Below are 57,671 nucleotides of genomic sequence, written 5' to 3'. Positions count from 1 at the left end.
AGCTATGACTGCTCATGCGATGCGGGGCGATCGCGAAGAGTGTTTAGAAGCAGGGATGAATGACTATATAAGTAAGCCAGTTCGAGTAGAATCATTAATCAAAGCATTAAATAATTATATTAGTCATAGAAAGTCAAAACAGATAAATGATTTGCCAACAAAAAGTTTTGCAGTAGAAGATAAGGAAGAGAAGATAGTTGCAGCAGTAAAAGAGGTTGATTCACAATCAAATCAACTTAATCAAGAGTTAATTCCAGAACAAATTGTCAATTTGGAAAATCAAGTTCCAGTAGAATCAAATATTACTGTACTAAATAATCTAGTATTAGAAGATGAAGACCGGAATGATCATTTATCTTTAGTCAATTCTCTCAATAAAAATATGTCAAACTTTATAACTCCAGCTATTGATGAATCAGTATTTGAATATCTAAAAGAGCAAGCTGCAGGGGGAGACGAAAGCATTTTACAAGAAATAATTAATAGTTATTTAGAGGAAGCTCCTCAAAAGCGAGATGCAATTTTAGCAGCAATATTAGCTCAAGATGGGACTGAATTAAGAAATGCGGCTCATGCTCTAAAATCTCTTAGCTTAACCATTGGAGCTAATAATTTAGCTCAACTATGTGGACAATTAGAAGCAATAGGTAGTATGGGCACAACAGAAAATGCAGAGCAATTAACAGAAGTAATGAATCAAGAACATCATAGAGTGAAAGTAGCATTACAATCAAAAAATAGAAATAAATCTATAAAATGATTAAACCAGGTTGTTGGACTGTAGCACCCCGAATACTAATAGTTGATGATGAAAAGACTATTCGACTAATACTGCGTCGTATATTACATAAAGATGGGTATCAAGTTATTGAGGCAAATAATGGAGAACAATGCTTAGAAATTTGTCAAAAACAATTAGCAGATATGGTATTACTTGATGCAATGATGCCCGAAATGGATGGCTTTACTTGTTGTGCTAAACTACATCAGTTATTGGGAGAAAATAGTCCACCAGTATTAATGATTACAGTTCTTGACGATCAAGCATCTGTTGATTTAGCATTCCAAGTAGGAGCAACAGATTATATTACTAAACCAATTCATTGGGCAGTTTTACGTCAACGAGTTCGACGCTTATTGCAAACACAATGGGCAATGAGAGAACTAAGACGACAAATAGAGAAAGAACGGATGTTGAGTGAAAAACTGGAAAAAGCTAATCAAGAATTGGAGCGTTTAGCTTCTTTGGATAGTTTAACAATGATTGCTAATCGTCGCAACTTTGAGAAGTTTATAGAAAGTGAGTGGAAACGTTCTTATAAAAATGGTTTGCCATTATCCATAATTATGTGTGATGTGGATTTCTTTAAAGCTTATAATGATACTTATGGCCATCAAGCAGGAGATACTTGCTTAAAAAAAATTGCCGATCTTATAGTTCAAAATGTTAATCGTTCTCCTGATTTAGTAGCTCGTTATGGAGGTGAAGAATTTGTAGTTGTTTTACCAGAAACAGATTTACAAGGAGCTGTTTATGTAGCAGAAAAAATTTGTAAAAGTATTAAAGATGCTGCTATTGTTCATCAAGGTTCAAAAATTAGTAATTGTGTCACAGTTAGTTGTGGAGTTGCTACTAGAACATCATTATCATGGAACACTGACTCTAACTCTCAGCCTAGTGATTTAATTAAAGAGGCAGATTCAGCACTTTATGAGGCTAAATCTCAAGGGCGCAACCGAGTTTATTCTTATTCTATAAATTAAGTTATTCTTATTAAAAAAAAATAATTATTCTGAGTAGATGAACTTAAGAAATGATAAAAAAACTGAGTAATTATATAGTTTGGATCGATACTATTTTTCATAAAAGAATTAAGGTATCACTACGAGTAGTTATATTTTTATCTTTGATTACTCCCACGTTAATTACAGTCTTATTTATTGCCAGGACATCTTTAAAAAAAGAACGAATAGCAGTTAAGCAATTAGCCAGTCACCTTAACAGTAAAACAGGTAGTTCTGTTACTCATAATTTAGATAATTATTTAGAAATACCTAGTCTAATTCATGCAATCAACCAAGATTTAATTAAGTTAGAATGGTTAAAATCTAATGATTTAATCAAAATCAAGGATTTGTTTTTTCAGCAAATAAAACGCTTCAATGTCAGCCAGATTAATTTTGGTACGACAAAAGGAGAATTTGTGGGAGTAAAGAGAAAAAAGGATAATAGTTTAGTCACAAACTTAATGACTAAGTCAAGTTCAGAAAATCTCACAGAAATATCTAAAAATCACGAATATAATTATCAAACAAAAAGTTGGTATAGAGATGTAATTAAAACAGGTAAACCAGTCTGGAATCAAGTTGATAATTCAGAATATTCACCAGAGTCACAAGCAATCTTAGCTAGTTATCCAGTTTACGATCGGAATAATAGTCTCATCGGAGTATTAGCAGTTGAGTTACCTATTTCAGAAATTGATAAATTACTTCAGACAGTAAGTATGACTCAATCAAATGTAATTTATCTTATAGAAAAATCTGGGATAGTTGTCGCTAGTCACTCAAATCAATCATTAGATAATTCTAGTGAGATATTAATTCAAGAAATAGCCAATAAATTATTAGAGACAAAAGAAAATTACTATAATGTTAAAAATACAAAATATTTAGAATTAAAAGTTGCCAATAAGCAATATTTTGTAGAATTGAGACCAAGCAAAAATCAAGATAGTTTAGATTGGTTAATTGTAGTGGCTGTGCCAGAATCAGAATTTGCACCACAAATCAATAAAAAAGTTAAAGTAACTATCTTTTTATGTTTATTAGTAATGGTTTTGGTTATCTACTTAGGGATGTTAATCTCTGACTGGATAACTAAACCAATCTATAAATTATTAAAAGCATCTCAAAATAATATTATTAATGAAGAAGATTTCTCCTCAGCTTCAAAAATAGTTTGGTTTAAGGAAATTGAAAATTTAGTACAATCATTTAATCAAATCAATGAAGGTCTGAAAAATAATTGTAGAGAAGGCGATCGCTTTTTTGATATTTCTCTTGACTTATTAGTAGTTTTTGGTACTGATGGTTATTTTAAAAAGCTTAATTCAAGTTGGTCAAGAATTTTAGGTTATACGACTGAAGAGCTATTAACAGTAGCTTATATTGAGTTTGTACATCCAGCAGATAGAGATACTACTCTTGCAGAAGTCCAAAATATTACTGATGGTGCTAAAGCTATAAAATTTCAGAACCGTTATCGGACTAAAGATGGTTCGTATCGTTGGTTAGCTTGGAATAGTGTTCCTTTTTTAACAGAAAATTTAATCTATGCAGTGGTACGAGATATTACAGATGAAAAAGAAACTTTAGAAAGTGTTCTTCATAGTCAAGCACAATTAATAGAAGCAGAGAAAATTGCTGGTATAGGCAGTTGGGAAAATGATTTGACTACAAGTCAATTAATATGCTCAGAAGAAGTATACAAAATTTTTGGCATACAACAAAAATCGACTTTTGTAACGATGGAACATTATTTTCAATTAGTTCATTATGATGATTTTTCAGCAATACAAAAAGCAATTGATTTAGCAATTAATCAAGGTCAAAGCTATCAACTCGATCAACGAATTTTATGCCCAGATGGTGAACTAAAATATATATCAATTACAGGAAAACCTATTTTTAATGAAGAAGGTAAAGTAATAAAACTTTTCGGGACAGTATTAAATATTACCGAACGCAAACAAATAGAAGCAGCATTACAAGAAAGTCAAGATGTATTTCATCAACTAGCAGAAAATATCGATAGCGTTTTCTGGGTAAATGATCCTCAAAACAATCAAATTTTTTATATTTCTCCTAGTTATGAAAGAATATGGGGTTATCGTCGCGATGAGTTATACAAATCACCCCACTCTTTTCTAGATGCGATTTATCCAGAAGACCGCCCAAAAGTAGCGGAAGCTTTAGCAAATTCTACGGAAGTAGAAGAAAAACAAGAATATCGTATTATGCTACCTAATGGAGAAATACGTTGGATTTTGACTCGTGCTTTTCCCATCAAAAATCAGGCAGGGAAAGTTGATAAAATAGCTCGAATAGCACAAGATATTAGTGAAGATAAACTGGTAGATACAAAATTACAACTAATTCAAGAACGATTACAATTAGTATTAGAAACTTCAGGTGATGGGTTATGGGATTGGAATATTAGCACAGGCGAGTGTTATTATAGTTATCGATGGTTAGAAATGCTAGGTTACGATGCAGGCGATCTTCCTAAGAAGATAAATTCTTGGGAAATGCTAATTCACCCAGAGGATAAAGTTTGGGTAATTGATGCTTTAAATTTGCACTTAGAAGATAGTTCATTTATCTATGCTTTTGACTATCGGTTACAAACTAAATCTGGTGAATGGAAGTGGATAGCAGTTTACGGTAAAGTGGTAGTCAGGGATGAAGCAGACAAACCAGTGAGAATGATTGGTACTCATAAAGATATTAGCGATCGCAAAGCAGCAGAAGTAACCCTCAAGCAACAACTAGAGTTGGAAAAACTTGTTGCTAATATCTCTACTAGCTTTATTAACCTTAATCCTAATGAAATTAATAGTAGTATCCAAATAGCATTAAAACAACTTTGTGAGTTAATAGGTGCAGATCGTAGTTATATGTTTTTAGTAAGTAGCGATAAAATTCAAGTTAGTAATACTTACCAATGGAGAGCTACAAAAACAGAAGCTAAAATTGAAGCTCAACAGAATTTTCCTATAGATTATTTACCATGGATCATGGAAAAACTCAGTCAATTTGAGGTCGTACATATACCATTAGTTTCCAATTTACCTCTGGAAGCAAGCAGAGAAAAACGAATATTATCAGCACAATCAATTCAATCTTTGTTGTGCATTCCTATGGTTTCTGGAGATGAATTAATTGGTTTCGTCAGTTTCGATACAGTAAGTAAATTATGCAGTTGGACAAAATCTACAATTAATCTGTTAAAAATTATTGGGAAAATTTTTGTCAGTGCTCTAGAACATCAAGAGGCAGAATTAGCATTGCGCGAAAGTGAAAAACGTTTTCGGATGATGGCTGATAGTGCCCCCGTATTCATTTGGATGTCTGGAAGTAATAGTCTTTTTAACTATTTTAATAAAAGATGGCTAGATTTTACCGGGCGTAACTTAGAACAAGAAGTTGGGAAAGGTTGGTTACAGGGAATTCATCCTGAAGATGTGCAACATTATTTGGAAAATTACCGGGTAAATTTTTATACCCATCAATCGTTTAGCATAGAATATCGTTTGAGAAGAGAAGATGGCGAATACCGTTGGGTCTTAAATCAAGGGGTTCCTAGATTTAATCTCAATGGTAAGTTTGCTGGTTATATTGGTAGTTGTATTGATATTAGCGATCGTAAAAAAGCAGAAGAACAAATTCAAAATTCTCTTCAAGAAAAAGAAATTTTGCTCAAAGAAATTCATCATCGAGTGAAAAACAACCTACACATTATTTCTAATTTATTAGATTTACAGTCAGATTATATTGAAAATAAAAAAGTGCAGGAATTATTTGCTGATAGCCAAAATAGAATTCAAAGTATGGCTTTGATCCATGAACAACTCTATCAGTCAAAAAACTTAGGGCAAGTTGATTTTAGTGAATATATTCATGCTTTGATAGATAATTTGTTTTGTTCTTACGCGGACAGAGAAAGTCTAATTCAACCTATAATTAATGTAGAAGCAATAACTCTGAATTTAGAAACGGCAATTCCTTGTGGTTTGTTAATTAATGAATTGGTTACTAATTCATTTAAACACGCTTTTCCTAATAATCAATCTGGAGAAATATGTATTGAATTACATCAAGATAAACAAGAAAAAGTTTATATTACAATTAAAGATAATGGCATTGGTATTCCACCAGATTTTGAGTGGAAAAATCATTCTTCTTTAGGGTTAAAATTAGTGCGAATTCTTTCTAAACAATTGAAAGCTGAAATTGATTTTGATGGTCATAAGGGTACAGTAGTTAATTTAATATTTTCTCCTCTCAAGTATCAATCCAGATTTTAAATGAAAGGAGGAAAATTTCACAAATATTTTTGAAGAAATCCTATGCTTTCTCGAGTCAATTCATTTAACTGCTTAATACTACATTCCAGACAATAAAATGTAGGTATTGAAAGTAAAAATTCTAGTAGTATGGAATTTTATTTTAAACCCTTTATATCAAATCTGCTTAATTCGGTATCAAGAAATGTTTCATCTGAAGGCCAGAGCATAACTCTTCCTAAATTCTCTTCCCTCCTGAGTCCTGAGTCCTGAGTCCTAACTAATTAGGGCTTGCTGATTAAATCTAAAAGCATTGACATATAAAGACTTTAGCTTTTTTGGGGTCGAATTGCAGTGCGCCTGTTTCAGTATAGAACGCTTAAAAAGGAGCGTATTTTAGGCGCATAGTTGGGCAGAAAAATCATTCTGACGATTCCTACTCCTAACTCCTCGCTAATTACCCGCTCCTCCCCTCCAGGGAGGGGTTAGGGGTGGGTTGTCTCCTGTCTCCTGTCTCCTACCCCTACTAAAAGACTTTTTCAGCAAATCCTAATTATACCAATGCTACTGGATTTGATATTATTCTTTGTTGGAATGTAGAAATTAGTAGCAATGGTTGAACGATATTTTTTGAAATTGGTTTAATATTATAAATTTTCTGCTCTTTCCAACAATGTTTGACTCAGAGCTAAATCTTCCATTAGTTTTAATTTACGTTTTTCCTGTTCTTCTAAGAGCAATTTCTGCTCTTTTTTCTGATTCTGAATATCGACATTATGACCAATAGCCACCGGAATACTACCAATTAAAAAATTTACTGGTAAGCTCCCAAAATTTCCATCTCTAATTATACCAGTAAAACTACTAATCATTATAAAGCTAAACCAACCAAGAGAAATAATATGTTTTCTTGGACGAAATTTTGATGTAGAATTATTAGGCATATCTTCCCACTCCAAACATTGAATAAAGTTATCTAGTGCAGAATGGCGGAAATAACTGACCAGTTACAAAATCCTAAAAGCCTTACCAATCAATACTTCTGACTTATGACTTCTGAATTTTGACTTCCGCGTAGCGGCACTAGGTTCTTCTAGTTAGATCCTTCATGCCATTAGGAAATTCCGGAAATATAGTAGCGATCGCTCCGGTCACAATTTGGTATTGTATTAATTCGGGATTAATGATACCAACTCTCATGCATTAATGCTATACTTAAGTAAAACTTCAGTTATTAAATATTTAATACAGAAAAAATCAATTTTTGCTAATTAGCAGCTCAGTTAATGTTAATTATTCTGATGCTTAAAACTCCCCCACTCCCCTACTCAAGAAAATGTAGAAAAGTTTTTGAGAAATGGTATTATAGTATTGGAGAGAGGAAGTAAAACGAAAAAAAGGGCATTTTTGATCATGGGTATGATTCAGAATAGATCGCTGAAAGCTATAAACTTAATTCAAAATCTAGAAAAATCATACATCCATTTAACAAAGCCCTTCATTTAATTGTTCAGAAAACATAAATTATCTATGTTCTTTGACTTTTGAACTAGAAGAAAATCAAATGTTCCTAACTTCAATATTTCTTCTGCATTCTTCAAAGCATTAGAGGTCTAAATCCATGTTTGATGGATAACTGACCAATTAGTTCCATTTTTTCTACAGTAATTAAATTACGTCCCCAAGAAAAATTAGTATATAACTTTTCAAACTCCAATAGCATTGACTCTGCAAAACAAGCAAATAACTGACGACCAGGCACATCCATATTGACAATGTTCATAATTTTCCAGTCAATATCAAGAGAGTGTTCTACTATTCCACCATTGAGAACATAGATTCCTTCTTGCTGAACTTTAGTCGCCATGTTTTTTGGATAACCACCGTCAATTAATAAACAAGGTTTCTTCAAAACATTTGGATCAATTGCTACACCCTTGGGCATACTAGCTACCCAAACTATAATATCCGCCAGAGGTAAAGCTGCATTTAATTCTAAAATTTTACCTCGTCCTAGTTCCCCTTGTAGATTTTTTAGCCGCTCTTGCTCGCGAGCTATCAATAATAATTCTGCCACTTCTGTTCTACTATTCAGCCAGCGACAGACCCCACTACCAATATCACCAGTGGCCCCGCATACTGCTACTGTAGCTTTTGATAAATCAATTCCTAACTTTTGGGCAGCTTGTTCTACTTGCTGACAGAGAATATAGGCTGTATGAGTATTACCAGTAGTAAAACGTTTAAATTCTAATGTAATATTGCGGATTTGCTGAAACTTTTGCAAGTTAAAATTCTCAAAAATAATTGACGAGAACCCTCCCAAAGCAGTTATATCAATACCATGCTTCTGAGCATGAGCCATAGCATTCATTATCTTACGAGTTGCTGCTTTGATTCGGCGAGCTGCTAGCATTTCCGGTAGAAAACAAGATTCTACATACTTGCCTTCAATTTTCTGACCTGTGATACTTGTTACTTTAATTGTATCGACTATTTGAGGCGGAGCGCTACACCAGAAATCAAGACCTTGATCTGCATACTCTGGATACCCTAAATCTCTTGCTACTGATTGGGCGTGTTCTAAGCTAGTTAGATGACCAATTAGACCAAACATTAAATTGTAATTATTATTAGTAAGTTAGTTATTGTTGATGATATGTGGAAATCAGGCAGAAATTAGTATATGGCAGTTGGCAACTATTATTTTCACGATGAAAAAGTTTTTTGTTAAATGCTACGCCATTACTCATTCCTCATCCTAATTTCCATTTTGATTGAAATCAACTATACGGCGACCAGACCATAAGCTGACATCCGCATGATTTCTCCAGTTGTAAAGCCAATATTGTTCAAAGCTTCGCCATAAGCAATCATAAAATCTTCAATCAAAGCTTCTTTTTCCATTCCCAGGGTCTTCGCATCTTTTTCCACCTGGTTCAGCATTTTCCATACTAGGGGTAAGTTCTGGCGATTTGCTTTCTGTAGTTCTGCTTTGGAGTCTTCAAAATGCTCTTCTAGCCATACTTCGCCAAAGTTGAGGTGGGTATATTCATCTTTGACTACACCTTCAGTAATTTTCCGAGCAAAGGGGTCAGCAACTGGTATATAGATATTGTAGGCTGCGATCGCAAAGCATTCAATAATTAGAGATTGAATTAGCAAACAAGTAACTAAATTACCTGTTTTTGCTGCTGCTTGGAAGTTCTTATGTAGTGGCTCAAAAAAACTTTTGGCGAATTCCATATCTGGTGTCACCTTCAGATTTCGGCCACAAGCCTGAAAGCCTTTTTTGTGACGACTTTCCATTTTTGAGAGGCTCTTGAGCTGCTCTTCGTAGTCTGGTAGCATTTTGATCAGACTTATATAATTTTCGTATGCCTCTTGCTCTCCTTCAATCACAATTGCATTAATTCGGCTATAGGCATATTTATAAGTTTCACTTTCAAATATTGTTTTGTCAGCTTCACTTTGAGAATCTACTGTTTCATCAGTTTCACTTTCAAATATTGTTTTGTCAGTTTCACTTTGAGAATCTATGGTTGAAATTGCTTCAAGCTTTGGCATCAGTTAGTTATCTCCTCATCAAAAAATAGCTTTATCAGGGCAAAGAAAAATATTTGGTCTTAACTTAGCTTATAGTTTACCAGCAAATTTGGTTTAAAGCCTCGCCGTTGTAGGGCGACTTTTTATTTTATTTGCAAGTGGATTGAATATATGATACAAAGTTATTAGTTGCCGGGGGGCACGCCTCCTCCGGAGGAGCTGCGAATTGCGGAAACTCGTGCGCGGACGTGGAGGCAAGCATAACCCACCCCCATCCCCTCCCTGGAGTGGAGCAAGAGGTGTAGGTGCAGCAGCCTAAGAAGCGTCTACCCGCCGAAGAGCTACGGCTCAGTAAGAATATCCGCGCCTAACAGCCGGAGAGGATGTCAATGTACCTACTTTCTAGAATAATTGCCTAGCCTAACTGTAATTTATTGGGTAGCTATGGCCTTAATCTTGGTAAAAACCTCCATTTCTGTCAATTCTAGTTGAATTTTCAGTATAAATGCTTAGTCATAATTAGATTATACATTAATCCACTGACCATTTTAACAGAATACGGTAAGAAGTCCAGCAAACTCTAGTTAGAGAATGTTGTAAGAGATGGAGACCGATATTATCATCAAAATACAGGGAACAGCATCACCTGGTTTATGAACAAGAACTATCTGTAGAAGTTGAAGCATCCTTGCGATGTCGTGCCATGGACAAATTGGGAAATATGTCAACCTCATAAGTACAGTGAATATTGACTTGGCTTGATTATTGGTATTTTAAATTATACTTTGTTATTTATGGCCATTATTTATATTGTATTAGTCCATAATGGCCAATAATCTTGGTCAGGACAGTTGAGTTAATTATTATTCACAAACTTTGGTGCAGATATTAGGGGTTTGCCTCTCTCATCTGTTATAGTCCTTTGATTTTGTTCTCTCAATTCCTGAGATTGGTCTTGAGGTATAGGTATAGTTTGATACTCTACTGGTTCTAGAGTTGGAGTCTGGTTTTCTACAGATGGAGTCTGGTTTTCTACAGATGGAGCTGTACTCAGCCAGGTTCGCCAAATACTAATTTGATTCTGGGCTGAATTATAGGCAATACTACTTACCGGAATTTTACTAGCAATCTCAATAGCTAGTGGCACATTTCGATTCACTTCGTCCATAGCAATCGATAAGATTTGTTGACCCCATTGATTAATCAACTGGGAAGCTTCAAACTGCCTGGAACTGTAAGTTGGCACTTTTTGTGCTAAACTTATAGCTTGACCATAACCATCTGCTGTACCTAATGCTGCTGCTTGACGAGCATTATCTAAATTTTCTTCTGCCTCTTTTTGAGATTGCCACTGCCGTATTTTGGAGCTAGCTTGGGAATATAGAACTCTTCCTTCTCGAATCTGTTGTGCTATAAGAATTGCCTGTTCTAAATTGCCTGAGGATGCTAGGCGTTCTGCATTATCAAGAATTGGTTGATCTTGAGACCGTTGAACTCTTTGTGTCCACCTTTGGATTTTCTGTTGAGCTTCCTCATATAGAGTTCTGCCCCTACCAATTTGACTTGCTTCATCAATTGCAGCTTGTATAGAACTAATATCACCAAAACTTGCTAATTTTTCTGCTTTTTCCAAATAAGGCCGGTCTTCCTGCTGCTGTAGTTGTCTACTCCAAGCTCCTATCAAAGTAGTTGCGTCTTGTCCACGAGGGTTATAAGGAGGGACAGTCTGCAATTTAGCGATCGCTGCTTTTAAATCGCTAATTCCTCCTGGTTGGGCTAATTTTTTTCCTTCTTCTATAATCTTGACATCTGCAATTTCTTGTTGCCAAATACTGATTAACTGTTGAGCTTTGCTGTAAAGAGGTCGTTCAGTTTTGAGTTTTTGAGCTTGAGCAATAGCATCTTCAAGTCCCGCTATTGTACCCAGGTTAGCTGGAGAATGGGCACGAGCTAATAATTCTAGATCTTTTACTTTTTCCTCTAGGACATCATTTTCTGGAACTTTATTTACTATCTTAAGTGCTTCTTGCCAATTTCCTTCATTTAGTTCGACTAAGGCCATATCTGCTATTTGTTCGCCCAAATTTAGTATTAACTTTTGAGCGGTCTGATAGAGATAGCTATTTTTTCCAATTGCTTGAGCTTTTTTGACAGCATTCGTGAGATTATCTAGTCCACCTTGTTCGCCTATCTCTCGTGCTTGGTTTAATTTGCTACCTTCTTTGCGAGTTCTTTTGATGTCGTTAATTAGTTCCTGGTATTTTTTCGTTTCCCAATGTACATTTGGTACTGACAATAAACGAGAAGCTTCCATGGAAGCTTGATTCCATTCTTCCTGACGTAGATGCTCTTGAGCTTTCTTATAGGTTGTTTCAGCTTTAGTCCAAGTTTTTTGCCAATTTTGAATCTGTTCTTCTACAAGTGGATAAGCTGAAACTTTCTGAGGTACTTTTTGGGCAATTTTAATAGCTTCTTCTAATTTTCCATCTTGAAAAGCTAATTCCCCCAAGGACAATATTTTTTCCGACCATCGTTCAATGTAACCATCAATATTTGGACGCATTGGATGGTCATTTGATAAAACATCTACTAAATTAATTGCTTGAAGTAAACTATCTACTGTGGGAGAAGTAGCTAATATCTGAGCACAATAAAGACGTTTGCTTGCTGATGCGGTTGGCCAGTAACTTGCTTCACAATCTGCCTGAGAAGGTAATTTGAATAAAGCTGATATGGCTGTTATACCTGCCCCAGTTGGAACTATTACCAATAGTACTATCCAAAATAGCCATTTTATCGGCCAAGTATTGTTTGCAGATTTTGGGCTTTTTTGCTTAGTTTTTTCTATTCGAGAAACTGAATGTTGTTGCAGAGTGGAAGGTTTTGCCGGATGTTTGTATGTTTGTATCTGACTGCCATTCGATCTAAGTTGTTGCAGTCTTTCTTCGCGGTTTTTCCTACGTTCAGGTAGTTGCCATTGGGCTTGGTCTTTTTGCTTCATCTGGCGTAGTGTCCGCCAACGGCCTATTGTTTTGTATTTTTCATTCATATACACTACTTATCCCGAACAGCAAGTAACAGATATATTTCATGTTTAATGACTTTCCGGTTGGTTTAACCTAATAATAAGCAAGCCTTTATCTACAAAGTTAAATTTAGGCTCCAATTCTTCGCGGTTTCTATGTATACACTATTTTGGCGAAAGATGCAACCTTGATATATACAATAATTATATTTTAGTTCTGAACAGAAAATCAAATATTTGAGAGAACGGTTAAGATCAGGAGTTTTGGCAAATTTTCCCGTCGAAAAAATTAAAACTGAATTTGATAGCTAATCTGGAAAACTCATATTTAATAATAAGATCAAACTTATTTAATATCTATAATTCATAATTATGAATAGTAATTATCTTGAGCATGAATTTTAACAGAAAAATTAGCCCTCAAATTTGATATTTCATTACTGAACCAATGCCTCTCTTATTCTTGTTAACAAGATACCAAATTAGTTCTATACAGCTATGAATTCAGAAGACAAAAATTGATTATGTGTTCTGAATTCTTAGAATAAATTTATGAAGATGATTTGCGTAGTTGTCCAACTGGAATTTCTGTGAATGGTTGTTGTAAGTCTTCAATTAGTTGTATAAGGTCTTTTTGACTAGCTTGATATACTTCTCCACAAAATTCGCAGACTGCCTGGGCACCATTGTCTTTTTCAATCATATCTTTTAGTTCATCAACACCAAACATTTTTAATGCTCCTAACACTTTTTCAAAAGAGCAACCACAATGAAAACGAACTATTTGACTTTCGGGAAATATATTTAAGTCCATGTCTCCCAAAAGTTGTTGCAAAATTTCTGGTAATGTTTTGCCAGCTCGAAGCAATGGAGTAAACCCTGAGAGGGAGGCTATACGAGATTCTAAGGTTTGGACTAATTCTTCATCTATGGCTGCTTTGGGCATAACTTGTAACAAAAGTCCTCCTGCTGCTTGTATACCCTCTTTATCTACAAATACTCCTAGCACTAAAGCGGATGGTGTTTGTTCTGATGTAATTAAGTAATGAGCAATATCATCTCCTATTTCTCCAGATACTAGCTCTACTGTACTAGAGTATGGGTAGCCATAACCTACATCTTTTACTATGTATAAGAAGCCTTGGTTGCCTACAGCTTTTCCGACGTCCAATTTGCCAATTTTATTTGGTGACAGCTCAATTGTAGGATTGTCTACATAGCCTCTTACTGTTCCATCTAGTCCTGCATCTACAAGTACTCCTCCGAGAGGACCATTGCCTTGGACGTGAATATTGACTCTTGATTCTGGGGTTTTCATACTAGAGGCTAATAATAATCCAGCAGCCATTGTGCGGCCAAGAGCAGCAGAGGCCACCCAAGAAAGTTTATGTCGTTGTCTTGCTTCTTCAGTTAAACGGGTGGTAATTACACCAACAGCACGAATGCCACCTTCTGCTGCTGTAGCTCTAATTAGTCTATCTGCCATTGAAATCCTTACATTTCTTAATAATTATGAGTTTCTTTATCATAACTCTGTTGGAATATTCCTGGTGAACTACCCCACCGTACAGAGGGATGGGGTTTCTAAACTCAAAGGGGAATGCCTCAAGACAGACTTACGTCCACCTTTTGGTCTTACTTCCCCTCCTTCCCTACGGGACGCTGCGCGAACAGCAGCAGTCCTTCCAAGACCGATATTTCCCTGATGCCTTCTGCCCTTATATTTTTGGACGCATTTTCGTCTCGGTCGTGGTGAGTACCACAACTCGGACAAGTCCACTCTCTCTCTCACATCTAATGGCATTTCTGATATTTGATACAGACACCTACTGCAAGTTTTAGAGCTAGGAAACCATCTATTAATCTCTACTAATAAACCACCTTTTTGTTGCAGTTTATAGTCAACAAAATTGATAAATATTCCCCAACCCACATCAGAGATAGTTTGAGCTAGGTTGTGATTACGTTTGCGCAGCATTCCGTAGGAAACCATACCCTTGATGTTCAGATTCTCAACAATTACTACTTGATTATCATTGACTATTTTTCTTGATAATTTATGTAGAAAGTCTTGACGGGCATTACTTATACGTTCGTGAACTTTAGCTACTAGCGATCGTGCTTTTTCTCTTGAAATACTATCTTTCTTCTTACGGGCTAATTTAGCCTGTTTTCGAGCTAAGTTTTTTTGATGTTTATTGTGTTAGTCTAAGCTTTTAGATATAATGATATATTATAGATAGTATTCTTTAGTTATAAAATTTACGATGAATATTATTTTTAGAAAAAATTTATTCCTATAATACATAATCATAAATTATAAAAATTAATCGATTTGCATCCAAAATTTGCTTAACTTAATTCCTAATTATTGGAAAATAATGTTAGCCTAGATATTTGTAATTTTCTAGTTTTGTTTGAGAAAAAGATACTAAGTATAAATTCAAAAATTATATTACTATATTGCTATGTTAGGTACTTTCCAAAAAAGCCATTTACGGATTGAGATTGAAGCTACTGAAGCTACTATCAGAGAGAGTTTGCTACGTTCATCCAAGTTACAAATATGGTTGTGGCCTCAGCGCTTGTCTCCTGGACTACCAGAACAATTATCTGAGGGTTTAGAGTTTAAAAGTATGGTTGGTGTAATAGAAATTAAACATTATGTTGATGTAGTAGGGTCGAATTGTTTGAGGTTGCTACTTAGTCAAGGTATTGATGGATTTCACGAGTGGTATTGGGGAGATGGTTGGATACAATCTCGTTTAGAAGGAATATCTATGTTGCCTCTAAATTTAGGTCAGACTTTTAGTTTACTTCGCTTGCGAGAGTTTTTAGCTACACCAGAAAAAGCTGTTAAGTTTTAAATTATTTATTCTTAAAATATGGCAATTATTTCTATTTATAGTAAATTGTGAGTATATAAAGTTAAAGACATTAATAATAATGCTTTTATGGTGCAAGTATCTTGCCCGCTAATGGTGTACTGCACTTATATAAAATATGCTGTATTTTTGATTTTAGTGTAACTTATTCAGGATTGCTTTACTTAAGTTATCAGCTGTTTTTATCAGACTGCGATTAATGTAAAAAAAATTTAAACCCATCGCTTAAAATCATCAAATTTATAATTTTATTTCCCTAGTAGAAATAACAATTAAATTGTCTTTTTCCTGAAATATATAGCGATCGGGATTAATTTTAAACTTACCTTGAGGCTGAGAAACTGCTATTAAAATAGCGTTATGAGTTTGCTTAATATGTATAAACAAGTCTAAAAAAGTTTTCCCTACCCATTCAGCAGTAATAGTTATCCGATAAAACTGATTTCCCCTTTCATAAGTTAGTAATTCTGAAAATACACCCATTAATCCTCTATTCAAAGCAGCTTGAGCTAATAGAAAACCACTTTGTTCCTGGCTAACTATATAATCATTAACATGACCCATATCTAAATGAGAGCCATATTCACGATTAAGTAATTCAGCACAAGTATAAACATTTGGATTTAATTTTTCGGCTGTTAAGGCAGCTAAAATTGTCCTAGCATCTGCATCTTGATCGCTACGACTATGAGTTTTATCGCACAAAATAATGCAAGTTTCAGCTCGACTTATACCCGCTTTTTCTAAAGCAGTAACTTTGGTAAAATCGTCTTTGAGAAATTGTATTCGAGATTTTAAATCTGGAGCAATAAAATTAGGTTCATCATCAAATTCAGCTATGACAATAATTGGTATTCCTTCGTTTTTACCAGCAGCTTTATATTCTCGAACTATAATCTCAGCTTTGCGGTTCCAACCACAAATAATTGTATGATTATTAAAGCTTTCCCAGTCCACAATATCATCCTCTCTACGGATTTTATCTACCATAAATGCTGATACTGTTCCAGTGAACATAGCAAAGATAGTAACATTCATAAACATGACAAAAACTCCAACTATTTTTCCTCCTAATGAGGATGGTGAAGCCGGAATTGGTTCGCCAGCAAATAGAGAATAAACACTAAACCAAAATCCTTCTTCTAGGGAGGTTAAGTTTGGGTTACTACTACCTTCAAATACTAGGATAGCAACACTACCAAACATAATAGTTAGTAGCAGTAGTCCAACAACGATTAGGTATTCTTTAATTCCTCTTTGTAAGATATAGGGAAAGGTGCTGGCATAACGGTTGAAAAAACGAGATAATCTGAGTATTCTTAATAGGCGTAATAGTCGTAAAGCTCTAATGGATCTGAAGACTCTTAGTAATGGTAATATAGCTAGTATATCTAACCAGTATTCTTTAAAATAAACTTTTTTATTAGGGGCAACTATAAACCGGAAGCTTAATTCTATAACAAATAATATAGTGAATATTTTACTAAATGTATTACATATTAATAGATAGGGTGATTTTTCAGGTATAGATAATTCTACTATGGTTAATATAACAGACAAAATTATGATGATACCAATAGTAATATTGACTATTGGTAGTTGCAAAAAACGTTGTATATAAGGCTGGAAATTGTGTTTCTTTAATAGGAATAAAAGACTAGAGTTTGAATTAGTCATAAATCAATAGACATCTCCAGAAAAGAGGTAGTATGGAGTAGGGGCGATTCGCGAATTGCCCATACAGCAGTAGGGGGAAATAATTGATAATTGCTGTGTGAGAATTGATTTTTTTTTTGATTTTTGGAGATGTTTAATATAGAAAAAAACACTTGTTAATATATTCTACTTGTTAATATATTCTACTTATTAATACATTATTCGACTATATATAGTGCTTATCAAGTTACTGAGATACTGTTGTTTTTATTCTTTTTTGTCTTGATGCCTATTCCCTTTCGTATGTTTCCGACGCTGGGTCGCATCATTATTCCTTGTTGCCCGCATTAATTAATACTTCTTACTTCCTGAAACAAGCAAATTTTGTATATCACGGTTCTTGGGAATTGCTATATATGAATATTAAGCAACCATCAAAATTTTTATAACAGGAGCAGCTTGTTGATGTAATCAACCATGATTTTGATTGTCTAATTTTTATTTTTGGAGAAAATTATTGGAGTAAAAATTAGAAAGATTTTTGTGATATTTTAGTCTCCTAGTTTTTGCTTAAAATTTGGATAGGTACTATGGTCGTTGATATTTACTATGCGACTTTCATCGCCTGTTGCTGTGATATTTTCATAGATTCCTTGGTCTCTTTTTACTAATTTACTAAATCCTTGACTTTTTAAATCGCTGATGCCCGTTTCTACTATTATTCTAGGGGCACTAATCATACGTTTAACAGGAGTGTCTTCTGGGGTGTCACCAAGATCGCATTTAGCTAATTTGCATAACTGGCCCCAAGTTGTAATATTTTCATTTATACTGTGCCAAACTTCCAGTTTTTGCTGATTAGTTGGACAAAAATAATCGTATACAGGCATAGTAATACTTCTGGCAGTAAAAGGCTTAGTTTTTAATTATAGATGATGCTAAAGTTTTTCCATATGTATAAACAGAAAATCAAATTTTTGAGAGATTATGAAGAATAGTGACGGTGGATAAAGAGAGTTTTTGCTAGGAAAAAATTATATAGCAATTCCCAAAAAGCGCGAGGTACAAAATTCATTTGTTTTAGGGAACAGGGAACAGGAAAGAAAAAATAAAGATAGATGTACCTCATTAGCCTGAGAAACGCTATAGTCTAATATCTACAGCTCATCTGTAAAGACTATATGTTATATCAAATTGATGAACTTTTGCTACAAATAACTAGGCTATTTCTGAGGTTCTGAGGAGTCAGATGTCAGAATGAATAGATTTAATACCATTTTTGATGTCGTAAATTATTTTTGCCGTCAAATAGACATTTCATATAAAGTATTTTAATGGCACTTATTATCCATAAAATTATTTCTTCAAAGTGGTATTACACCAATCAAAAAAATAATGCTACAAAAAAAATGCTGAAAATTATGCTTAAAAATAATTCCTCTAATCCTGTAAGCCATCTATTTCGATTGTTTTTCCTTTGTTGTGATTTGTTTATTACTATTTACTTTTTCTTTCTTGACTTATTCCTTAGCGATATATGTGAGGATATATACTTTTTTTCTGAGATTGATTTGGTAAATTAATTAAGGTTAATTATTCTTTTTAAGAGTCTTTATCGAGTTTTATCATACTAATTGATTTTTTTTGCTGCTATCCAACTATTATTAGTTTAAATCTACATTTGATGTTAATATAAAATCTCAATATACAGGAACCAAATGATTTTAAGGAGAATTAATTAATGAGTGATTTTAAAGTAACACCACAAAGCGATCTAACTACCAGTCAAATGTTAGAGAGATACAATTTAGACGATGAAATAATTCTAAAACGTTGGGCACAATTACATGGTATTGACAATAATCGTGGTTACTACAATCCAGATGAAGTCGATCTAATAGATCATGTACATCATCATATTTATAATCTTGGCATGAGTATTATAGATTATCAAAGTTTTATAGACCGCCACCAAATTTCAGCACAACGATCTACTCAAGAAAATGATAAAAATATGACGGAAAATAAGATTTATACAAATGTAAGTAATTCGGCAGAAAAAGGTCAAGGAGCAGAAAATTTTGTTTGTAATGATTATGACGCAATAAATAATACTTCAGAAGAAATTAATAATGAAGAGTATGCAGCTATAGAGATGTTGAAAAAGCAGTATTCTGAAGCAATTGATTTAATGGGAGAAAAAATTGCTGACCATTTTATAGATGAATTAGATTTATCTGTAATGCGACATCTTGTTAAGAAGGTAAAAGAGCGTCAAAGACTTAATGGTAAAGTTTCATCAAATCGTTTTCTGAAAACAATTAAAGCTGTTTTACAGCCTCAAAATGGTAATTTTCTTGTTCCTAAAGATAATGAGGATGAATCTAGTATTGAACTAGAACAAAATCATCGACTTGGTTAGTTCATTTGTTTCGCAATAATTTACTGTTATGGGGGTAGGTTTTACATGAGAGTTTTTTGAGTTTAGATTGAATCTTTTGTTAAACCTAATACTCTTCATAAATAAGTAGGTAGGCACAAAAAAAATTAAGCATTCAGCCGTCAGCTAGCCTCTTTTCCTGCGGAATGCTACGCAAACAGAGGAGCTTTCCTATCGGAATGCTGCGCAAACGCTAACAGCTATTAGCTATTAATTCATTGCCTTGAGAGCAGGAATTAGTATTAAAAAATTTAAGGATAATTATAAAGTATTGGAAAAAAACTGACCTTGACCTTATCAGTGTATATACATTATCTATGAAACAGCTAAAAGCTGACCGCTAATAGCTGAATGCTTACATTATAACTAGCTAAATACTAATCATTTTATGTTGCATTGCTGTGAATTATAAACTATAAAAAAAATGATTAAATCTTGGATGATAATTGGTGCGGTTACTTTCTTAATAGCATTAAGTAGTAGCATTTTGACGCGGTCTAGAGGTGTCCGATGGTTTAGAAATCTACAACGACCTCATTGGTTAACTTTTGAAAGAGGAATTCCCATCATTTGGACGATAATTTTTATTTGTGGTGCTTGGTCTGCATATATTATCTGGGAACAGGAACCAGGAACTCAAAAAACTTGGTTATTAATGGCATTATATTTATTGTTAGAAATTGTGACAATAGCTTATACACCTGTAATGTTTTGGATGCAAAATTTGAAGGTAGGAACAATTATTGGAGGAACGGGTTTTGTATTAAGTTTGATACTAATTTTGACTGTCTGGCAAATTAATAGTTGGGCTGGAATATTATTGTTACCTTATACATTTTGGAGTCCAATTGGTACTTATACTACTTGGGAAATGAATCGTATTAATTCTGAAAATTAGTTAGAGTAATTAATTTTTAGTGTTATATCAATTCCCCGAAATTTGGCGGCACTTAAAATTTTAACCACTATTTATTTAAGTTAGTGCGGAGTATCTAATAGTTATTAGATTTTTTATATAGCAATTCCCATGCTGGTGAGTTACAAAATTCCTTTATTTATTTAAGTTAGTGCGGAGTATCTAATAGTTATTATGATTTTTATATAGCAATTCCCATGCTAGTGAGTTACAAAATTCCTGATTTCAAGCCTCCTTATTGCAGAGGTACTGATAACTGATAACTGATAACTGAAATGAGCTTCTCAGAGTGGGATGAAATTTATTCATTTTGTTTGTAGCGATCGCCAGAGAATGGAAGAATAGAATCTACCCTAAATTATCCTAGGGATTTTTTGAATTCAAATAATAGATAAGTAGTTGGATAGACAATAATAATATCTCCTTTGATACGAAAACCACAAAATTAAATTACTATAGTAGATGCTAGGTTTTAGATTCAGTATTATTGGAAATTTAACTAGCTCTGGGCTAACAGTTTTTAGTTATAAACTTGGGTTTAAAGACAATTTAAAAGGAAATTTATCTCGGTTTGAGTATAAATTTAAGCTAAATGTTGACTGCTGAATTGCTGGACTATTTTTCACCCCCAACCAATTGTAAATAATTAGCGTATAAGCATTCAGCTAGCTCAAATTCAGCTATCAGATGGATGAAAGAAAGAATCAAACAATGACTAAGGTTAGGTCAAATGACTATTTCATTTGAGGTGTTTTTAAAGCATAGAATATAGCAGTTATCTTATTCTTATGTATTGGTTTGTTCCCTCCATACCTAAAACAAAAGTCTCCAATATCTCACAACTAAAATCATATTGCTATACTTCTAGAAGATTATCGATTAATGTTATTTACAACAATTGAAAAACAGAATCAACAGATAGTTTATTTTGTCGGCTCGCTCGTAACAATTATCAGAAACTCTCATAATTGCTATAGTGCTATCTTTGATATAAAATTATCAATAATAATTGATTTATGGATTTACTTTTATGGAAATAATTGATTATATAGTTGTACTAATTTATTTAGTATTTATTATAGTTTTTGGTGTTTTTCTACAAAGAAAAGCTTCTACAGGAATAGAGTCTTACTTTCTAGGAAATCGGAATTTGCCTTGGTGGGTTTTGGGTGCTTCTGGTATGGCTTCTAATACTGATTTAGCAGGTACTATGGTGTTAACTGCTTTAGTTTATGCTTTGGGAACTAAGGGATTTTTTATCGAAATTCGCGGTGGATTAGTATTAATAATGGCGTTTTTAATGACGTTTATGGGAAAATGGAATCGTCGTGCTCAAGTAATGACTATTGCTGAATGGATGAAGTTACGTTTTGGTAAAGGTAGAGAGGGAAATATAGCTAGAATTATTAGTGCAGTTGCTAATATTATTTTTGCTATTGGTACAATGAGTTATTTTGCAGTTGGGGGTGGAAAATTTTTAGGTGGTTTTCTGGGAATTAATGATAAACTCGCCGGAATTTTATTAATTTTATTAGCTTTAATCTATACTGCTGTGAGTGGATTTTATGGGGTTGTTTTGACAGATGTTTTTCAGGGATTTTTGATTTTTGTGGCAATTTTATATATCTGCTTTATTGCTTTTCAAACTGTAGATTTGCCAGAGACTTTTTCAATTTCACTTCCGGGTAGCGAACAATTACAAGAATGGAGTTTGAAAGAATGGAGTAGTATTATCCCTCCAATAAAAATTGATTTGCCAGGGGATTATAGTATTTTTAATTTGTTTGGTGGGGTGATGTTATTTTACGTCTTTAAAGTATTTCTAGAAGGTGGTGCTGGTGGGGGTGGGTATATGATTCAACGTTACTTTGCAGCTAAGAGTGATCGTCAAGCTGGTTTACTTTCTTTATTCTGGATTTTCTTATTATCTTTTCGGTGGCCTCTAGTTACAGCTTTGGCAATATTAGGAATAGATTATGGCTTAAAAAATCAGGTAATTTCTGACCCTGAGTTAGTTTTACCTACTGTAATTGCTGAATATATTCCGGTAGGAATGAAGGGTTTATTAATTGCCTGTTTTATTGCAGCAGCAATGTCAACTTTTGATTCAATTATTAATGCTAGTGCAGCATATTGGGTCAAGGATATTTATCAAGCTTATCTTAAACCTGAAGCTTCTAATCAACAATTGGTTAATCAAGGTCGTTTAGCGTCTATTGTCATTGTTGGTTTAGGGTTAATTTTTAGTTTTAATATTACAAATATTAATGATATCTGGGGATGGTTAACTTTAGGATTAGGAACTGGGCTGTTTATTCCTTTAGTATTGAGATGGTATTGGTGGAGATTTAATGGTTATGGGTTTGCCATTGGTACTGGAACGGGTTTAATTGCTGCTATTTTGACAAAAGGAGTAATTTTACCTGTGGTGAATAATTCTCAAATTCAGGAATATATTTTATTTTTAGTGCCAAGTATTTGTTCTTTTTTAGGATGTATTTTGGGGACATTTTTTACACCAGCAACTAACTTAGAAACGATTGATAATTTTTATCGGGTTACCAGACCTTTTGGCTTTTGGGAAGTAGTTAGGAAAAAATTACCAACTAATATTCAGGCAAAAATTAAGGTAGAAAATCAACGAGATATTATGGCAACTTTGATTGCTATTCCTTGGCAGTTGGTTTTATTTTTGATGGGAATGATGTTGATGATGAAACAGTGGGATAATTTTGGGATTTTATTATTAATATTTATTTTATTGTCGATTGGATTGTATTTTACTTGGTTTAGGTATTTGGATAAAATCATAGACTTAAGCTAATATGCTTTGATTTTGAGAATAATCTAAGATAATGGATTAAAAGAACACCCGACCTGGAAATAAATAGGTCATTTCAGTTATCAGTTATCAGTACCTCTGCAATAAGGAGGCAAGAAAATACGGAATTCTCTTTTCTCTTGGTTGATTAGATATGGCGAGGAAACCTCGCCATCTCTCGACCGCTTTTTATCCTCTTAAAAGGGGAGATTTTAGACCACGATTTTTCAGTCATATAAAGATGCTTTATAGCGGTTTTCACTCATGTTGACTACAAAGCTTCTGCCTTCTGCCTTTAAGCCAAAATCTCTGTATTCTATGAAACATGAAAACTGCTATAAACTTATATAGCAATTCCCAAGAAGCATGAGGTACAAAATTTATTTGTTTTAGGGAGTAGGGAGTAAGGAATAAAAAAGAAGAAAAACAACTGTATCTCAGTAACTAGAGAAACGCTATATAGTTATTTCAGTGTAGATTGAAACAATGGTTTATTGCCTCGAAATAGTTTCAGGCGAAAAAGTGTTTAATTCTTATTTTAAATGACTATATATTCACAATTTAAATTTGCAATATAGCAGTCTAAGTAAAGGTTAGGATAGATCAAAAGCTTAAAATTCAGACATCGAATTTGTATTATCTCTCCTACGCTTTATTTAGGGTTAGATGTTATGGATAAAGTTGAGGAAAAAATAATTCCTTGAGGCCAAGAGAAGAAAAATTTTTCCTTTGAGTCAATCCTCTTCTTTTCAAGGATAGGTAATTGTTAATTATTAATTATTAATTATTAATTGTTGAATTCTCCCCCACTCCCCTACTCACCCGCAATGCGAAAATGTAGCAAACATTTATCAAATTGGTATTAGCTCATAGGTGTTAGGTACTATAACAATTTTATGTGAAGTGGCACAGAATTATGGAATTTATTAACTTGTCTATCTCGAGCTACAACCAACTCTGATTAATATATTATTCTATGCAGCTTCATCTGAATTTGGTATGATGCCAATTTTATGTGAAACGGCACATAATTACCAACTTTTATAAGTTATTAATCTCGAGCTACAGTCAATTATTTATTCTTGAAGCCTTAATTCTATGGAAACTAATATTAAATTACTATCAAGTTATTTGAGAAATTTACCAATGATTAATTAGCAATTACCAATTACCAATTACTAACTTAGATTTCTTGTTTAGGAAATTTTAGTGATTTTTACATTTCTTATAAAAATCAGATTGTAAAAATACTTAATACTAATTGAGGCGAATTTTAGTTAAGCTGAAGGTAACTCATTCATATATAACTCTAAATAGGTAAAAATATATGGCAACTATTTCTCCAAATCTGGAATCTAATCAAAAACTTTGGCAAACAATAGTTTGTTTAACTTTAGGTTTCTGGTTAAGTGCCTGCATAATTTTAGACGTGGTAATTATGCCTAGTATGTATGCTTCTGGCATGATGAATACATCAGATTTTACAGCAGCAGGTTCAATAATGTTTTCCTTATTTAACCGAGTTGAATTAATTTGTGCAAGCTTGGGTTTAACAGGTTTATTAGTATTAAGTGCCACGCCAAATAATTTTATTAAAAAAAGTAAAACAGCAATTATATTTTCTATAGCATTATTGGCGATCGCTCTAATTGATACTTACGGTTTAACTCCTCAAATGAGTGCTTTGGGTATAAATCTAAATCTGTTTGAGTCAGTTAAAGAAGTTCCTTTAGCAATGAATCAAATGCACGGCGGTTACTGGTTATTAGAAATTATTAAATTAGTTGTTGGTGGTACTTTACTTGGTTGGTGTTATCAACAAAAAAACTAATAATAAGGTTGTAGGTGAAAAAAGTAGGGTGAGTGAATTTTGGTTGAGATAAAATTAATCTCAATTAAGTAAATATTTGCCCACCCTTAACTGACTAATGCCAATTCCCAAAAATAATGCTATACTTCCGATGCAACTTCAGTTATTAAGTAATAATAATGCTTCAGTAATGTTTGTCAAGATTATCGGTATTAAATCAAAATATATTATATCTTTATAATCCTACTCCCTACTGCCTACTATCAAGGGGATGTAGCAAAACTTTTGAGAAATGGTATAACTGATCACTGAAATGACCTCTAAAGAAACTCATGCCTTACAGTAAATTTACCTTAGAGTAAGTTCTCACTAATTTTAATCTTCAGCTGGTCGAAAACTTGGGTAAATTTAATAAATTACCAGATGTTATTCCCAGTCAATTTCTTCAAGAAGCTTTAGAATATTATCTACCATTAGCAGTGGCGAACGCTTCGGAAAAAGCTAGTTTCCTGACGGAATGCTCCGCAAACAGAATGTATTATTGCTCCAGTATTAGCAGAAGTAAAAAAAATATCTAATAATCAAATAGACTTATTTTCTGGCATCGAATTTAATGTTAACCCAGAGCTAGGATTAAATGGTTTTTGCGATTTTATTATTAGTCGTTCCACATTACAAACGATAATTCAAGCACCAATAGTTACTCTTGTAGAAGCTAAGAATGATAATATTAAATCTGGCTTTGGTCAATGTATTGCCGAAATGGTTGCTGCCCAGATTTTTAATCAAAATAAAGGGAATGAAATTAGCAAAATTTATGGAGCTATTACCACGGGAACAGCTTGGCAATTTTTAGAATTAGAAGCTCAAACTCTAGTATTAGATTTAGAGGAATATTCTATCAAAAACTTACCGAAGATTTTAGGAATATTAACCAGTTTTGTTAGTTAGTAAGAGGTAGAGGGGGTAGGGAGTAGGGAGTAGGGGGAAATAATTGATAATTTATGTACAATAATTGATTTTATTCTTGATTACTGGAAATTTCTACAGTAGATTCCAAGTATGTGAGATATAAGTATTAATATTCAAATCTCCGTAGTGCGAGCATCTTGCTCGCTAGCAGCATACTCAGACAAAACAATATTTTTCCTTCTTCCTTCTTCCTTCTTCCTTGGATATTCATGCAATGGGTATGGGCGAATGTCCATTCGCCCATACAGAGTTTTAGTTGTCAGGATAGGGTTGATAAATAGACAATTTCAAATATCAGTTAAAGCAATATTTAAACTTAACTATTTTCCGACTCTTCTGGCTCCTCTTCACCAGAGAATAAAAGACGAAAACCCATAATTGCAAATCCAATAGCAGCAGTAACCTTTACTATATTTGTTGGTAAAATTTCTGCGACTCCTTGCCCTACTAAAACTCCTAAAAAACTCGTTAATAATAGAGCAGATGCAGTACCCAAAAATACTGCCTGGGGAAATTTTGAAGACCCACCAAGAGCGATCGCTGCTAATTGACTTTTATCTCCTAATTCGGAGAAAAAAACTGCGATAAAACTTAAACCTAAAAGTTGCCAATCCATAGTTAGTTAATAAGTAAGAAGTAAGAAGGAAGAAGGAAGAAGGAAGAAGGAAGAAGGAAGAAGAATATTTATATAAAGTCAAGCTTTTATCAAGAAAGAAGTCAGAATTCAGAATTAAATTCTATAAATAGGAGTAGATGTAGCTTGCTTATGATGAAAAAGAATAATTTACTTTAAGACCTATGAATGCTATACTCTTAATTCTTTCTCCTAGTAAGTCGCTAATTCAACAGCTCCCCTAGCTAGTTCCTGATTTTTTAACCAGGAAAATTTTCATAAAAAACTTCTACAATTAAAGTCAAAGATATTAGTAATAAAATAATTCCTGCTGCTCTTTCTACAGTTTTAGGAGAGAGACGACTGGCTAACCATTGACCCAACAAAACCCCTAACAAACTTGTAGTTACTAATGCGCTACCTGCACCTAAAAATACTATCAAAGGAGATTGAGATTCAGCAGTCATTAACAGAGTAGTAAGCTGAGTTTTATCGCCAATTTCTGCTAAAAGTATTGTCACAAAAGTTGAAGCAAATACTGCCCATGCTCCTGTTTTTTGTACCTTTGTTTCTTGTGGTTCTGATTGAGAATTAGTAGGAGGTAAAATTTCACCTTTTTCTGAACTAACTTGCAAAGGTAAGCTCTCAGATATTTGTTTTTGTTCTAAATCTATTTGGGTTTGATCTGTATTTTCTCTGGTCTGGAAAAATTTCACTGGCAACTATAATAAATTACTAAATTACTGAATATATGTAGATTTTTTCAATCTGGCTTATTGTTTCAGATAATCACTTTGAATGTCAAATACTTACCGAAGAATTAATTATTAATTATTAATTGTTAATTATTAATTATTGAAAATACCCACTGCATAATTAAAGCGCAACATTTCTAGACTACGATCGCCGTACATATCTCCAATGTGCTGCTGACAACAATCAATGGCAAATTCATTAAGTTCTTCTGGTTCAATACCGTACAATTCTCTAAAAGTATCTGGTTGGACTCGACAAAAACGGGGCCTCTCAGGGTAAATACGGCATTCTCGCGTTAAACTATCGTAATTAATACACCATCCATCCGCCCCTACTAAACTCATATAATGCTTTAGCTCTTCTGTAGATAAATATTCCTCTAACTCTGGACGCTCTGTTGGGTCTAAGTAACAACAAGCACCACAATTTTTTATACAACGCCAACTAGCCATTTTTTTTTAGCCAATAGTTATCAATTAACGGCCTTCTGATTGTAGCAAACTAAATTATTGAGTTTTGTAAAGTATCTTAAATTAAAGTAGCGATAGCTTGGTAGAATAAAAGACGGTTTTTCAGTTCAATATATATTTGATTTATTCTTAGGGGAATTATGGGGTTTTTAACTGATTTGTTAAGCAACATTAACTTTGAAACTATTGCCCAGTTAACAATGTTGGCCATGGTTGTAATTGCTGGCCCTGTAGTTATTGTGCTACTGGCACTTCGGGGCGGCGATTTGTAATACCATTTCACGGAAGTCAGAAGTCAATTGTTTGGGGTTTTAACGAAGTCAGAAGTCAGAAGTCAGAAGTCAGAAGTTAACCCACCCCTCGCCCCTCCCCCTCCCAGGAGGGGAAATAGGGGATTTGAGCAACTCTCCAAAAACCCGATCGCCTTAAAAGGCGGGGTTGCGCGACCCAATTATTTTGATCAGACACGGAGTGGCGTGTCGAAGACTATTCCCATGCAATTAGACCTTCTGTCTTTCTTAGTGCAGGATGGCGGAAATAACTGACCCGTTACAAAATCCTAAAGCAACCAGGACTTACGCAGAGAGTCTACTTATGGCGAGGGCGAATACCATTCGCCCCTACTGACTTTTAACTTCCGCGTAGCGGCACTAGCTCCCGCTGCCTTCTTCAACAATTATTTCGATGATTGGTGATGATAATTACTTTCTCCAAACCGATAACCTTTTCGATAAACAGTATAAATTAGTGGCAACTCTCCATTTACTTCTATTTTTCGTCGCAATAAACGTATTTGTGCTGCTAAAACGTTACTGCTTGGTTTTTCTCCTTCTCCCCACAAATATTCATAGATTTGGTGATGAGTTAGAAGTTGGCCGGGGTGGGTCATAAAATATGCCAGCAATTTACATTCTTTTTCCGATAAATTAATTATCTGTCCACTGCGATAAGCTACTTGATTTTCTATGTCTAGCTCTAAACCTGCTACTTGTAGATGTTGCTCAGTTGTACTTGTTTCAATATTTTGGGGACGACGTAATAATGCTCGAACTCTTGCTAATAACTCTCGCAACTCAAAAGGTTTAACTAAATAATCATCTGCTCCAGCATCTAATCCAGTAACGCGATCGTCTACTGTGTCTTTGGCAGTAAGAAATAAAACTGGTGTGTAGTCGTGGCGCGAACGTAACTCCTGACAAATTTCTAATCCTGTTTTGTGAGGTAACATCCAATCTAAAATCAGCAAATCATAGTTACCCTGACTTGCCATGTGACTACCAATTTTTCCATTATCAGCAACATCAACACTATACCCCTCTCGGTTCAAAGCACGACTTAGAGGAGAAGTTAACTCCGGTTCATCATCCACTAAAAGAATTTGCATTTGATGAATTCTAAGATTAGTCAGTTAAAATTTTGAATCAAAAATAGTTTCTGACTCAACTTCTGCTGCTGCTAACCATTCTTGCATATCAGCTAGCGCCCAAACCGCTTCAGCATAAGCTTGTGCTACTGGTTCAAGTTTCACGTGATAAGTGGCAAAGCGAGAAACTACCGGAGCATACATAGCATCAGCAATTGTAAACTTACCAAACAGCATATCACCTTCTGCTCCAAATTTTTCGCGACACTCTCGCCACATTCTTCCGACCCTCTCAATTTCAGGTCTAACTTCTGGAATTATACCTACTTCTGGATAACGACCTCGACAGTCCATTGGCATATATTGGCGTAAATTTGGGAATCCTGAGTGCATCTCCGCACTAATTGCCCGCGCTACTGCTCGTGCTTCGCGGTCTTTTGGCCACAAATAATTGGCAAATTTCTCCGCTACATACTCACAAATAGCTAGAGATTCCCATATCTTAATATCCCCGTCTAACAAAACTGGTACTAGACCAGTAGGAGAATATTTTAAAATTTCTTGATGGGTAATATGTGTATCCAGAGGAATTTTAATTTCAGTAAATTTCACTCCTGCTTGTTTCATAGTTAACCACGCTCGCAACGACCAAGAAGAATAGTTTTTATTGCCGATAACTAGAGTCAATTTACTCATCATTTTTTCAGATTTTTATAAGTAGAACATACAACTAACTGATAGGCCGATATTCTTTGCTTAAGATAGTATAGTATACCACGTTAGTCTGATAATAATTAGCATCTTTTTCGTATTTCATTCCTACTTTTTCCATTACTCGTCGGGAGGCAATATTTTCAGGTTGAGCAACTGCTACAATTTGCTCTAACTTCAACTCTTCAAATCCGTATCTTAAACTTGCTTTTGCTGCTTCTGTTGCTAATCCTTGATACCAATATGCAGGATTTAATAAATAGCCAAGCTCAATTTCTGGAGTATTGTCGAGAAAACAAAGTCCGCAACGACCAATCATTTTATGATCTCTTTTATGAACTACAGCCCACATTCCAAAATTATTTTTTTCCCAACTTTTAATTATACTGAATATTCTTGCTTCTGTTTCTGGCTTAGTGAGAATGTCTTTTCCCACATACTTCATTACCTTTGGATTATGATACAGATTGTATAATTCATCCAAATCATCAAGAATAAATTGTCTTAATTTTAATCTTTTTGTTTCAATTTCAACCATCATAATTAGGTAAGAATTTCCTGCGGAATTTGCTCGCATTCAGCTATTAGCTTTTTAATGGATGAAGCAAGCATTCGTTTAACTTTTCTATGGAGGGAAATGTAGATGTGGCTCGTGCTTACTGCTAAAGTTAAATAATAGGCTTTTAACCATATTTTTAATTATTTGAAGTCTCTCAATTGCTTTTTTCTCCTTTATGAGCTGATAGCTGATAGCTGACCGCTGTTTGCGCAGCATTCCGGAGGAAATGCTTACATAATTAGAATTATTTATGAGCCATTAATTGTGAATATTTAGCTGATATGCTACCTTATAAAAACATTAGACTACCTAGAGTTTAACCAAAAAACATCTATGAGAAGCATCTCACCAAAAGCCAATAGGAATAAAGAGAGAAATAATAATAAAACAGACTGGCAACTAATTAAAAGAATAATCGGCTATGGTCTAGGCCACAAAAAATTAGTATTTGCCTCACTGATATTATTGTTGCCACTATCAATTTCTGGAGCAATTCAACCACTATTAATCGGGCAAGCAATTTCTCTAATTTTAGGAGAAAAAACCTGGTCATTTCTCCAACAAATATCATTATCTCAAGGATTGAATATTTTAGGTTCTATATTAATGTTGAGTATTATTATACGACTAATATTTCAATCTTTACAAGGCTTCTTAGTACAAAAAGTCGGACAACAAATTACTGCTGATATTAGAAATGACTTATTTAAGCACGTTCTTTCTTTAGGAGTTAGATTTTTTGATAGTACCCCTGTGGGAAAATTAATTACTCGTCTTACCAGTGATGTTGAAGCTTTAGGAGATGTATTTTCCACAGGAGCTATTGGTATTTTGAGCGATTTATTTTCGATTTTAATAATTGCTATTACTATGTTTAGTTTGCAATGGCAACTGGGTTTAATCCTGACATTAATGATGTTACCAGTCACAGCAATTATTATTTATTTTCAGCAAAGATATCGGCAAGCTAATTATATAGCTAGAGATGAACTTTCTGGTTTAAATGCTCAATTACAAGAAAACTTAATTGGTATAGGAGTAGTACAATTATTTCGCCGAGAAAAATTTAATTCGGAGTTATTTAGAGTTAATAATATTGATTATATCAAAGCACTAGATAAAACTATTTTTTATGACTCAGCTATCTCTGGTATTTTAGAATGGATTTCTTTAGTTGCGATCGCTGCGGTATTATTCTTGGGAGGGCAATTTGTTTTAGCAGAAAATATAGATTTTGGCACTTTATCTTCCTTCATTTTATATGCTCAACGTTTATTCGATCCTCTGCGACAATTTGCCGAAAAATTTACAGCTATTCAAGCAGGTTTAACTGCAGTGGAACGTATTATTAATCTTCTCAATGAAGAAGTTGAAATTCTAGACCCAGAAGGAGAAATTAAAAAATTACCTACTCTTCAAGTTAACAATTCTAAAATTGGTGAAATTAGATTTGAAAATGTCTGGTTTGGCTATAAACCAAATGAATATGTTCTGAAAAATCTCAACTTTACTATTAAACCAGGGGAAAAAGTTGCTTTGGTCGGGCCTACTGGTGCAGGAAAAAGTTCTGTAATTCGCTTACTGTGTCGTTTATATGATGTCAATAAAGGCAGAATTTTAGTTGATGGAATTAATATTAAAGACTTACCTCAAGCAGAATTAAGAAAACATATTGGAGTAATTTTACAAGATGGTTTTTTATTCGCTGGAGATGTGAAAAGCAATATTACTTTGGGAGAAAATTATTCATTAGAGGAGATTCAAACCTCAGCAAAAAATACAAATATAGATAAATTTATTGCAGAATTACCCCAAGGATACAATACTCAACTACGAGAAAGAGGAGCTAATCTTTCTGGTGGTCAAAAGCAATTATTAGCATTTGCTCGTGCTGCTATTCGTAAACCGAGAATTTTAGTACTTGACGAAGCAACTGCTAGTTTAGATGTCGTAACAGAAGCTTTAATTCAATCAGCATTAGAAAAACTTTTAGTAGAAAGAACAGCTATTATTATTGCTCACCGACTTTCAACTATTAGAAATGTTAACCGGGTTTTTGTATTGAAGCGAGGAGAATTAATTGAGTCTGGTACTCACGAAGAATTATTACAAAAAGAAGGTCTTTATGCTGGTTTGTATAAATTACAAATGTTAGGAACTTAAAAGCCTGGCGTTGCTGGTTCTGGGTATGATGCAAGCCCCCCCTAGCCCCCCAATGCGCGGGGGGAATAAAACTCTAAAAGTCCCCCAAAGTTGGGGGACCAGCGGGGGCTTGACCAGAACCAAACAATCGCACATTCATACTTCAATTCAGCAACGCCAAAAGCCTCTATCCCCGTGTCTCCGCGTCTCCGCGTTCCCGTGTCTATCGAGAATGAAACAGCCCTGCTTCCTGGGAGCAGTAGGGGTGAGTCCCCACCCTCCCCACACTCTTTATCTAATGCTACCCAATTTGATATGATGCCTCAGTGTCAACATCGCAAATATAGGCAAAACCAGTTTTAGAGCCTAACAAGTCACCATTACCGCTGATAATAGCCCGACTACCATCGAAAGCAACACCATAACCCCATCCCAGATTTTTTGGCAAATCTGAGGGGTGCAACTTCTGTTTTTGCTCCCATTTGCCATTTTCCAACTGAAACAGATAGACAGCACCGTAATCCCACATACCATTAACACTAGCCTGAGATGCTCCCACAACTGCTACATTGCCTTTAATAGCTACGGAACATCCGAAACCATCGTGTTGCTTTTGGTCATTAGCTTGAATCTTCTGATGTAAGTACCATACACCGTTGTGTAATTCATAAATATAGGCCGCACCCGTATCTGCTTTTCCTTGTACACCAGAAAGATGTGCCCCTACAATTGCCCGATTGCCGCTAACAGCTAACGACCAACCACAATTATCGCCAGAACCTAAGTCTGGAGGTTGAAGTAGCTGCTGCTGCCAATTGCCACCTTCTAATCGAAAAACATAAGCAGCACCACAATTTTTTTTGCCTGGAGCATCAGCTAAATATGCTCCCACCATTGCTACATTACCCTCAATACAGACTGAGTAACCAAAACAATTGCCAGCTTCAAGGTCGTCTGGTTGCAATTTTTTGCCTTTTTGTACCCACTGACCACCTTCTAATTGGAAAACATAAGCAGCACCACAATAATTTTTGCCTGGAGCATCAGCTAAATATGCTCCCACGATCGCAAGTTTGCCATCAATTGCCACCGAATAACCGAAATAGTCGCTAGCTTTTAAGTCCGAAGGTTGTATAATTTGTTTGTGCTGCCACTGACCATCTTTTAATTCATAAATGTGAGCTGCACCCGCATTATTTTTGTCCAAAGCACTAGCAGAATGCTGGCCGACAATTGCGAAGTTACCGCTGATATCCAAAGAGTGACCATACCCAGCCATTTTCTGACCTTGAGGTTTGAGCTGCTGTTTTAACTTCCACTGACTGTTTTGCCAATGATAAATATAGGCATTGCCTTTACCATCATCCCCCACTAATGCATAGTCACCATCAATACCCACAGCTTGCTTAAAAGCAAAATATTCGCTAGCACTCTTCTTGGACAGTTTTTGCCTGGGTTTTAATTTTTTGTTCAAAAGAGGAGCAGTTTGCTGCGCCCAATATTTGACATTGACTCCCTCGGGTTTATATTGAGAGCAGTAGAGACAGAAATTATCTAGGTTTTCTACTGCTTGACCTGGTTTAGCTCCTTTATAACCAACGATCGCCCAACTACCTCCATACTCGAGATTACCTACCATTGTCGAACCAATAGAAGAACAAGCTGTTTTCATGTTCTGTTCTACTTCCGTGCCTGTATAATCTTTGGTAGCTATGGCAACTATTTCTCCTGCTTGTAAATCTTCGATGATTTCAACGAACCTATCTACCTCCTCTGGTATCCCAGGATTAAAACTACCAGAGCTTTTCACTTGCCCATCTTTGCCGTCTAATACTATCAGATTCCAGCCAGATTTATATCCTCCTTCTATAGCTAGAATTTTTCCGTTGAGGTGAATTTGTGCTTCTCCTCCTTGGGGGAGATAGTATGGTGCTGCAGCCAATATTGATGGTTTTGATACAGCTTCTACTGCAAAAGTTCCTAGATTTTCTACTACTTCTACCTCTTGGGTGTAGCTACTGCTGGTTTCTAACCAAAACATAGATTCATGGGCAGTACCTGGTTCATGGCCTTTGATACCTATGAGGGTGTAGGATTGGCCAACTTTCAGGTTGTCTATTTCAGCGCTGCCTATGGTTTTAAAAGCAGCTTTGGCTTTATCTGTTAGAGGAGTAGATACGGCATCACCTTTGATTGTTAGGGCAACTATCTTTCCTTCTGGCAGGTTATTGATGAAATCAGCAAAGATGTCGCTGTTGCCAATAGGAGTATCAAATCTGTTACAAAATAGTAGTTTACCTGTGATTTCATCGAATACGGCCACATTGATACCCCGACTATAGCTGCCGAAATTAATTTCTTGGCCATCGATATAAATTTTTGCTTTAGGTTCTCCTCCTCCATAATATTTGGCTGTATAGCCATTGGATGTAGCAGTTATAGTGATTTTTTTTATTGCCATGTTAATTTTATGTCTGCTTTATTGGTTGATTTTGTCTGATATTGACATCCTCCCGACGCTGCTCTACGAGACAGGGCGGGATTCCTGCTCCATCGCGGATAGAGGCTTTCTATTGCCTATTGACAGAGGAGCTGCGCTAATATAGCACCCGCCTTTCCTACGGAATGCTCCGCAAACGGGGATTTACTGCTATTAAAAGGAACAATGCTTTTTAGTCGATCTGGAACTTTTACTAGAAAGAAATAGAGCTAAAGTTTAACGGAGACAATTATAGCAGTTAAATGTATATATGTCGAGATGAAAAAGTCATATTAAATATTTAATTTTTGTTTGTCATTTGAGTCTTGACTGTAGGTTTTGTTTTTGATCGAGTCCCAATAGTAGTTTGCGGGGGAGCGCGATCGCGCTCCCCCGCAAACTCAAAAAAGCGATTAAACTTAGTTTAATCGCTTTTTCTACTGAGAAATGAATAAGAATTATATCATGTTCGGATGATCACTGATAATAAAGCCAGAATCATTACAGTAGAAGTATTCAAATTGTTTTTGAGTGGGCAGATATTAATAACCCATCCAGAGTTTTCGTTCTTTCAAGGTCTTGTCAATGCACTTTTTTCAGGCAGGCGATCGCCTTTTTTCACAGTTTTCCTTTTGGGATTAATCAAAGCGATCGCCCCTTATTCTTCTAACAGTACCGATAACTTATTAAGGTTGGTGTGCACCAATCAGAGATACTGTGACTTCTAGGGGAGTTAAAGTATCCGGACCTGTTGCGCCAAAAGCGTTGCAAACTTTACGTTCCTGCTTCATAAAACTGATATAAAACGTCACATAGCGTGATATTTTAATGTTTACTTCCTGCTTCTTGTGAGACCGTCGGCGGCTACTCATCCACAGGCATTCACGGTCAAGCCGACCGCATCTCTCAAATTTATACTGGCATTCAGATCCCGGTCTATAGATATCCCACCTTTCTGGCAAAAGAGCGATCGCCATTCGGCCATCAGTCAATTTCCGTTCTACTGAACTTATCCCAACTTACCCAACCGTTGGTCACGCTCCGCGATCGCTCAACGGATAGAGATTACAAAGAGACTTGAACATCAACAACCAAATCCCCAATTCCTAGAGCACGAATGGTGACTTCATCACCGGTGCCGAGTCCCGAGTATTTGAAGGTAATGTTGGTTGTTACTTCCGAGCCTGGGGCTACATCTTCAAAACGGTCTGGCTCGATGCTTTCCACATAACCGTAGTCATCGTTTACCGCTACAATAGTCAAGTTTTGGTTGATTACCTCTAATGCTTCCTTGAGAGCCTCAATCAAATTTGAACTATCAGCCTCTAGCTCAACTACAGCTCCTACCCCTAACTGACTCACCAAGTCATTATATGTGCTTACCACATTGGTGGTTGCCAGGAAGATAGGCACTACATTAGCTTCATTGATTGCCTGCTTCACCTGAGGGACAGAGGGAAAGTCCTCACCAGGGTCTAAAACTGCGTCTCCATTGTTGGGAGTACCTCCGGGTGGGTCCCCTGCCTTTTTATAGGTAGCATCTGTGGATACAATTGCTACCCGACGAGTATTCTGTCGGAAATTTAACTCACTTTCTGCCCGTACAGCAACTTGCATTAGAGCTGTCAACGATGACTCTGGATAGTCACCTCCACCATTAGCCGTCAACTTGTCAACCGCTGCCTCGAATGCAGCCGAGTCTGTGGTCAAAGGTAACTCGGTTCGATACACATACTCACCTGGATTATTATCTTGAAAAGTTGCTAGACCAAAAGTTGTATCAGGTTGGAGAGCGCGCAGTTCTTCCACCAAGTCAGGAATTAGTGCTCGCAGAACTGGCAAATCATCTCGGTAGGAGCCAGTCACATCTTGGGTCAACATTAGATCTAGAGGCAACGTGCCTGAATCTTCAGGAATCGGAATTGTGACTGGCAGAAGGAATTTTTCGTCAGGGGTAATGATGATTTGGCATTTCTCATCGCCCAACTTGCAAACGAGTGGTTCGAGACCGATAGCATCAACGTAGGAACCCTTGCTATCAGGAAACTCTCCTATATTATCAAAGCTCAGGCGAGTCGTAGAACTGTCAGCTTGAACACCATAGCTATAATCCTGCCAATTGCTTTGAGATAAACCTTCACCACTTGCCTCCAGTTTAACTATCTCTGTATCTCCCCACTTAACATTCAGCTTGTTGTCTGAGACATAAGGACGGGGGGAGAATGAAAAAGTGAGTTCGTAGGTCTGACCCGCTTCCGTCGTGATATCCTGATAAATTTGAGTTACTTGCTGAATGCTGTCAAGCTGCACATATTGCTTCCCATCTTTGGCTTTGGGAATTACTGATTCTGGGGGGAGATAAGGGATCAGATCCTCTCTGGTTTCACGATCGATTTCCATCAAGTAACCCTTGGATAAGTCCCACCCTTTAAATGAGGGTTGAAAATCTGCTGTACCATAGTCACCATTAAGGACTGGCTCTTCAAAACTGCCATTGACTACTAAGTTCTCGGCAGCGGCCGATGACGGACTGATATTCAAGCAGGTAAATGCCAGTAGCACTGACATCACCCAAGGTAATATTCGTTTCATATCTGATGAGATGAGTTGTCGAACAGTTTTCTGTTTCCAGCGTAACTTCAGAAAAGCTCAGTGTCAATACCGATACACATTTTTTTGATCGCTGCTGTATTGTGAGTGTACAGTCATTTGAGATAAAAATAGGACTTACGCATGAACGCTATTGGTAGTAGACCGACACTGCTAAAATGGTGCAATAAGCGTAGGTTGGCTTGAGGAACGGAACCCAACAATAGCGAGGCTTTGTTGGATTTCCCTTCGGGAAGCTCCGCTAACACTCCGTTCTACCCAACCTACATTTTTGTGTCAGTCCAGTAGGGTGTGTTAGCGTTAGCGTAACGCACAAAACCCTACATCTATTGCCAGTGCCTAAGTCCTGAAAAATACACCCTTCCGTTTCTGGAAAGGGTTTAATGTTGACTTTACCGACTGTCCTAACTCTGGCGATCGCTTCTCTGTCCGTTCTTAGAAACCTACGATAATCTATAAAAATCTATGATTATCTGTTCCATTCCTGCTTCTACCTGGCAACGTCGGCGTTATCCAGTCCACAGGCTGACACGGACGTTTGCTTTTGCTTCGCAAAACTGGCGTAACGCAACGCTGGCGCGAAACGCGTTAGCGTTGCGGAGCAAACTGCCCGCCATAGCTAAATTTAACTAGGTTGACCAGAAATTTTGTTAAAGCAACACTTCCAAGCTAGAGATAAATATCTTAAAGCATATTGAGGTGCACATTTAGACACTTCGTAGTACCAAAAGTTCTTAGGTTTAACCATTGCTACTAAAAGCTTATGCAGGTCGATAGATGTGGGAAATTTAAGTTTACCTGAAGGATTATTGGAATTATGACTAAGGATATTTCTAGTTAACCATAATCCCCAATTCCAAGCATGACGAACTACACCTGCGTGTTTAGCCAGTAATGTTTTTTGCTGCTTATTTGGGTGTAATTCAGTTTTGAATCCAAGTAGCATAAACAGATAATACCAGATTTTTATAGATAAAACCAGATTTGAGCCAACAGTTACAAGCCCTACAGATTCTCAGACAGGCGATACGGCTGATGCCACGCTCCGCGATCGCTCAACGGATAGAGATTACAAAGAGACTTGAACATCAACGACCAAATCCCCAATTCCTAGAGCGCGAATTGTCACATCATCTCCGCTACCTAGTCCAGTATCTTTGAAGGTGACATAAGTTGTTAATTCCGAGCCAGGAACAACATCTTCAAAGTAGTCCGGGTCGATGCTTTGCACATAACCGTACTCATCATCTACGGCCACAACAGTCACAGTTTGGTTTAATATCTCTATTGCTTCCAGTACAGCCTCAACCAAATTTGAACTGTCAGGCTCCAGTTCGACTACAGCTCCTACCCCTAACTGACTCACCAAGTCATTATAGGTGGGTATGAAAGGGCTGGTTACTAGGAAGATAGGAAGGATATTAGCATTATTGATTGCGTCCTTCGTCTGAGCCACAGAAGGATAGTCTTCTGCCTCATCCAGAACTGTATCTCCATTGTTTGGCGTACCTTGTGGATAATCCCCTGCCTGCTTGTAAGCATCATCTGTAGAGATAATAGCAATCCGACGAGTCTCATCTCGGAATCCTAATTCGCCATCAGCCCGTAAACCAACTTGCATCAGAGCTGACAAGGATGACTCGGGGAAGTCATATCCTCCTGCAAGAGTGGCTAACCCTGCAACTGCTTCCTCAAATACGCTACTGTCGCTCGTCAGAGGCAACTCCGTCTTGTACACATAATAATCAGGAGTTCCATAAACCTTCTTGTCTGTGAAACTTGCCAGACCGAAGTTTGTATCAGGTTGGACAGCTTTCAATTCTGTCACTAAGTCAGGAATCACTGTCTTGAGAGTTGGCAAATCATCTGAGAAGGAACTGGTCAAGTCTTGGGTGAGGATTAAATCCACAGGCAGTGCCCCTGCATCTTCTGGAATCGGAATTGTGACTGGCATCACAAATGTTCCATCGGGAGGAATGATAATCGTACAATCTTCATCCCCCAAATCACAATTTAGATTTTCTAGGCCAATCGCGTCAATTAAGGAACCAAAACCATCAGCTATCTCGTTGAGATTATCAAAGCTAATGCGAGTTTCAGTGCCAGCTGCTTGAACGCCATAGCTATAAGCCTGCCAATCGCTTTTAGATAAACCTTCCCCACTTGCTTCCAGTTCAGCAATCGTGGTATTTCCCCAATGGACGTTCAGCTTGTTGTCTAAGTTGTCTGCACGGGGGCTGAATCCAAAGGTTAATTTGTAAGTCTTACCTGCCTCAGTGGGAACATCCTGATAGATTTGAGTTACTTGATTTAAACTATCGAGTTCCACATATTGTTTCCCATCTTTGGCATTGCTCGCTCCATAAAGGTCGCGGTCTATTTCCATCAAGAAACCCTTGGACACTCTCCAGCCATTAAATGAAGTTTCGTAAGTTACTCCTGCTGGACTTTCGATCACTGGCTCTTCAAAACTGCCATTGACTACTAAGTTCTCGGCAGCTGCCGATGACGGACTGATATTCAAGCAGGTAAATGCCAGTAGCACTGACATCACCCAAGGTAATATTCGTTGCATATCTGATGAGATGAGTTGTCGAACTGTTTTCTGTTTCCAGCGTAACTTCAGAAAAGCTCAGTGTCAATACCGATACACATTTTTTTTCACTGTGTTGTCCCTGTAGCAGTAATTTGAGACAAAAAAATTAACCACGATCAACCTGTCAAATTCGACTGAGGTAGAGAGCGGTCGCGTTTTGGAAGTTGGACTTGAGGCCAGGGGCGATCGCCACTGCGGCACTTAAGAATGGCGATCGCTTTTCTATAGAATCCCCAATCGTATCTTTGCAGGGGGGTATGTACTTTTGGCTGCAGTCTTCAGTCCTCACAAGTTGTGAAAATTCAGGAACGAGAATATGGAAAAAAAGGGCGTTGCTGATTCTGGGTATGATGCAAGCCCCCCGAGCAAGCCAATGCGCGGGGGGAATAAAACTCTAAAAGTCCCCCGATTTTATCCCCCTCCCGTCCCCCTTAGAAAGGGGGAAGCCAACTGATACAAAGCTTTACATAAAGTAACAACCCGATGTTTACTTCCTGCTTCTTGTGAGGCCGTTGGCGGTTACTCATCCACAGGCATTCATGCACAGGCATTCACGGTCGAGCCGACCGCATTTCTTAAATTTATACTGGCGTTTAAATCTCAATAAGATTGACAACCCACAATCAGAGCAATTATAAGTCCTTAGATTTAAGGGCATATCTTGGACGTGACCACAGTTTGAGCAAGTTTTTGATGATGGAAAAAACCTGTCAACTACTACTAACTCAGAACCGTACCACTGGCATTTATATTCAAGCTCTAGCTGGACGCGGTTAACTAAGGCGAGGTAGTTTCACCACACACGCTTATTTCATCAATGTAAGTACCCAAACTATCGGGTGTTTCGTTGAGATTATCAAAGCTCAAACGAGTGGTAGCACTTGTGGCTTCGAGGTCGTAGGTATAAACATCCCACTCATTCTTAGTAAGACCTTCACCACTTTTTTCTTCTTGGCAGACTAAAGTTTCTCCCCAACGCACGTTCAGCTTGTTTTCTGAAACATCAGGACGTGGCGAAAATGCAAAGTTGAGTTTGTAAGTCTGACCTGCTTCAGTGGGAATATCCTGATAGATTTGAGTTACTTGATCCAAACTGTCCAGTTCTACATATTGTTTCCCATCTTTAGCATTGCTAGCTCCAAAGATATCGCGATCAACTTCCATCAAGTAACCCTTGGATAAATTCCAACCGTTAAATGAACGTACAAAATCTACTCCTGTTGGACTTTCGACTTCTGGAGTTTCAAAGCTGCCATTCTCTACCAAATTTGTGTTAGCTGCGCAACCGGATAAATTTGCCACTAAGCTGATGGCATCAATGTAACTTCCTACACTATCAGACTTTTCATTAAGATTGTCAAAGCTCAGACGAGTAGTAGTGCTTGTCGCTTTCAGATTTTTGTAGGTATAAACTTCCCATTTCGTATCCGAGAGACCACTGCCACTTTTACTAAGTTGGACTAACGAAGTATCTCCCCAATACACGTTCAGTTTGTTGTCTGTGACATCTGGGCGTGGTGAGAAGGCAAAGGTGAGTGTGTATGTTTTGCCTACTTCGGTGGGAATATCTTGATAAATTTTAGTCACAGCATAACTATCTAGTTCCACAAGTTTTTGCCCATCGTAGGGTTTGCCCGCATTTCCTGTTTGAACTTCGATACTGGGGCCTTGGGCTAACTTCCAATCTTTAGTGACCTCTGGGTTTTCAAAGCTGCCATTGACTACTAAGTTGCTCTCGGCAGCAATCGCTGATGAAGGACTGATATTCAAAAAGGTAAATACCAGTAGCACTGACATCATCCACGATAATATTCGTTTCATATCTGAATAAGATGAGTTGTGGAAAAGTTTACCGTTTCCAGCGTAACTTCAGAAAAAGCTCAGTGTCAATACCGAGACACATTTTTTTTTCACTGTGTTGTCCCTGTAGCAGTAATTTTAGACAAAAAAATTAACCGCTGAATATCAGACAATATGAATGTGAGAACTGCGGTTTCAAGGCAGACAGAGATTTTAATTCTGCTGTGAACTTAGAAAATTATGCACGTTAGTAGGTGGAGTTCTCACCGATTTTAAGCCTGTGGAGAAGATAAGTTACAGACTGCGGTCAGTGGTCTTCTGGGAGACAGGAAGCTAGCTCCAAAGCTCATGCAATCAGTCATGGGTAAGTTTGGGTAAGTTTAGTAGAACGGAAGAGATTGTGCTTTCTAGGAATGGACAATTTATAATTCAAGTAGTTTTCTGCCTAAGTTTAAGGTTACCCATTATATCATGTCCGGTTGAATAATTAGGGCTTGCTGATTAAATATCAAAGCATTGATAGATAAAGGTTTTAGCTGTTTTAGGTTGAAAGGGGTGCGCCTGTTTTCGGTAAAGATTGCTCAAAAAACTAGCATTTTGTGCAAGAGTTGGGCAGAACAATTTTGGGAAAAACGCCCGCTCCTACCTTTTCTACATTCCCCTAACTCCCCTCCTAGGAGGGGTCAGGGGTGGGTTGTCTTCCCCTCCTGGGAGGGGGAGGGGCGAGGGGTGGGTTGTCTCCTACCCCAGCAAAAAGACTTTTTCAGCACACCCTAATTAGACTTTGCTGGAAGGAAGTTAGCATTGCTTGCTAATAAAACTATAGGAAGCAATTAGCTTGCAGGGGCAGCTTGGAGTTCCCCACTTCCCTCGATCGTCAAAATGTTGACATCTTCCGTAGTGTGATCGGTTTCTTCATCAAAACTGGTCTCTTCCTCTATTTTGATTTCAACACCGTTATTAGTTAAGTTTTGATACCGCAGTCCAGCACTATCTGCACCGTTGTACGTGGCGATGGCCGCAATCAACTGTGGCCCTTCCTCATAACCGCTCAAGCCGATATTGACAAAATTTTCCTCAATACCGCTGACAATTTGAGCTTGATACTTATGACCTGACCAATTGCCGGCATCACTTGCTTCAATAGCTAACCAACCAATGGTTTCCTCAGTGTGACCATCAGTTTTGATCTCCTCTTCTTGCATGGCCACTTGGAAGCTATCAGTAGTGGCTGGTTGTTGGCGAGTGTAAACAAAATCAGGACCGTTGCTGGTCTGTAGCTCTGTAAATACTACTGGAGAAGCACCAAACCCGCTGCTGAAGTTCACTGTATCGAAACTGCTACTGCCCAAGTTCCAGCCAACGGTTGTTGATGTATTATGGACTCCCACTTCCAGAACAGTGCCATCATCAAGTTTCCATTGTCCAGCTTCTAGGACTATGAAACTGAGGGTTTCTGTTGTATGGGTGCCATCAAAATTACTAGGTTCCTGCAGTCGGACATCAAAGCTATTGCTGGTGATGTTGCTCAAGCGTACTGCTACAGGGTCTGCGCCGAGGAAGGAAGGAGGTAAGGCTAAGACGACTGGAGCAGTAAAGTTATGGCTGAGACTAACCGTTTGTATTTCATGGTTCAGGTTGGAAATACGGCCAAATTCGCCAATGACTGCAAGAGACTTCTCCACCACGCTTACTGCATCAATATAGCTACCCATACCATCTGATATCTCATCAAGATTGTCAAAGCTCAGACGAGTGCTGGTGCTAGTTGCTTTGAGATCGTAGGTATAAGTTTCCCATTCGGTATCCGCTGCTGTTTTACTGAGATTGGCAACTACGCTCTCTCCCCAACCTACATTCAGCTTGCTCTCAGGAGTGTTAGGGTTACCCTTAAATGCAAAGGTAAGTTTATAGGTCTTACCCGCTTCAGTGGGAATATCCTGATAAATTCCAGTCACACTATAACTGTCCATTTCCACAAGCTGTGACCCCTCAAAGGGCTTGCTTACCCATTTACTATCAATTTCAATTGCCAGTCCATCAGATAAATCCCACCCTTCAATTGAATGTTTGAAATCGACAAATTCGACTTCGGGTGTTTCAAAGCTGCCATTGACTACTATATTATCGGCAGCGATCGCTGATGAAGGACTGATATTAAAAAAGGTAAATGCCAGTAGCACTGACATCATCCACGGTAATATTCGTTTCATATCTGATGAGATGAATTGTCAAAAAGTTTACAGTTTCCAGCGTAACTTCAGAAAAAGCTCAGTGTCAATACCGAGACACATTTTTTTTCACTTTGTTGTCCCTGTAGCAGTAATTTGAGACAAAAAAATCAACCGCGATAACTTTTTGTTAACTAAGGATATCTAGACAACATATTCGGCATAAATCAGGCCCCAACCATGGAGCATCTCGCCATCTAGCAAGAGCTTCACCTCCACATTACCACTCACCTCCTCAATAAAACTATATTGACACGCTCTGTTATCCGCCACCACCAATTCCATGGCACTATCAAAATTCACGGCCACCGACAAACTATCGCGTTCATCTGCTGCCTCTACTCGCAAACTCTCCGGCATGGGCACACTGCGATGGGCAAACACGCTGGCCATAACTCCCGGCAACCGGATCGGTAACACCCCGGTCGCAGACCATTCCCAGTCGATCGCCAGAGTTGACCCAAGAAAAATCTTCCGCAACTGATTCCCCAAATAAACAAATATATAGGACAACCCCCATTCAGAATGGTCTCTGTTAGTACGTCTATCTAAAACCAGAGTTAAAGTTCTACCATCGGCACAAGTTGCAAAAGCGACAAACCACTCCCAACCAATATCCTCCCCCCAACGAAACCTACCGAAGTTGCGGTCATGGTAGCAAAACCAATCTTGACGGATGGGAAATTTGGTGTCCCCAACAGACAACTCCCCGGCCACTTGCAAACCAGGTACCAAACCCCAACCAATAAAACCGCTACCGAAAGGAGATTCTTCTGTTACTAGCAGTGGTGTGGCCTCCGCAGAAGCTGTAAAGGCGATCGCCAACCCAGACTCTTCATCTCGTACTGCTACTTGTGAATTTCTACCATCTATTTCCAAAGAAACATTCTGACCCTGCAACCGCAAGGGTTCGCGACTCACCGTTCCCGCTACCCATCTCTGGGGGTAGGCAGTGCCGAATGTTGCCAAATTATTTTCCTGATGAAGTTCAGCGCTCAAAAATTCCTTCGGTATAGTGGCAATAAAACTTAATTGTAGTTCGCCCCCAGTAAGTCTACCACTAAGAGTTAAATTCACCAAAACTCTCACCCCACTTTTGGGTTCCATTAAAATAAAATGATACCAGTCTTTCCAGTCTAAAGGTGCTAATTCGTCATTAGTAGGAATGCGTAACTGTTCTACACTAGCTAATGTTCGTTCATCCATAGTCATTTCAGTTATCAGTTAAAAGAAGGAAGAAGGCAAAAATGTATTTGCCATTAATATAGAATCCGGTTATACAGTATATGTTTATAATTTTATCCACACTTCAATATTCGCCGTTGGTAAAGCGCGTGTATGATATTAATCTTAATTTTTTAGGAGTCAACCCACCCCTAACCTCTCCCAACCCACCCCTAACCCCTCCCAGGAGGGGAGGGGAGCGACCGAGTCAGGAGGGAAGAAATAAGAAGAAACCCCCATCCCCCCATCTACCCATCCCCCCATCTCCTCATCTCCCCATCTCCTCATCTCCCCATTCCCCCATCTCTTCATCCCCCCATCTCCCCATCTCCCCATCTCCTCCTGGTCAAAGTTGAATAGATTTAGATTCCCCAATTATATCTTCAACAGCAGTTTGGGGTTTGGGGGGCCGAGTTATAGGTTCTGGTGCTAAAGTAGCGATCGCTTCTAATATGGCTGCTATTCTGGGGGACATAACTGCCAACCCTAAAATAATTGCCTCAAACCAGAGATCGCCATTTATTCCGAGTTCGGCGCTCAAAGCTTCCCTAGCGGAATTATTGGGAACTGATCTCTGAATATTGCTGTTATCTGGCAGCAAACTCCACAACCACAATTCCCAAAAGACCAACATTCCTCCCATTCCTGTTGTAGCACCAATGGAATTAGCAAAAGCAGTAGCAGACGACTGACTAATTTGTAACCACCGAAGCACTTTTGCCGATGCTAAAGCCACTACACCATTTTTAAAGAAGCGAGTCCGACTTAGGCGATCGCTTAATTGCTTTCCCGCTGCACTCCCAGCATACTCGTTTCCTACTTGGGCAAGAATTACCAGAAGTTCCACTACTAACCACCGTACCGGCAAGAAATTTAATCCAGGCAATGCTGTTGCCAAAACATAACCTGCCTCAGCTGCCTTAGCATCAGCAATAGCTATGGGGGTTACAAGTTCAGAAATAGTGGCCAAAATCTGACCAACACGAGGCGACAACACTGACAACCCCAAGAGAATATTACCCCACCAGCGGTCGGCATCCATTTCCAATTTAGCAACCATTGCTTCTGCCAAAAATGGTGGAACAAAAATTTGCTTGCCAACCTCCTCTGCTTCCACATCTGTTTCTACCAAACTCAACAACCATTGTTCCCAGATATAAAGCAATCTTTGAGTTCCCGGTGTCTGACTGCTGCCCCCTAAAATAGTATTAGCGATCGTCAAACTTTCAGATATCCAACCAGGGAGTTGAGCAGAGGTAAGAGCAACTATTCCATTTTGATAAAAAACAGTGTGTTTAAGTTGTTCCAGCAACCTACTACCAGGTAAAGTTTGAGCATATTCTTCTCCTTTTTGAGCAATAACGATTAAAAGTTCTGCCACCAACCAACGAGTAGGAATTTTATCCAGATCGATAACCCCTGAGATTAAGCCAAAAATACCCGCCATAGTAGGGTCTAAGGTATGAGAAAAGCCAGAATTAGTTTCTCCAGAAACAGGAAAGGTAACAGTAAGGGGAAACTCTACAACTTGAGGATGAGGTTGCACGACAGGCATAATTTCAACATCAATAGGAATAGCTTCTTCTTGAATGCCAGGAAATCGCAACCAAGTTTTTAACCTTTGTCCAGGCAATACATTCCCAGGAATGGAAGCTGTTATTGTCTCACTAGCATCACTGCCAGAGAATAAATAAATATAAGGCGGTTCGAGTTTTTGGGATGCCGTAATAATTAAATTGCCATTATCTACTACCCAATCATCTAAAGTAGGACGTAACAGTATAGCCTCCTTCATCCAGTTTTGAAAAGACATTTGTAGCACCAGAGTCGAACCAGGTTGCAGTTGGAATTGAAGTTGCGGAAGTTGGAATGAGTTCATATTTGCCTAAATTTTGTCAATTTTTTGGGTAGTAGTGTACAAGTAGTGATATTTGGAGCAAGGCGTTGCTGAATAAATGTATCATATCAAATCCGGTTAAACAGCCATAGAATGGTTAAGTCAGGAGGAGTCAGGAGTCAACCCACCCCTAACCCCTCCCAGGAGGGGAACGACCGAGTCAGGAGGAGAGAGAATTACAAAGATGAGCGTAGTTATGACGATTGGAGAATTTTTTTATGTTCAATAAAACGGATTTGATATCAGGACTTACGCAAAACCACCATATCCAGTGACGAATGGCCATTTGCTAACGTAGAGCTTCCGCTTTATATGTTGCCGAGCAAAACGCCCCTACTGATGGTGTATAATTTCACGTTTTGCGTAAGTCCTGTGTATGATTTCACAGGAGTCAGGAGGTAGAGGGAAGGTATAAGGGAAAAGGGAAAAAGGTTGAAAAATACTCCTCATCTCCCCATCTCCCCATCTCCCCAAATCCCCCTCCTGGGAGGGGTCAGGGGTGGGTTCCTATCTCCCCATCTCCCCCCATCTCCCCATCTCTTTTGTTCCCTATTCCCTTCCTACAGTCTAAATCACTACTTCTACAGGACTACCAATTTTACAAATTTCGATAAATCACATAATTAATCAATTGTTTGAGAAAGCGACGGTCTTGCAGAGACGAACCCCAATTTTCTCCTGGTTGCAAGGGAGATTCAGGTTTGAGAAAATCCATCGACTCAAAGATATTGTCAGCTTGGTTGGCGAGAGTTCGAGCTAAATACCAACCATGGTCAATACTACCGCAACGCTTCATTTCTTCTAAAATAAACTCAATTTGTTCTGCTTTTTTCTGTTCTCGTGGCAGGGCCAAAATTTCTAAAATCCGATCCGCGGCGTTGCTGTTAGCAATAACATGATTCAACATAATTGTGCGTTTACCTTCATAAATATCTCCCCCTATTTCTTTACCATAGGTTTTCAGGTCTCCCAAGATATTCAGCAGATCGTCTTGAATCTGAAAAGCAATCCCCAAAATCATCCCAAACCGAGTTATATCTGCCAGAGGTTTAACTAGCTCCGTCAAATTTGCCGTAGGGTGTCCAATAATTAGACCAATCCGCAAAGGAGTCATAAAGGTGTACCAACAAGTTTTCTTGACACACATAGTAAAATAATCTTGGTCTGTAAGCTGGCCTGTATTATTAGCTACCCAGTCCAACTCCATTGCTTGCCCTTCCACAGATTGCTGTGCCATAAATTCGATCTCGTGCAAGACATTAAGAGTTTTTTGTATCCCAATCGCCGATAGGTTTTCCAGCAATAGACCAACGGCTAAAACATTAGTAGCATCACCAACATTAATGGCCCGAGCTACCCCAATGGCGTGATGCAGAGTTTCCTTGCCCCGCCGAGATTCAGAACCATCTTCTATATCATCATGTATTAAAAAAGCATTATGATATAGCTCCAGAGCTGCTGCTGTTGTCAAGGCCCGATCTCCCATTCCTCCCATTGCCCTTGCTGCACTAATACACATTGTGGGTCGCAACATCTTCCCCTTACGAAATGGGTAATCTTTCAGCATTTCGTATAGCGGAGCATAACCTCCGGATATATCGCGCTTAAAATCAATAAACTGCATAATTCTGCCAGTAATTGCTTGTCGAGATTGTTGCAATGTCTCATTAATAATAGTCTTATCAAACTGGGGTTTCTCTGCATCTGGAGGATTTACAATACTCTCCGCTTCATCTGGTAGTTGTATGCTACCTCCGTTGGGCAATGGTATATTAGTTGCTTTACCCCCAGACCAACCATTACTATCATCTTGTTTTGGTTGGTTAACTTGAGTTTGCTCAACCTTAACTTCTGGAGCAGTTTTCACCATTACCAATTGGCTTTTACTATTGCTACTTAGATCTTCATTGTGACCATTACCATTAGTGCTAGCTTCAATGTGACCATTACCATTACTACTTAGATCTTCATTGTGACCATTACCATTAGTGCTAGCTTCAATGTGACCATTACCATTACTACTTAGATCCTCATTGTGACTGTTACCATTAGTGCTAGATTGATTCCCATTAGCTACTAGAGTAGTTTCTTGGTTGCTTTGAAGATTGTTTTTTTTGGCTTCCTGTTCCTTGGGTAATTCTATAAAAATTTTCACCAAGACTGAATCAGCTTGACCATTACTATGACCATTACTATGACCATTACTATGACCATTACTATGACCATTAGAATAGCTTTCATTTGCTAATACAACAGTTCCTTCATTTCCTTGGAACTCTATTTTTTCAGCTCTCTGTCCTTTTGGCATTTCTATGGAAACTGTCAATGAGACTGAATCATGTTTACTATTGGAGGAATAGCGATCGCTTTTTGCTTGATTAGAAGTAAGCTGCTGGTCACAATGGATATCTGCCTTACCGTTAGAGGAAATGGCCATTTTTAGCTTAGAAGCAAACTTGCTGTTTTGAATATCAGATTGGCCTGTTAACAAATAAAAAAAACAGAACGTTATACAAAATAAAAATATGGCAAACATAAATTTTTTATAGTTCAATACTCTTCAATACAAGCATTTTATCACTTAGATGAAACGCAATTTTTTGTATAATAGGCAACAAAGCCATAATAATGGGAAAAAGCTTTCCCCCATCTAATATCAGATCCGCTTGAGTAAGGTTATATTCAAAAAAGTCAAAGTCTTTGCCTAGATAGAATTTGGGGATGCGAGATAAGTGCCCTATAATAACCGGATGATTTCTGAAGCAGCCCTTTGTTTGCTATAGTGCATCAAGAAACCGTGGGAATGGATAAGTATGACAAATACTAGCACAGAACGTCAGAAACAATTAGCAACATGGTTACGTCGCTTGATAGAAACTCTCCGCCTTCAAGGTGGGGAGACATGGAAAACATTGGTGCATATTGTCTCTGGAAAAACTGTGACAATCGCTATTGATGATACTATATTACAAGTAAGTGCTGAAGGAGGCGAACTCCTCCAACTTAACTTTAAGTATGTAGCATCACCAAACTCAATAGATTTCTGTTGCGATGTCCGTACTTTCAGAGATATTGTAGCAGGAAAATTAACTATGGATGGAGGACTGGCCAATGGCAGAATTTATGCCCGTAGAGGTTTTGATGAATTGTTGGGTATCTATGAAGTGGTAACGCGGATTTTAGCCGACAGCGCTACTAACTCTCAATTGCAGGAACTGTGGATGGAGTTTGACCAATCCTGGCCTGCTTCTACTGGTAATTTGCCATCGCCCCTCGAAATACAGAAACCTACTTACGGCTACTTCATCAATAATGTCCCAGAAGATGTATTAGAGATCGAGGTCGAACCATATCTGGTAGACAACTAATACCATGTCCAGATGATTAAGTATAATAGATATCTCCAGAAAATAGGGAATAGGAAACAGTGAATAGGGAAAAGGGAGAAATAATTGATAATTTATGGATAAGAATTGATTTGATTTTTGATTTTTACCAGATGTTTAATAGAAATTGATATAATTCTAAAATTTTAGATATGACCGATCATAATACACAACTCAATCCCGAAGAAAACCTGTCTCTAATACAACCTAAAACAACTCAAAGTAAACGCATTGTACTTACTACTTTCGGGTCATTAGGTGACTTATATCCCTATCTGGCGATCGCTCAAGGTTTAAAAAAACGAGGTCATTTACCCTTGATCGCCACTAGCGAGAGATACCGTAAACCAGTGGAAGCTCAAGGTATTGAATTTTATCCAGTCAGGCCAGATAGTTTGCCAGATTTTGAAAGAGAGGGGGAATTTCTGAGTCTGATGATCCCCCAAGGGCGAGCGATCGAGTATGTCATCTGTTATATGTTAATGCCCCATTTACGCGCTAGTTACGCCGATCTCATGGCAGCTACCGCCGGAGCAGATTTACTAATAACTCATCCCCTCACTGTCGCGGGTTCTCTGGTGGCAGAAAAAATTGGCATTCCTTGGGTATCTAGTATCCTGTCACCTTACTCTTTCTTATCTGCTTACGATCTTCAAAGTTATCTTTGGAGCGGAAATATTCCCCTCTCTGATTACGAAAAAATACAAGTAACAGGGATGCAAGATGGCATAACACGGCATTTTCAGTGGCAATCACGTTTTTTTTTCGCCCCTTGGCGACAACTGCGAAAGGAACTCGGTTTAGCACCCAGTTGTAATCCTCTAGTTAGTGACTTGCAATCGCCATATTTAGTTTTAGCCTTGTTTTCAGAGTTGTTGGCAGCTCCACAACAAGACTGGCCATCGCCCAATATGATCGCGGGTTTTCCTTTTTATCGTCCTCAAAATTCAGAGGGTTTATCTGCGGAGTTGATGCAGTTTTTAGATAGTGGGGAGCCTCCCATTACTTTTACTTTGGGTTCATTAGCGGTTATGAGTCCGGGCAACTTTTACGTTGAGGCTGCCACTGCCTTGAAAGAGTTGGGTTATAGAGCTGTTTTGTTGATGGGAAAGGAAGCGGGACAAGTGTCGTCAGAGTTGCTTCCAGAGGGAACAATTGCAGTTGATTACGCTCCACACTCAGAACTTTTCCCCCGGTCAATGGCGATCGTACATCATGGAGGAGTGGGTACTACTGGGGAGGCAATGTTGTCAGGTCGTCCAATGTTGATAGTACCTGATGATTTTGACCGTTATGATAATGCAGCGCGGGTGGTGAGTTTAGGTATAGCTCGGCAAGTGAATCGCGATCGCTATTCTGCTGCTGTATTAGCTGCGGAGTTAAAGCAGTTGTTGTTCGACCCAGTTTATCAGGAGCGAGCAGCTAGTGTGGGTAGCCTGCTACAAGCAGAAGATGGTGTTGGGGTAGCTGTGGATGCGATCGAAGGTTTGTTAGGAGTGGGAATTCATAACTAATATCATGTTCGCTTGAATACTAACACTTTGGTGGAAGGAAGGCAGAGGGAAGAAGGCAACTATGCTGAAGGGAAAGAAAGGTTCAAAGGGAGAAGGTTTTTTTATCGTTGATTATCCGGACATGATATAATTTTAATATTTGGATTGGAGATAAATTTTTGATCCACAAAGTGATATACTAAGCAATATCTAAGTATATATCATATCGGCGTTGCTTAATTGAAGTATGAATGCGCGATTGTTTGGTTCTCGCCTTCGCCCCCGCGCATCCCCGCGCATTGAGGGGCTAGGGGGGCTGGCATCATACCCAGAATCAGCAACACCATCATATCTTTGGTTGACAAAAAAATTAAAGATCGATTTGATTTGCGTCCTCTTTTTTTATAATGAAAGCTACCCTTGACCTTGGAGAATTAAATGTCATTGCCAGATTTATTCGTTCTGGAAATGTTGTGTTTGATGTCGGTGCGTATATCGGTCAGTGGACTGATGAAGTTTTCAAATGTGGAAGCGATCGCCTCCAGATACATAGTTTTGAACCTCACCCACAAAACCATCAAAAATTAGTAGGCAATCTCGCCCAAGCAATTAGTCTCGGGCAAGTTGTTTCCAATAATTTTGCCCTGTCTAACTCGGAAGAAATAAAAATCCTTTACGATTATCAGGATACTCGCTTCCTGAATACTTTATATCGCCGTAACTCCGAAGATGAAAAATTGTTTCAGATGGGAACGCCCAGGCAGTTTCCGATTTTGCTTACCACCCTTGATGCTTATTGTCAACGGTGGCAAATTAAACGGATTAATTTCCTCAAAATTGATGTTGAAGGCAGCGAGTTGGATGTCTTAAAAGGAGCAACAAAAATGTTGCAGTCGGGCAAAATAGATTATCTGCAATTTGAATATGGCAATACTTTTAAAGATGCAGGAATTTCCTTGAAAGCTGTTTTTGAATTCCTGCAACAATATCGCTATTCTTTGTTTAAGATTTTACCTAATCAATTAGATTACAAACCGGAATTTTTGCCCGCAGATGAAGACTGGCAATGGTGTAACTTTTTAGCTGTTAACGAGCGTTTTATTTCTGGAGTTTTGGGGCAGTTTCCCCAGATGTTTGATTTGGCAAAACTTTGTTCGCAAAATTCGATTCAACCAAGGGGTGTAATTCATATTGGTGCTTATGAAGGGGAAGAAATTAAAGCATATCGAGAGATGGGGATGGCAAAGGTCTTGTTTGTGGAAGCTAACCCCCAAGTATTCGATCGCCTCCAGAAAAAGATGGCAGGAATGCCAGAGGTGCGAGTAGCTAATTATGCTTTATGCGAGCGAAATGGTTTGGTGGATTTGCACATTGCTGCTAACGAGCAAAGCAGTTCGATTTTATCACCAAAAGATGATAGCGACCAGAGTATTTATACCAGAGAAATATCCAAAGTAACTGTAGAGGCAAAAACTCTGGATAGTCTCCTGGCAGAATTAGAATTGCCACCGGAGGATTTTAATCTGCTCAATATCGACATTCAAGGAGCTGAATTATTAGCATTGCAAGGGGCAACTAATGCGTTGCAGTTTGTGGATGGGATTAATATTGAAGTCAATTATGAGGAAATTTATCAAGGTTGCCCCTTAATTGACGATATCGACGAATTTCTAGAAAAAGTAGGTTTTGATCGGGTAGCAACGACCACACCTTATCACCATTCTTGGGGCGATGCTTTTTATGTCAAGAAACCAACTATTATTATGTCAACTCTGGGCAAAAATGGCGGATTTGCCAATCAACTTTTCCAGTACGGTTTCTTAAAAATTTATGCCAAAGAACATAATTTGCGAGTAGAAACCCCAGAGTGGATCGGAAAAAAGATTTTTGGGTTAGATGACCCACTAATTAGACGACAGCTCCCGGTTATTCCCGAAAATATAGAAAGCAATGTGTCAATTTCTAATATTGTCAATTCCTCAAAAACTTTAAGCAACGTTGATTTTTGGGGATACTTCCAATATCACACTGCTTACTATGCCAAACATCAAGAATATTGGCGATCACTATTTCAACCAGTTGAGGAAATTCAAGGAAAAATGCAGGTTGCCTGGGAAGGTCTGAGGGCAAAAGGTAAGACAATAGTGGCAATACATTTGCGACTGGGAGATTATTTTGATCTCTACCCTCATTGGATAGCTCCTTGGGAATGGTATGGCGAGTGGTTGCGGGGTTTTTGGGAAACTCTAGAAGATCCAATACTTTATGTTGCCAGCGACGATGTAGAAAAAGTGTTAGGGTGTTTTGCCCAGTATCAACCGATAACAGCACAAGATTTAGGAGTTGAGTTACCAGAGGCAGAGTTTTATCCAGATTTTTATGTATTGAGTCACGCTGATGCTGTAGCAATATCGAATAGCACTTTCTCTTTTGCTGCTTCCATGCTCAACCAACAGGGCAAATTTTTCTGTCGCCCCCATTTTCCATCCCAGAAGTTGATTTCTTTTGACCCTTGGAATAGTTTGCCATTGTTTAGGTAGTAGGACGTACATAATTTTGACGTTGCTGAATAAATGTGTGATTTCACAGGAGTCAGGAGTCACTCCTCAGGAGTCGGAATGAATGGCTTTATATCAAATCCGGTTGAACACTTATTATATATTCCGGATTCTATATGACTCCTGAGGACTCCGTCGTTGTTAGTAAACATTCACAGGACTTACGCAAATTCACTTTTAAACCAGCATTTGTAGGGGCGAATACCATTCGCCCTCACCATAAGTAGAGTTTCTGCGTAAGTCCTGATTCAGCTATTAGCTGTCAGCTCTCAGCAATCAGGATAGGGTTTAAATGAATATAGACTTTAACGACTTTAGTAGTAAGTGTAAATTCGGCCTCAATTAGTAAAGCTTTTATCTAAAACTAAAAGCAATAGCTGATAGCTGACGGCTAAATGCTTACCTTTGTTCATAGATTAATAGTAGTTGACAAAATAACCAAAATATAATAAGAAAGACTATAATATGTGTATTTAGTTAGACAAGTTGATACAGTAAAGATGAAAAAATTATATTTTTATTGGTCGGCAGAAAATTATTTATTTGTGTGAGGCAAATTCAATGTACAGAAGACTAAAAATTAGACAAATTCTAACTAGCACTTTAACGACAGTAGCTAGTATTACTATAATTTCAATTGGGAGTATAGAGAGTTCCTGGGCAGAAGAATCTTACACCCAGTCTTTACAAGAACTCTATGATCTGCGCGATCGCACAGTTGCACAATTAGAATCTCTACCTACTCCCAGAAAGCAATTATTCTTTTCTGATAACGATGACACTGTATTAAAAAAGCAAGAAAACTTGCTACAGAAATTACAAGAAATTGATGTTCAAATATTAATTGAACAACGAGCAAATGATAACTGGCGTCAAGCATTAACCCTTGGCGCTCAAGCATCAGAAGTAGGAGAAACGCCAAATGCAACTGTCAAAACTAGAGAAACAGAAAAACACCTCTGGCAACAAGCTCTTTCTAATTTAGAAGCAATTCCTACTGATTCAATTATAGCAGAAAAAACTACTAAAAAGATTAAAGAATACCAGCGTAGTCTGAATGATTCTTATTATCAGTTAAACCTAACAAAATCAAACTTTTTAGAGAAAATTCGTAAAGACAGTGGTCTATCTAGCAGAGCAACGATCGCTATTTGTAACCTCCGGCGAAAATGTTTAGACCTAAACGGCAATAAACCACCTGCCAGTCCTGCTAGTTTAATTAAAGTTCCTGTTGCTGTAGCAGCAATGCAGAAAGCGTCCCAAGAAAATATCAGTTTAGATACTCCTATATATGTAAGTAGGGGAAACTTTACTGAAGATGCCTCAGAAATTAGAGCAAGAAAACCCTATCCCCTCAAAACTCTGGTTGGGCAAATGATTGACCATAGTAGCAATATTGCCACAAATCAACTTATTGATTATTTAGGACAGCCTTATATTAATAAAGTTCTCAAAGACGATGGCTACAAAGTGATGAGTGTCAACTACAAACTGATGGGGAACCGGATCATGCCCAAAAATCCTGGTAAAGGTCGCAATACCCTGACTAGCAACGAACTGACAGACATGATGGTCTCAATATATAATTATGAGTATCCAAATTCTGATGTATTGATAGAAGCTTTAGCCCGTCAGAAGGATAGATTATTAGGATATGCTGCCCTAGAAGAATTACCTGAAGTTAAGTGGTTGGGTGAAAAGACGGGAGAAAATTCTCGCGCTCTGGGTACTACTTTAGGATTAAGTATTAATGGTGAAGTGTATGTAATAACTGTAATTGATAGTCGTGGTGGGCGCGACCCCCAAATTCGCACCTCTATTAATCAGGTGGCAAAATATCTAATGGATAATGATGATTTGCTCTCGTATAGATGATGAACTATCCACCTAATTTATGAAGTAGGAGAGTAGGGGAGATGGGGAGTAGGGGAGATGGGAGAATTTTTCAGTGGTGGTACATTTTCATTGGTCGTGCATTAGAATTCTCCAAAAATGAAAAATAAAATCAATTATTATCCATAAATTATCAATTATTCCCCTCCTGGGAGGGGTTAGGGGTGGGTTCCCTATTCCCTGTTGCCTCTTTTGATGGAGATGTCTATTATGATTATTTTTGTTACGAGAACAGCCAGCTGTCCCTCGTTGTTGTATACCATTACGCGACATTTTGACTACTCCCCGCAGCTGTTGCCGAGGGGATTCTAAGTTGATACTACGCAACAGGATAAATCCTTGTTGCTTCGTTTTCTACTTAGCTGACCAAAGATATATTCTCTGGGGACAATTTCATTGTGCCCCTACACAGTCAGCTTAAGTCTAAACTTAGCTTTTTGTTTACTTTTGTCTAAACATTTGTACATTCAGATTATAGCACAGGACAACTAAAGTTGTCTAGTCTAAACAACTCGCTTGTTTTCATCCCCCGGTTAAAACACCTATGCTTTATAAACATCTTTCTTAACATAAAACGTAGACAAAAAAGACAAGTTATGGGTAAGTCTAAGAGCGGCTTTTTCGGGAGAAAATTGTATTGAAAAATACACGCAAGTGTGAGGACTGTAGACAAAATTCTTACTTCCCCCTCTTCCCCCTCTTCCCCCTCTTCCCCCTCTTCCCCCTCTTCCCCCTCTTCCCCCTCTTCCCC

Annotated in this window: 44 protein-coding genes and 2 pseudogenes (1 of these 46 running past the window's edge); 18 read left to right on the top strand and 28 right to left on the bottom strand. The window is 37.5% G+C overall.

From position 1 onward, the window contains the following. The 3 genes in view from F6K15_RS21255 to F6K15_RS21245 are tightly spaced (at most 50 nt apart) and all read left to right on the top strand, a layout consistent with a single transcriptional unit that may run on beyond the window. A protein-coding gene (locus F6K15_RS21255; RefSeq protein WP_293063987.1) for a response regulator crosses the window boundary here: on the top strand, positions 1–760 show its end. The gene continues 4,679 nt to the left of window position 1, outside the view; only the last 760 of its 5,439 coding nucleotides appear in the window; its start codon lies beyond the left edge, outside the window; its stop codon occupies positions 758–760. Next, complete coding sequence (locus F6K15_RS21250; protein WP_293063985.1) at positions 757–1,764, top strand: PleD family two-component system response regulator; 1,008 nt, start codon at positions 757–759, stop codon at positions 1,762–1,764. The genes F6K15_RS21255 and F6K15_RS21250 overlap by 4 nt, the downstream gene beginning before the upstream one ends. 50 nt (positions 1,765–1,814) lie before the next feature. Beyond that, positions 1,815–6,089 (top strand): PAS domain-containing protein, encoded by a 4,275-nt coding sequence (locus F6K15_RS21245; RefSeq protein ID WP_293063983.1) that lies wholly within the window; start codon positions 1,815–1,817, stop codon positions 6,087–6,089. Positions 6,090–6,715: 626 nt separating this feature from the next. Here the strand turns inward: F6K15_RS21245 and F6K15_RS21240 are convergent. The 6 genes and pseudogenes from F6K15_RS21240 to F6K15_RS21215 form a co-directional block, all read right to left on the bottom strand. Next, positions 6,716–7,012 carry a hypothetical protein gene (locus F6K15_RS21240; protein ID WP_293063981.1) on the bottom strand — a complete coding sequence of 99 codons (297 nt, stop codon included), beginning with the start codon at positions 7,010–7,012 and terminating at the stop codon, positions 6,716–6,718. 653 nt (positions 7,013–7,665) lie between these two features. Next, positions 7,666–8,685, bottom strand: coding sequence for a long-chain acyl-[acyl-carrier-protein] reductase (locus tag F6K15_RS21235; RefSeq protein ID WP_293063979.1), 1,020 nt, complete (start codon positions 8,683–8,685; stop codon positions 7,666–7,668). 170 nt (positions 8,686–8,855) lie between these two features. After that, positions 8,856–9,635 (bottom strand): aldehyde oxygenase (deformylating), encoded by a 780-nt coding sequence (locus F6K15_RS21230; RefSeq protein WP_293063977.1) that lies wholly within the window; start codon positions 9,633–9,635, stop codon positions 8,856–8,858. An 835-nt stretch (positions 9,636–10,470) separates the two neighbouring features. Further along, positions 10,471–12,663, bottom strand: a complete 2,193-nt coding sequence (locus F6K15_RS21225; RefSeq protein WP_293063976.1) for a hypothetical protein — start codon at positions 12,661–12,663, stop codon at positions 10,471–10,473. Between the two features lie 526 nt (positions 12,664–13,189). Further along, a complete protein-coding gene (gene hslO / locus F6K15_RS21220) occupies positions 13,190–14,125 on the bottom strand; it encodes an Hsp33 family molecular chaperone HslO (protein WP_293063974.1) in 936 nt (311 codons plus the stop codon). A 69-nt stretch (positions 14,126–14,194) separates the two neighbouring features. Further along, positions 14,195–14,836 (bottom strand): annotated as a pseudogene (locus tag F6K15_RS21215) (RNA-guided endonuclease InsQ/TnpB family protein); the annotation flags it as partial. A gap of 271 nt (positions 14,837–15,107) precedes the next feature. Between F6K15_RS21215 and F6K15_RS21210 the strand changes: the two are divergent. After that, positions 15,108–15,506, top strand: a complete 399-nt coding sequence (locus F6K15_RS21210; protein WP_293063973.1) for a hypothetical protein — start codon at positions 15,108–15,110, stop codon at positions 15,504–15,506. Positions 15,507–15,764: 258 nt separating this feature from the next. On the opposite strand, the gene F6K15_RS21205 is transcribed toward F6K15_RS21210, so the two are convergent. Further along, entirely contained in the window at positions 15,765–17,201 is a 1,437-nt protein-coding gene (locus F6K15_RS21205) for an ion transporter (protein WP_293063972.1), read from the bottom strand. Between the two features lie 530 nt (positions 17,202–17,731). Then, a complete protein-coding gene (locus F6K15_RS21200; RefSeq protein ID WP_287526127.1) occupies positions 17,732–18,070 on the bottom strand; it encodes a zinc ribbon domain-containing protein in 339 nt (112 codons plus the stop codon). Positions 18,071–18,921: 851 nt separating this feature from the next. Between F6K15_RS21200 and F6K15_RS21195 the strand changes: the two genes are divergently transcribed. From F6K15_RS21195 to F6K15_RS38515, 7 genes are all read left to right on the top strand, one after another. Then, entirely contained in the window at positions 18,922–19,602 is a 681-nt protein-coding gene (locus tag F6K15_RS21195; RefSeq protein ID WP_293063970.1) for a hypothetical protein, read from the top strand. 442 nt (positions 19,603–20,044) lie between these two features. Continuing rightward, complete coding sequence (locus tag F6K15_RS21190; protein ID WP_293063968.1) at positions 20,045–20,518, top strand: TspO/MBR family protein; 474 nt, start codon at positions 20,045–20,047, stop codon at positions 20,516–20,518. 1,048 nt (positions 20,519–21,566) lie between these two features. Continuing rightward, positions 21,567–23,360, top strand: coding sequence for a sodium:solute symporter (locus F6K15_RS21185; protein ID WP_293063967.1), 1,794 nt, complete (start codon positions 21,567–21,569; stop codon positions 23,358–23,360). Positions 23,361–24,684: 1,324 nt separating this feature from the next. Further along, complete coding sequence (locus tag F6K15_RS21180) at positions 24,685–25,188, top strand: DUF4149 domain-containing protein (protein ID WP_293063965.1); 504 nt, start codon at positions 24,685–24,687, stop codon at positions 25,186–25,188. A 97-nt stretch (positions 25,189–25,285) separates the two neighbouring features. Then, positions 25,286–25,408: a hypothetical protein gene (locus F6K15_RS21175; RefSeq protein ID WP_293063963.1), complete on the top strand. Its 123-nt coding sequence runs from the start codon at positions 25,286–25,288 to the stop codon at positions 25,406–25,408. A gap of 157 nt (positions 25,409–25,565) precedes the next feature. Further along, positions 25,566–25,745: a hypothetical protein gene (locus F6K15_RS38520; RefSeq protein ID WP_363268412.1), complete on the top strand. Its 180-nt coding sequence runs from the start codon at positions 25,566–25,568 to the stop codon at positions 25,743–25,745. Between the two features lie 184 nt (positions 25,746–25,929). Continuing rightward, complete coding sequence (locus F6K15_RS38515; RefSeq protein ID WP_363268410.1) at positions 25,930–26,118, top strand: hypothetical protein; 189 nt, start codon at positions 25,930–25,932, stop codon at positions 26,116–26,118. Positions 26,119–26,252: 134 nt separating this feature from the next. On the opposite strand, the gene F6K15_RS21165 is transcribed toward F6K15_RS38515, so the two are convergent. From F6K15_RS21165 to F6K15_RS21150, 4 genes are all read right to left on the bottom strand, one after another. After that, positions 26,253–26,375 (bottom strand): hypothetical protein, encoded by a 123-nt coding sequence (locus F6K15_RS21165; RefSeq protein WP_293063961.1) that lies wholly within the window; start codon positions 26,373–26,375, stop codon positions 26,253–26,255. Positions 26,376–26,455: 80 nt separating this feature from the next. After that, positions 26,456–26,755, bottom strand: coding sequence for a TMEM165/GDT1 family protein (locus F6K15_RS21160; protein ID WP_293063960.1), 300 nt, complete (start codon positions 26,753–26,755; stop codon positions 26,456–26,458). 257 nt (positions 26,756–27,012) lie between these two features. Further along, complete coding sequence (locus F6K15_RS21155) at positions 27,013–27,468, bottom strand: TMEM165/GDT1 family protein (RefSeq protein ID WP_293063991.1); 456 nt, start codon at positions 27,466–27,468, stop codon at positions 27,013–27,015. Positions 27,469–27,600: 132 nt separating this feature from the next. Further along, positions 27,601–27,960: a YkgJ family cysteine cluster protein gene (locus tag F6K15_RS21150; RefSeq protein ID WP_293063958.1), complete on the bottom strand. Its 360-nt coding sequence runs from the start codon at positions 27,958–27,960 to the stop codon at positions 27,601–27,603. 158 nt (positions 27,961–28,118) lie between these two features. Here F6K15_RS21150 and psb30 point away from each other — a divergent pair, with 158 nt between their 5' ends. After that, complete coding sequence (psb30, locus tag F6K15_RS21145; protein ID WP_293063956.1) at positions 28,119–28,250, top strand: photosystem II reaction center protein Ycf12/Psb30; 132 nt, start codon at positions 28,119–28,121, stop codon at positions 28,248–28,250. Positions 28,251–28,654: 404 nt separating this feature from the next. Here the strand turns inward: psb30 and rppA are convergent, their stop codons facing one another. From rppA to F6K15_RS21130, 3 genes are read right to left on the bottom strand one after another with little or no spacing between them, the layout of a single operon-like run. Then, positions 28,655–29,362: a two-component system response regulator RppA gene (gene rppA / locus F6K15_RS21140; protein ID WP_293063954.1), complete on the bottom strand. Its 708-nt coding sequence runs from the start codon at positions 29,360–29,362 to the stop codon at positions 28,655–28,657. A 24-nt stretch (positions 29,363–29,386) separates the two neighbouring features. Then, positions 29,387–30,040, bottom strand: coding sequence for a glutathione S-transferase family protein (locus F6K15_RS21135; RefSeq protein WP_293063952.1), 654 nt, complete (start codon positions 30,038–30,040; stop codon positions 29,387–29,389). A 31-nt stretch (positions 30,041–30,071) separates the two neighbouring features. Further along, complete coding sequence (locus F6K15_RS21130; RefSeq protein ID WP_293063950.1) at positions 30,072–30,629, bottom strand: GNAT family N-acetyltransferase; 558 nt, start codon at positions 30,627–30,629, stop codon at positions 30,072–30,074. Positions 30,630–30,944: 315 nt separating this feature from the next. Between F6K15_RS21130 and F6K15_RS21125 the strand changes: the two genes are divergently transcribed. Next, a complete protein-coding gene (locus F6K15_RS21125) occupies positions 30,945–32,774 on the top strand; it encodes an ABC transporter ATP-binding protein (protein ID WP_293063948.1) in 1,830 nt (609 codons plus the stop codon). A gap of 280 nt (positions 32,775–33,054) precedes the next feature. On the opposite strand, the gene F6K15_RS21120 is transcribed toward F6K15_RS21125, so the two are convergent. The 8 genes and pseudogenes from F6K15_RS21120 to F6K15_RS21085 all read right to left on the bottom strand — a co-directional run bounded on the left by F6K15_RS21120 (position 33,055) and on the right by F6K15_RS21085 (position 42,259). Beyond that, the gene (locus tag F6K15_RS21120) at positions 33,055–35,214 is read right to left on the bottom strand and encodes an interleukin-like EMT inducer domain-containing protein (protein WP_293063946.1); all 2,160 of its coding nucleotides are present in this window, start codon (positions 35,212–35,214) and stop codon (positions 33,055–33,057) included. Between the two features lie 704 nt (positions 35,215–35,918). Next, positions 35,919–36,224, bottom strand: a complete 306-nt coding sequence (locus F6K15_RS21115) for a hypothetical protein (protein ID WP_293063945.1) — start codon at positions 36,222–36,224, stop codon at positions 35,919–35,921. Between the two features lie 73 nt (positions 36,225–36,297). Beyond that, positions 36,298–37,824: a DUF642 domain-containing protein gene (locus tag F6K15_RS21110; RefSeq protein WP_293063943.1), complete on the bottom strand. Its 1,527-nt coding sequence runs from the start codon at positions 37,822–37,824 to the stop codon at positions 36,298–36,300. Between the two features lie 643 nt (positions 37,825–38,467). Continuing rightward, the gene (locus F6K15_RS21105; RefSeq protein WP_293063941.1) at positions 38,468–38,788 is read right to left on the bottom strand and encodes a helix-turn-helix domain-containing protein; all 321 of its coding nucleotides are present in this window, start codon (positions 38,786–38,788) and stop codon (positions 38,468–38,470) included. A 123-nt stretch (positions 38,789–38,911) separates the two neighbouring features. Further along, positions 38,912–40,417, bottom strand: a complete 1,506-nt coding sequence (locus F6K15_RS21100) for a DUF642 domain-containing protein (protein ID WP_293063939.1) — start codon at positions 40,415–40,417, stop codon at positions 38,912–38,914. A 145-nt stretch (positions 40,418–40,562) separates the two neighbouring features. Next, positions 40,563–40,727: a hypothetical protein gene (locus tag F6K15_RS21095; RefSeq protein ID WP_293063936.1), complete on the bottom strand. Its 165-nt coding sequence runs from the start codon at positions 40,725–40,727 to the stop codon at positions 40,563–40,565. A 234-nt stretch (positions 40,728–40,961) separates the two neighbouring features. Further along, positions 40,962–41,150 (bottom strand): annotated as a pseudogene (locus F6K15_RS21090) (zinc ribbon domain-containing protein); the annotation flags it as partial. A gap of 65 nt (positions 41,151–41,215) precedes the next feature. Further along, positions 41,216–42,259, bottom strand: a complete 1,044-nt coding sequence (locus F6K15_RS21085; protein ID WP_293063933.1) for a DUF642 domain-containing protein — start codon at positions 42,257–42,259, stop codon at positions 41,216–41,218. Positions 42,260–42,396: 137 nt separating this feature from the next. Between F6K15_RS21085 and F6K15_RS38510 the strand changes: the two genes are divergently transcribed. Next, positions 42,397–42,489, top strand: a complete 93-nt coding sequence (locus tag F6K15_RS38510; RefSeq protein ID WP_363268417.1) for a zinc ribbon domain-containing protein — start codon at positions 42,397–42,399, stop codon at positions 42,487–42,489. Between the two features lie 582 nt (positions 42,490–43,071). Here F6K15_RS38510 and F6K15_RS21080 read toward each other — a convergent pair. From F6K15_RS21080 to F6K15_RS21060, 5 genes are all read right to left on the bottom strand, one after another. Next, on the bottom strand, positions 43,072–44,427 hold the full coding sequence (locus F6K15_RS21080; protein ID WP_293063930.1) for a DUF642 domain-containing protein: 1,356 nt from the start codon (positions 44,425–44,427) through the stop codon (positions 43,072–43,074). A gap of 186 nt (positions 44,428–44,613) precedes the next feature. After that, on the bottom strand, positions 44,614–45,681 hold the full coding sequence (locus F6K15_RS21075) for a hypothetical protein (RefSeq protein ID WP_293063927.1): 1,068 nt from the start codon (positions 45,679–45,681) through the stop codon (positions 44,614–44,616). Between the two features lie 153 nt (positions 45,682–45,834). Beyond that, the gene (locus F6K15_RS21070) at positions 45,835–46,068 is read right to left on the bottom strand and encodes a hypothetical protein (protein ID WP_293063924.1); all 234 of its coding nucleotides are present in this window, start codon (positions 46,066–46,068) and stop codon (positions 45,835–45,837) included. Continuing rightward, positions 46,040–47,572, bottom strand: coding sequence for a hypothetical protein (locus F6K15_RS21065; RefSeq protein WP_293063922.1), 1,533 nt, complete (start codon positions 47,570–47,572; stop codon positions 46,040–46,042). Before F6K15_RS21065 ends, F6K15_RS21070 begins: the two co-directional genes overlap by 29 nt. Positions 47,573–48,188: 616 nt before the next feature. Beyond that, on the bottom strand, positions 48,189–50,027 hold the full coding sequence (locus F6K15_RS21060) for a polyprenyl synthetase family protein (protein WP_293063919.1): 1,839 nt from the start codon (positions 50,025–50,027) through the stop codon (positions 48,189–48,191). 376 nt (positions 50,028–50,403) lie between these two features. Here F6K15_RS21060 and F6K15_RS21055 point away from each other — a divergent pair, with 376 nt between their 5' ends. The 4 genes from F6K15_RS21055 to F6K15_RS21040 all read left to right on the top strand — a co-directional run bounded on the left by F6K15_RS21055 (position 50,404) and on the right by F6K15_RS21040 (position 56,902). Further along, complete coding sequence (locus tag F6K15_RS21055; RefSeq protein WP_293063916.1) at positions 50,404–50,958, top strand: hypothetical protein; 555 nt, start codon at positions 50,404–50,406, stop codon at positions 50,956–50,958. 170 nt (positions 50,959–51,128) lie between these two features. Then, on the top strand, positions 51,129–52,490 hold the full coding sequence (locus tag F6K15_RS21050; RefSeq protein ID WP_293063913.1) for a glycosyltransferase: 1,362 nt from the start codon (positions 51,129–51,131) through the stop codon (positions 52,488–52,490). A 386-nt stretch (positions 52,491–52,876) separates the two neighbouring features. After that, a complete protein-coding gene (locus F6K15_RS21045) occupies positions 52,877–55,009 on the top strand; it encodes an FkbM family methyltransferase (RefSeq protein ID WP_293063910.1) in 2,133 nt (710 codons plus the stop codon). A gap of 579 nt (positions 55,010–55,588) precedes the next feature. Beyond that, positions 55,589–56,902, top strand: a complete 1,314-nt coding sequence (locus F6K15_RS21040; RefSeq protein WP_293063907.1) for a serine hydrolase — start codon at positions 55,589–55,591, stop codon at positions 56,900–56,902. Positions 56,903–57,671: the final 769 nt, after the last annotated feature.

It is taken from the genome of Okeania sp. SIO2B3, from assembly GCF_010672525.1.
Lineage (GTDB): Bacteria > Cyanobacteriota > Cyanobacteriia > Cyanobacteriales > Microcoleaceae > Okeania.
This window is presented reverse-complemented; position numbering and strand designations above follow the sequence as displayed.

Bases quoted from the DNA above. Each gene is read 5' to 3' on its own strand.
- F6K15_RS21250 (WP_293063985.1), top strand. From the start codon at position 757: ATGATTAAACCAGGTTGTTGGACTGTAGCACCCCGAATACTAATAGTT.
- F6K15_RS21245 (WP_293063983.1), top strand. From the start codon at position 1,815: ATGATAAAAAAACTGAGTAATTATATAGTTTGGATCGATACTATTTTT.
- F6K15_RS21240 (WP_293063981.1), bottom strand. From the start codon at position 7,012: ATGCCTAATAATTCTACATCAAAATTTCGTCCAAGAAAACATATTATT.
- F6K15_RS21235 (WP_293063979.1), bottom strand. From the start codon at position 8,685: ATGTTTGGTCTAATTGGTCATCTAACTAGCTTAGAACACGCCCAATCA.
- F6K15_RS21230 (WP_293063977.1), bottom strand. From the start codon at position 9,635: ATGCCAAAGCTTGAAGCAATTTCAACCATAGATTCTCAAAGTGAAACT.
- F6K15_RS21225 (WP_293063976.1), bottom strand. From the start codon at position 12,663: ATGAATGAAAAATACAAAACAATAGGCCGTTGGCGGACACTACGCCAG.
- hslO (WP_293063974.1), bottom strand. From the start codon at position 14,125: ATGGCAGATAGACTAATTAGAGCTACAGCAGCAGAAGGTGGCATTCGT.
- F6K15_RS21210 (WP_293063973.1), top strand. From the start codon at position 15,108: ATGTTAGGTACTTTCCAAAAAAGCCATTTACGGATTGAGATTGAAGCT.
- F6K15_RS21205 (WP_293063972.1), bottom strand. From the start codon at position 17,201: ATGACTAATTCAAACTCTAGTCTTTTATTCCTATTAAAGAAACACAAT.
- F6K15_RS21200 (WP_287526127.1), bottom strand. From the start codon at position 18,070: ATGCCTGTATACGATTATTTTTGTCCAACTAATCAGCAAAAACTGGAA.
- F6K15_RS21195 (WP_293063970.1), top strand. From the start codon at position 18,922: ATGAGTGATTTTAAAGTAACACCACAAAGCGATCTAACTACCAGTCAA.
- F6K15_RS21190 (WP_293063968.1), top strand. From the start codon at position 20,045: ATGATTAAATCTTGGATGATAATTGGTGCGGTTACTTTCTTAATAGCA.
- F6K15_RS21185 (WP_293063967.1), top strand. From the start codon at position 21,567: ATGGAAATAATTGATTATATAGTTGTACTAATTTATTTAGTATTTATT.
- F6K15_RS21180 (WP_293063965.1), top strand. From the start codon at position 24,685: ATGGCAACTATTTCTCCAAATCTGGAATCTAATCAAAAACTTTGGCAA.
- F6K15_RS21175 (WP_293063963.1), top strand. From the start codon at position 25,286: ATGCCAATTCCCAAAAATAATGCTATACTTCCGATGCAACTTCAGTTA.
- F6K15_RS38515 (WP_363268410.1), top strand. From the start codon at position 25,930: ATGGTTGCTGCCCAGATTTTTAATCAAAATAAAGGGAATGAAATTAGC.
- F6K15_RS21165 (WP_293063961.1), bottom strand. From the start codon at position 26,375: ATGGACATTCGCCCATACCCATTGCATGAATATCCAAGGAAGAAGGAA.
- F6K15_RS21160 (WP_293063960.1), bottom strand. From the start codon at position 26,755: ATGGATTGGCAACTTTTAGGTTTAAGTTTTATCGCAGTTTTTTTCTCC.
- F6K15_RS21150 (WP_293063958.1), bottom strand. From the start codon at position 27,960: ATGGCTAGTTGGCGTTGTATAAAAAATTGTGGTGCTTGTTGTTACTTA.
- psb30 (WP_293063956.1), top strand. From the start codon at position 28,119: ATGGGGTTTTTAACTGATTTGTTAAGCAACATTAACTTTGAAACTATT.
- rppA (WP_293063954.1), bottom strand. From the start codon at position 29,362: ATGCAAATTCTTTTAGTGGATGATGAACCGGAGTTAACTTCTCCTCTA.
- F6K15_RS21135 (WP_293063952.1), bottom strand. From the start codon at position 30,040: ATGATGAGTAAATTGACTCTAGTTATCGGCAATAAAAACTATTCTTCT.
- F6K15_RS21130 (WP_293063950.1), bottom strand. From the start codon at position 30,629: ATGCGAGCAAATTCCGCAGGAAATTCTTACCTAATTATGATGGTTGAA.
- F6K15_RS21125 (WP_293063948.1), top strand. From the start codon at position 30,945: ATGAGAAGCATCTCACCAAAAGCCAATAGGAATAAAGAGAGAAATAAT.
- F6K15_RS21120 (WP_293063946.1), bottom strand. From the start codon at position 35,214: ATGGCAATAAAAAAAATCACTATAACTGCTACATCCAATGGCTATACA.
- F6K15_RS21110 (WP_293063943.1), bottom strand. From the start codon at position 37,824: ATGAAACGAATATTACCTTGGGTGATGTCAGTGCTACTGGCATTTACC.
- F6K15_RS21105 (WP_293063941.1), bottom strand. From the start codon at position 38,788: ATGCTACTTGGATTCAAAACTGAATTACACCCAAATAAGCAGCAAAAA.
- F6K15_RS21100 (WP_293063939.1), bottom strand. From the start codon at position 40,417: ATGCAACGAATATTACCTTGGGTGATGTCAGTGCTACTGGCATTTACC.
- F6K15_RS21085 (WP_293063933.1), bottom strand. From the start codon at position 42,259: ATGAAACGAATATTATCGTGGATGATGTCAGTGCTACTGGTATTTACC.
- F6K15_RS21080 (WP_293063930.1), bottom strand. From the start codon at position 44,427: ATGTCAGTGCTACTGGCATTTACCTTTTTTAATATCAGTCCTTCATCA.
- F6K15_RS21075 (WP_293063927.1), bottom strand. From the start codon at position 45,681: ATGACTATGGATGAACGAACATTAGCTAGTGTAGAACAGTTACGCATT.
- F6K15_RS21065 (WP_293063922.1), bottom strand. From the start codon at position 47,572: ATGAACTCATTCCAACTTCCGCAACTTCAATTCCAACTGCAACCTGGT.
- F6K15_RS21060 (WP_293063919.1), bottom strand. From the start codon at position 50,027: ATGGCCATTTCCTCTAACGGTAAGGCAGATATCCATTGTGACCAGCAG.
- F6K15_RS21055 (WP_293063916.1), top strand. From the start codon at position 50,404: ATGACAAATACTAGCACAGAACGTCAGAAACAATTAGCAACATGGTTA.
- F6K15_RS21050 (WP_293063913.1), top strand. From the start codon at position 51,129: ATGACCGATCATAATACACAACTCAATCCCGAAGAAAACCTGTCTCTA.
- F6K15_RS21045 (WP_293063910.1), top strand. From the start codon at position 52,877: ATGAAAGCTACCCTTGACCTTGGAGAATTAAATGTCATTGCCAGATTT.
- F6K15_RS21040 (WP_293063907.1), top strand. From the start codon at position 55,589: ATGTACAGAAGACTAAAAATTAGACAAATTCTAACTAGCACTTTAACG.